The organism is Rhizobium sp. NZLR11 (assembly GCF_019685115.1).
Lineage (GTDB): Bacteria > Pseudomonadota > Alphaproteobacteria > Rhizobiales > Rhizobiaceae > Rhizobium.
Genome location: NZ_JABDWD010000010.1, coordinates 168,487 through 225,134, shown reverse-complemented (window position 1 = coordinate 225,134; position 56,648 = coordinate 168,487). Strand labels below are relative to the sequence as shown.

At 61.3% G+C, this 56,648-nt stretch carries 53 protein-coding genes (2 of these 53 only partly in view); 30 read left to right on the top strand and 23 right to left on the bottom strand.

Going from position 1 to position 56,648, the window contains the following annotated elements; translation table 11 throughout:
- A protein-coding gene (locus tag HJB83_RS19250; protein ID WP_207581192.1) for a hypothetical protein crosses the window boundary here: on the bottom strand, positions 1 to 43 show its start. The gene continues 182 nt to the left of window position 1, outside the view; the window shows 43 of its 225 coding nt (coding positions 1-43); it begins with the start codon at positions 41 to 43; its stop codon lies off the left edge, out of view.
- Positions 44 to 403: 360 nt separating this feature from the next.
- On the opposite strand from HJB83_RS19250, the gene HJB83_RS19245 reads away from it, so the two are divergent.
- A complete protein-coding gene (locus HJB83_RS19245) occupies positions 404 to 787 on the top strand; it encodes a hypothetical protein (protein WP_207581191.1) in 384 nt (127 codons plus the stop codon).
- A gap of 116 nt (positions 788 to 903) precedes the next feature.
- Positions 904 to 1,317 (top strand): DUF4174 domain-containing protein, encoded by a 414-nt coding sequence (locus tag HJB83_RS19240; protein WP_221132114.1) that lies wholly within the window; start codon positions 904 to 906, stop codon positions 1,315 to 1,317.
- Between the two features lie 87 nt (positions 1,318 to 1,404).
- On the opposite strand, the gene HJB83_RS19235 is transcribed toward HJB83_RS19240, so the two are convergent.
- Positions 1,405 to 2,115, bottom strand: coding sequence for a GntR family transcriptional regulator (locus HJB83_RS19235; RefSeq protein ID WP_221132113.1), 711 nt, complete (start codon positions 2,113 to 2,115; stop codon positions 1,405 to 1,407).
- 264 nt (positions 2,116 to 2,379) lie between these two features.
- Here HJB83_RS19235 and HJB83_RS19230 point away from each other — a divergent pair, with 264 nt between their 5' ends.
- The 8 genes from HJB83_RS19230 to HJB83_RS19195 all read left to right on the top strand — a co-directional run bounded on the left by HJB83_RS19230 (position 2,380) and on the right by HJB83_RS19195 (position 9,556).
- Positions 2,380 to 3,468, top strand: coding sequence for an ABC transporter ATP-binding protein (locus HJB83_RS19230; RefSeq protein WP_207581188.1), 1,089 nt, complete (start codon positions 2,380 to 2,382; stop codon positions 3,466 to 3,468).
- A gap of 49 nt (positions 3,469 to 3,517) precedes the next feature.
- Positions 3,518 to 4,816 (top strand): PotD/PotF family extracellular solute-binding protein, encoded by a 1,299-nt coding sequence (locus HJB83_RS19225; RefSeq protein WP_207581187.1) that lies wholly within the window; start codon positions 3,518 to 3,520, stop codon positions 4,814 to 4,816.
- Positions 4,817 to 5,118: 302 nt separating this feature from the next.
- Positions 5,119 to 6,033, top strand: a complete 915-nt coding sequence (locus HJB83_RS19220; protein WP_207581186.1) for an ABC transporter permease — start codon at positions 5,119 to 5,121, stop codon at positions 6,031 to 6,033.
- Between the two features lies 1 nt (position 6,034).
- A complete protein-coding gene (locus HJB83_RS19215; RefSeq protein ID WP_221132112.1) occupies positions 6,035 to 6,856 on the top strand; it encodes an ABC transporter permease in 822 nt (273 codons plus the stop codon).
- A 1-nt stretch (position 6,857) separates the two neighbouring features.
- Positions 6,858 to 7,601: an aspartate/glutamate racemase family protein gene (locus HJB83_RS19210; protein WP_221132111.1), complete on the top strand. Its 744-nt coding sequence runs from the start codon at positions 6,858 to 6,860 to the stop codon at positions 7,599 to 7,601.
- 4 nt (positions 7,602 to 7,605) lie between these two features.
- Entirely contained in the window at positions 7,606 to 8,217 is a 612-nt protein-coding gene (locus HJB83_RS19205) for a flavin reductase family protein (RefSeq protein ID WP_207581183.1), read from the top strand.
- Between the two features lie 91 nt (positions 8,218 to 8,308).
- The gene (locus tag HJB83_RS19200) at positions 8,309 to 8,803 is read left to right on the top strand and encodes a heme-degrading domain-containing protein (protein WP_164011818.1); all 495 of its coding nucleotides are present in this window, start codon (positions 8,309 to 8,311) and stop codon (positions 8,801 to 8,803) included.
- 129 nt (positions 8,804 to 8,932) lie between these two features.
- Positions 8,933 to 9,556, top strand: a complete 624-nt coding sequence (locus tag HJB83_RS19195) for a DUF2799 domain-containing protein (RefSeq protein ID WP_221115824.1) — start codon at positions 8,933 to 8,935, stop codon at positions 9,554 to 9,556.
- Between the two features lie 3 nt (positions 9,557 to 9,559).
- Here HJB83_RS19195 and HJB83_RS19190 read toward each other — a convergent pair whose 3' ends face one another.
- The gene (locus tag HJB83_RS19190) at positions 9,560 to 10,804 is read right to left on the bottom strand and encodes an AGE family epimerase/isomerase (RefSeq protein ID WP_207581181.1); all 1,245 of its coding nucleotides are present in this window, start codon (positions 10,802 to 10,804) and stop codon (positions 9,560 to 9,562) included.
- Positions 10,805 to 10,975: 171 nt separating this feature from the next.
- On the opposite strand from HJB83_RS19190, the gene metH reads away from it, so the two are divergent.
- Positions 10,976 to 14,749, top strand: a complete 3,774-nt coding sequence (gene metH, locus HJB83_RS19185; RefSeq protein ID WP_221149870.1) for a methionine synthase — start codon at positions 10,976 to 10,978, stop codon at positions 14,747 to 14,749.
- Positions 14,750 to 14,844: 95 nt separating this feature from the next.
- Here the strand turns inward: metH and HJB83_RS19180 are convergent, their stop codons facing one another.
- Genes HJB83_RS19180 through HJB83_RS19165 form a run of 4 tightly spaced genes read right to left on the bottom strand, consistent with a single transcriptional unit; the run spans position 14,845 to position 17,239 of the window.
- Entirely contained in the window at positions 14,845 to 15,273 is a 429-nt protein-coding gene (locus tag HJB83_RS19180) for a hypothetical protein (protein WP_207581179.1), read from the bottom strand.
- A gap of 6 nt (positions 15,274 to 15,279) precedes the next feature.
- Positions 15,280 to 15,534 (bottom strand): type II toxin-antitoxin system prevent-host-death family antitoxin, encoded by a 255-nt coding sequence (locus HJB83_RS19175; protein WP_207581178.1) that lies wholly within the window; start codon positions 15,532 to 15,534, stop codon positions 15,280 to 15,282.
- Positions 15,535 to 15,593: 59 nt separating this feature from the next.
- On the bottom strand, positions 15,594 to 16,358 hold the full coding sequence (locus HJB83_RS19170; protein ID WP_207581177.1) for a GntR family transcriptional regulator: 765 nt from the start codon (positions 16,356 to 16,358) through the stop codon (positions 15,594 to 15,596).
- A complete protein-coding gene (locus HJB83_RS19165) occupies positions 16,355 to 17,239 on the bottom strand; it encodes an N-acetylglucosamine kinase (protein WP_221132109.1) in 885 nt (294 codons plus the stop codon). Before HJB83_RS19165 ends, HJB83_RS19170 begins: the two co-directional genes overlap by 4 nt.
- A 523-nt stretch (positions 17,240 to 17,762) precedes the next feature.
- On the opposite strand from HJB83_RS19165, the gene HJB83_RS19160 reads away from it, so the two are divergent.
- The 5 genes from HJB83_RS19160 (at position 17,763) to HJB83_RS19140 (ending at position 23,113) form a co-directional block, all read left to right on the top strand.
- The gene (locus HJB83_RS19160; protein ID WP_221115819.1) at positions 17,763 to 19,022 is read left to right on the top strand and encodes an ABC transporter substrate-binding protein; all 1,260 of its coding nucleotides are present in this window, start codon (positions 17,763 to 17,765) and stop codon (positions 19,020 to 19,022) included.
- 221 nt (positions 19,023 to 19,243) lie between these two features.
- Entirely contained in the window at positions 19,244 to 20,191 is a 948-nt protein-coding gene (locus HJB83_RS19155) for a carbohydrate ABC transporter permease (RefSeq protein WP_207581174.1), read from the top strand.
- 9 nt (positions 20,192 to 20,200) lie between these two features.
- Positions 20,201 to 21,040 (top strand): carbohydrate ABC transporter permease, encoded by an 840-nt coding sequence (locus tag HJB83_RS19150; protein ID WP_221132108.1) that lies wholly within the window; start codon positions 20,201 to 20,203, stop codon positions 21,038 to 21,040.
- Positions 21,037 to 22,101, top strand: a complete 1,065-nt coding sequence (locus HJB83_RS19145; protein WP_221132107.1) for a Gfo/Idh/MocA family protein — start codon at positions 21,037 to 21,039, stop codon at positions 22,099 to 22,101. Before HJB83_RS19150 ends, HJB83_RS19145 begins: the two co-directional genes overlap by 4 nt.
- A 10-nt stretch (positions 22,102 to 22,111) precedes the next feature.
- Positions 22,112 to 23,113: an ABC transporter ATP-binding protein gene (locus tag HJB83_RS19140; RefSeq protein WP_221115817.1), complete on the top strand. Its 1,002-nt coding sequence runs from the start codon at positions 22,112 to 22,114 to the stop codon at positions 23,111 to 23,113.
- Positions 23,114 to 23,182: 69 nt separating this feature from the next.
- Here the strand turns inward: HJB83_RS19140 and HJB83_RS19135 are convergent, their stop codons facing one another.
- The 6 genes from HJB83_RS19135 to HJB83_RS19110 form a co-directional block, all read right to left on the bottom strand.
- Complete coding sequence (locus tag HJB83_RS19135; protein WP_003541496.1) at positions 23,183 to 23,488, bottom strand: NIPSNAP family protein; 306 nt, start codon at positions 23,486 to 23,488, stop codon at positions 23,183 to 23,185.
- A gap of 194 nt (positions 23,489 to 23,682) precedes the next feature.
- Positions 23,683 to 24,744, bottom strand: coding sequence for an ABC transporter ATP-binding protein (locus tag HJB83_RS19130; protein WP_207581170.1), 1,062 nt, complete (start codon positions 24,742 to 24,744; stop codon positions 23,683 to 23,685).
- A 12-nt stretch (positions 24,745 to 24,756) separates the two neighbouring features.
- Positions 24,757 to 25,545 (bottom strand): ABC transporter permease, encoded by a 789-nt coding sequence (locus tag HJB83_RS19125; RefSeq protein ID WP_207581169.1) that lies wholly within the window; start codon positions 25,543 to 25,545, stop codon positions 24,757 to 24,759.
- Positions 25,542 to 26,435 (bottom strand): ABC transporter permease subunit, encoded by an 894-nt coding sequence (locus tag HJB83_RS19120; protein WP_207581168.1) that lies wholly within the window; start codon positions 26,433 to 26,435, stop codon positions 25,542 to 25,544. The genes HJB83_RS19125 and HJB83_RS19120 overlap by 4 nt, the downstream gene beginning before the upstream one ends.
- A 73-nt stretch (positions 26,436 to 26,508) precedes the next feature.
- A complete protein-coding gene (locus HJB83_RS19115) occupies positions 26,509 to 27,612 on the bottom strand; it encodes an ABC transporter substrate-binding protein (RefSeq protein ID WP_207581167.1) in 1,104 nt (367 codons plus the stop codon).
- Positions 27,613 to 27,803: 191 nt separating this feature from the next.
- Positions 27,804 to 28,676 carry a MurR/RpiR family transcriptional regulator gene (locus HJB83_RS19110; RefSeq protein ID WP_221115816.1) on the bottom strand — a complete coding sequence of 291 codons (873 nt, stop codon included), beginning with the start codon at positions 28,674 to 28,676 and terminating at the stop codon, positions 27,804 to 27,806.
- Between the two features lie 178 nt (positions 28,677 to 28,854).
- Here HJB83_RS19110 and HJB83_RS19105 point away from each other — a divergent pair, with 178 nt between their 5' ends.
- The 6 genes from HJB83_RS19105 to HJB83_RS19080 all read left to right on the top strand — a co-directional run bounded on the left by HJB83_RS19105 (position 28,855) and on the right by HJB83_RS19080 (position 36,663).
- Positions 28,855 to 29,625 (top strand): N-formylglutamate amidohydrolase, encoded by a 771-nt coding sequence (locus tag HJB83_RS19105; protein ID WP_207584345.1) that lies wholly within the window; start codon positions 28,855 to 28,857, stop codon positions 29,623 to 29,625.
- Positions 29,626 to 29,746: 121 nt separating this feature from the next.
- Positions 29,747 to 31,303: an amino acid permease gene (locus tag HJB83_RS19100; protein ID WP_207581165.1), complete on the top strand. Its 1,557-nt coding sequence runs from the start codon at positions 29,747 to 29,749 to the stop codon at positions 31,301 to 31,303.
- A gap of 249 nt (positions 31,304 to 31,552) precedes the next feature.
- Positions 31,553 to 32,920 (top strand): glutamine synthetase family protein, encoded by a 1,368-nt coding sequence (locus tag HJB83_RS19095; protein ID WP_207581164.1) that lies wholly within the window; start codon positions 31,553 to 31,555, stop codon positions 32,918 to 32,920.
- Positions 32,921 to 33,127: 207 nt separating this feature from the next.
- Positions 33,128 to 34,513, top strand: coding sequence for an aldehyde dehydrogenase family protein (locus tag HJB83_RS19090; protein WP_221115815.1), 1,386 nt, complete (start codon positions 33,128 to 33,130; stop codon positions 34,511 to 34,513).
- Entirely contained in the window at positions 34,510 to 35,661 is a 1,152-nt protein-coding gene (locus HJB83_RS19085; RefSeq protein WP_207581162.1) for an iron-containing alcohol dehydrogenase, read from the top strand. Before HJB83_RS19090 ends, HJB83_RS19085 begins: the two co-directional genes overlap by 4 nt.
- A 303-nt stretch (positions 35,662 to 35,964) precedes the next feature.
- Complete coding sequence (locus HJB83_RS19080) at positions 35,965 to 36,663, top strand: ParA family protein (protein WP_221115814.1); 699 nt, start codon at positions 35,965 to 35,967, stop codon at positions 36,661 to 36,663.
- A 70-nt stretch (positions 36,664 to 36,733) separates the two neighbouring features.
- On the opposite strand, the gene HJB83_RS19075 is transcribed toward HJB83_RS19080, so the two are convergent.
- On the bottom strand, positions 36,734 to 38,134 hold the full coding sequence (locus tag HJB83_RS19075) for a L,D-transpeptidase (RefSeq protein WP_221132106.1): 1,401 nt from the start codon (positions 38,132 to 38,134) through the stop codon (positions 36,734 to 36,736).
- Between the two features lie 255 nt (positions 38,135 to 38,389).
- On the opposite strand from HJB83_RS19075, the gene HJB83_RS19070 reads away from it, so the two are divergent.
- The 3 genes from HJB83_RS19070 (at position 38,390) to HJB83_RS19060 (ending at position 40,070) form a co-directional block, all read left to right on the top strand.
- Positions 38,390 to 39,229, top strand: coding sequence for a DUF4432 family protein (locus tag HJB83_RS19070; protein ID WP_221132105.1), 840 nt, complete (start codon positions 38,390 to 38,392; stop codon positions 39,227 to 39,229).
- 71 nt (positions 39,230 to 39,300) lie between these two features.
- A complete protein-coding gene (locus HJB83_RS19065) occupies positions 39,301 to 39,639 on the top strand; it encodes a TIGR01244 family sulfur transferase (RefSeq protein WP_221132104.1) in 339 nt (112 codons plus the stop codon).
- Between the two features lie 86 nt (positions 39,640 to 39,725).
- A complete protein-coding gene (locus tag HJB83_RS19060; protein WP_207581157.1) occupies positions 39,726 to 40,070 on the top strand; it encodes a RidA family protein in 345 nt (114 codons plus the stop codon).
- A gap of 39 nt (positions 40,071 to 40,109) precedes the next feature.
- Here HJB83_RS19060 and HJB83_RS19055 read toward each other — a convergent pair whose 3' ends face one another.
- Genes HJB83_RS19055 through HJB83_RS19040 form a run of 4 tightly spaced genes read right to left on the bottom strand, consistent with a single transcriptional unit; the run spans position 40,110 to position 44,893 of the window.
- Positions 40,110 to 41,768, bottom strand: a complete 1,659-nt coding sequence (locus tag HJB83_RS19055; protein ID WP_221132103.1) for a thiamine pyrophosphate-binding protein — start codon at positions 41,766 to 41,768, stop codon at positions 40,110 to 40,112.
- 2 nt (positions 41,769 to 41,770) lie between these two features.
- Entirely contained in the window at positions 41,771 to 42,958 is a 1,188-nt protein-coding gene (locus tag HJB83_RS19050; RefSeq protein WP_221132102.1) for a CaiB/BaiF CoA-transferase family protein, read from the bottom strand.
- 16 nt (positions 42,959 to 42,974) lie between these two features.
- Positions 42,975 to 43,931 (bottom strand): DMT family transporter, encoded by a 957-nt coding sequence (locus HJB83_RS19045; protein ID WP_207581154.1) that lies wholly within the window; start codon positions 43,929 to 43,931, stop codon positions 42,975 to 42,977.
- A gap of 17 nt (positions 43,932 to 43,948) precedes the next feature.
- A complete protein-coding gene (locus HJB83_RS19040; RefSeq protein WP_221132101.1) occupies positions 43,949 to 44,893 on the bottom strand; it encodes an alpha/beta fold hydrolase in 945 nt (314 codons plus the stop codon).
- 255 nt (positions 44,894 to 45,148) lie between these two features.
- Here HJB83_RS19040 and HJB83_RS19035 point away from each other — a divergent pair, with 255 nt between their 5' ends.
- The 4 genes from HJB83_RS19035 (at position 45,149) to metF (ending at position 49,728) form a co-directional block, all read left to right on the top strand.
- Entirely contained in the window at positions 45,149 to 45,889 is a 741-nt protein-coding gene (locus tag HJB83_RS19035) for a ribonuclease T2 family protein (RefSeq protein WP_209883291.1), read from the top strand.
- A gap of 98 nt (positions 45,890 to 45,987) precedes the next feature.
- Positions 45,988 to 47,637 carry an energy-dependent translational throttle protein EttA gene (ettA, locus tag HJB83_RS19030; RefSeq protein ID WP_221132100.1) on the top strand — a complete coding sequence of 550 codons (1,650 nt, stop codon included), beginning with the start codon at positions 45,988 to 45,990 and terminating at the stop codon, positions 47,635 to 47,637.
- Between the two features lie 161 nt (positions 47,638 to 47,798).
- Positions 47,799 to 48,824 (top strand): metalloregulator ArsR/SmtB family transcription factor, encoded by a 1,026-nt coding sequence (locus HJB83_RS19025; RefSeq protein ID WP_207581150.1) that lies wholly within the window; start codon positions 47,799 to 47,801, stop codon positions 48,822 to 48,824.
- Position 48,825: 1 nt separating this feature from the next.
- Complete coding sequence (metF, locus tag HJB83_RS19020) at positions 48,826 to 49,728, top strand: methylenetetrahydrofolate reductase [NAD(P)H] (RefSeq protein ID WP_221115811.1); 903 nt, start codon at positions 48,826 to 48,828, stop codon at positions 49,726 to 49,728.
- 453 nt (positions 49,729 to 50,181) lie between these two features.
- Here the strand turns inward: metF and HJB83_RS19015 are convergent, their stop codons facing one another.
- From HJB83_RS19015 to HJB83_RS18995, 5 genes are all read right to left on the bottom strand, one after another.
- Positions 50,182 to 51,087, bottom strand: coding sequence for a DMT family transporter (locus HJB83_RS19015; RefSeq protein ID WP_221115810.1), 906 nt, complete (start codon positions 51,085 to 51,087; stop codon positions 50,182 to 50,184).
- 129 nt (positions 51,088 to 51,216) lie between these two features.
- Positions 51,217 to 52,434 carry a lytic murein transglycosylase gene (locus HJB83_RS19010; RefSeq protein ID WP_221115809.1) on the bottom strand — a complete coding sequence of 406 codons (1,218 nt, stop codon included), beginning with the start codon at positions 52,432 to 52,434 and terminating at the stop codon, positions 51,217 to 51,219.
- Between the two features lie 81 nt (positions 52,435 to 52,515).
- Complete coding sequence (locus HJB83_RS19005; protein ID WP_221115808.1) at positions 52,516 to 53,313, bottom strand: GH25 family lysozyme; 798 nt, start codon at positions 53,311 to 53,313, stop codon at positions 52,516 to 52,518.
- Positions 53,314 to 53,438: 125 nt separating this feature from the next.
- On the bottom strand, positions 53,439 to 54,113 hold the full coding sequence (locus tag HJB83_RS19000; protein WP_207581145.1) for a class I SAM-dependent methyltransferase: 675 nt from the start codon (positions 54,111 to 54,113) through the stop codon (positions 53,439 to 53,441).
- Complete coding sequence (locus HJB83_RS18995; protein ID WP_221132099.1) at positions 54,110 to 55,354, bottom strand: DUF3419 family protein; 1,245 nt, start codon at positions 55,352 to 55,354, stop codon at positions 54,110 to 54,112. The genes HJB83_RS19000 and HJB83_RS18995 overlap by 4 nt, the downstream gene beginning before the upstream one ends.
- Before the next feature lie 189 nt (positions 55,355 to 55,543).
- Between HJB83_RS18995 and HJB83_RS18990 the strand changes: the two genes are divergently transcribed.
- Positions 55,544 to 56,648, top strand: the 5' portion of a protein-coding gene (locus HJB83_RS18990) for a serine hydrolase (RefSeq protein WP_221115806.1). The gene runs 320 nt beyond the window's last position; only the first 1,105 of its 1,425 coding nucleotides appear in the window; it begins with the start codon at positions 55,544 to 55,546; its stop codon lies beyond the right edge, outside the window.

Sequence of the window (56,648 nt, the reverse complement as noted above, 5' to 3'; positions counted from 1 at the left end):
GCAGGATCCTGCTTCGGCGCTCCGGTTCACGGATTTGCGTCATTGGTGATTACCCCAGACTGTTTTTCAAATGTGAGAACAAAACAGATTACAGCGACAAAAGTTCCGTGAATTTTCAGCGTTTTTTCGCGCGGTCGTGCCATTGCGGGGCAATCTGGAGCTGCGACATAGATTTTCAAGAACGGTCGGCGCGGGGAAAATTTCAACTAAAAAATGCAAGAATATCAGCGCGTTATGGAATTCGCTTCCGGGATCGCCGATAAATGGGCTTTACCCCGGCGCGTTAGTCTATAGAATCAATCGTGTTAATCGGTTCGCAGGGGCAGCAAAAACGTTCCGTTCCCCGCGTTGGCGCGACCGATACCGGAGGACTTTGGCTTCAACCCATCAAGAGGAGACAGACATGATGAATGCCCTGCCGCCACTTCATGACGGCCATGCGCCGTTTACCCTCCAGCAGCTGTTTCGCGAAGCGCTCTATGCCTTCGAGGAATGGGACAGCGAACTGACCGAACCGATCGTGACTTACGAAGGACGGGTCATCCCCATCGGCTTCGTTTTCGAAGCGATGCGCGAATGCACAGATATCGTGCCGATGAATATCGTCGGCGCAGTTACCGAACGGCTGACCAAGCCGTGGGAGGGCGAAGGCCCGCTCGACCAGATGACTTTCTCGACGGCGGCGCGTGTCATGCGCGTGCTGGTGCGCAAGCGCCTTCTTGCCAATGGCACGGTTGATCTCGTCGCCGTTTCGGCTCGCACCGCCGAAGAACAGAACCGCGACTGACTGGATGAGGATCGCGGCCATGGCCGCGATCCTTTTCCGCTTCCTGGCGGAACCTCGCCCATTGCCAGCCGTTTTACCGGCAGGCCCGCCGCCAGTGCGGGTGAGGAATGAGCATCATGCTGAAATCCATCGTTCATGAAATCATCGGCGCTCCGCGGCGCGCGCCGGAGCTTCCGCAATCGCTCGAGCAGTTTCGCGACAGAAAGCGCGTGCTGATCATCTTCGCCGATGCGCAGGACGACCGCGCCGTCATCCAGGACGATCGGCTGCGGAACGCGCATATGCGTCTCATCGAGGAAGATGTCGAGGTTTTCATCATTGCCGGCGGCGGTGCTTTCTCGCTGTTCGACGACGGCTCCGAACTCGATGCCGACGATGTCAGAGAGCGGCTGCAGGGGCCGCCATCCGGCGCGTTCGGGCTGATCCTGGTCGGCCGCGACGGCGCCGTGAAGCTGCGCTCGAGCGAGCCGCGGACCGCCGAGGATATCTTCGCGGCCTTCGAAATGCTGCCGAAGCAGACGCCTTGGTAGTGTTTCGACACTCCGCTTGACGCGACACGGAGTGTGGCGAAAGCCGCGCGTCCGACGTCTTGCCTGGGTATCGCTCGACGGTCACTCTTAAAGTTCGAAGGCTTCCTTGAGGCCGAGGCTCTTGCGTTCGCGCAGGTCGAGATCGCCCTCGATATGGGCGATGTGATGCAGCATCAGCTCGCAGGCGCGGTCCAGTTCGTTGCTTTCGATTGCCGAGATGATCTCGCCGTGTTCGGAATGGCCGCAGCTCGAGGCGGTCGACTGGCCGTAAAGCGCGATCACCAGGGACGAGCGGGCAACGAGCTCCTCCATGAAGCGCTGCATGATCGCATTGCCGGATATGACCGCCAGCATCAAGTGGAAATCGCCGGATGCCTTGATCTCGGCGCGGCGCGCCGTCTGGCCACGCTCGCCCATCAGCCGGCCCTCTTCCAGCAACAGCTCTCTCAGATCTCTGACGTCATCCGGGGTGATCCGCGCCGCTGCCTCACGCAACAGGCCGGGCTCGACCAGGCGGCGGGCTGAGAAAATCTGGCGGGCTTCTTCAGGCGAGGGATAGGCAACGAAGGCGCCGCGGTTCTTTTCGACGTTGACGAGGCCCTCATAGGAGAGCGCCTGCAAAGCGGCGCGGGCGAGCGTACGGCTGACATTGAAAAGATTGCCGACATCGCTTTCGGAAAGCTTGGTGCCGGGCGAAAGCCTGCGTTCGACGATTGCCTCGCGAATGGCGTCGCGGATATGTTGCGCGCCGGTTTCGGCGGGTTCTTCGGCCTGCTGAGCCGTGGCGGCGGATTTCATGAAATCATTCCCTGATGGCGGGCAAACCATATCCGGCTTCGCGGCAAAAGTTAAATGATTTTGTGCCCGAAATGCCGGTTAAATTGTATACGATTTTTTGCAAAAATTGAGCACGATAGCCTAAATCATGTGCAGACACTGTCGTGCTCAAAATTCTCCTCATGGATCTGTCGTCGGCAAAATCTTTGTTTCACAAGAGCTTGGCGCGGCGTGAGGGAATCTGGCACGGCGGATGCATCGTCTTTTCCGAACAGGGGAAGCATGATGTCGAAAGCGGCAGAGATCGATTTAGTATCCGTTTCGAAGGTCTACGGCGCGACGACGGCGGTCGATGAGATCAGCCTGAAGATTCCGGCCGGCTCCTATTGCTGCTTCCTCGGCCCGTCGGGTTGCGGCAAGACCTCGACGCTGCGGATGATCGCCGGCCACGAGAGCATCTCGTCGGGCGATATCCGGCTCGGCCATACAGTCGTCACCGATTTTCCGCCGGCCAGGCGCGGCACGGCGATGATGTTCCAGTCCTACGCGCTGTTCCCGCATCTCGACCTGATCGACAACGTCGCCTTCAGCTTGAAGATGAAGGGCGTCGACAAGGCGGAACGGCGGGCCAAGGCGCTCGAGATGCTGAAGCTGATGCAGATGGAGTCCTATGCCGTTAGGCGCCCGGCCCAGCTTTCCGGCGGCCAGCAACAGCGCGTGGCGCTGGCGCGCGCGCTGATCACTGACCCGGAAGCGCTGCTGCTCGACGAGCCGCTGTCGGCGCTCGATCCGTTTTTGAAGATCCGCATGCGCGCCGAGCTCAAGAAACTGCAGAAGTCGCTCGGCATTACCTTCGTGCACGTCACCCACAGCCAGGAAGAGGCGATGGCGCTCGCCGATGTCATCGTCATCATGAATGACGGAAGGATCGAGCAGGCCGCGGCACCGCGCGAAATTTTCGAAAAGCCGGCGACCGCCTTCGTCGCCCGGTTCATGGGCGATCACAACGTGCTCACCGGCCGGGTAACGTCGAGCGAGAACGGCGTACTCGTCATGAGCGTGCCGGAGGGGCAGAGCTTTTCGGTGCGTGGAACGGGCAGGGAGATCGGAGAGCCCGTCGATATCGGCATCCGCACCGACCGTGTCCGCTTGCAGGTGGCGACCGAATGGACGCTCGGCTTCGACGGGATCGTCTCCAACATCGAATATCGCGGCTCTTCGGTGAAGATCACCGTTATCGGCGCCGGCAGCGACGATTTCACCGTCATTGCCGACGATAGCGACTATTTCGCCCGTCCGGTCGCCGTCGGCGACGCCGTCTCACTCAGCTGGGCGCTCGAGGATGCCGTGCTGCTCGGCCGCGCTTCCGCTTGAACCACCATCGACAACCAACCTTGCCCATCCAACAAAAAGGGGAACTGGCATGACGACTGAAACCACATCGACCAAGGCGGAAAAGGGTCTTTCCCGCCGCACCCTGCTGAAGACGGGTGCTGCCGCCGTCGGCGCTATTGCCGGCTCCGGCGCCATCACCGGCTTCCCGACAATCTGGGCGAAGACGAACATCACGCTTCGCCAGTTCGGCACCGGTGTTTCGAACATCAATGCCATCGCCGAGAAGTGCAAGGCCGACCTCGGCATCACGCTGGAGATGACGGCGACCGATTCCGATGCCGCCGCCCAGCGCGCCGTCACCCAGCCTGACAGCTACGACATCGCCGACATCGAATACTGGATCGCCAAGAAGGTGTTTCCAACAGGCGTGATGCAGCCGATGGACGTCAAGAAGCTGAAATATTACGACAAGATCGTGCCGCTGTTCATCAACGGCAAGCTGAAGGCAGACAGCGTCATTGCCCAGGGCACGGCGCCGCACACGGTCGGCTTCGTCGAAGCGCAGGGTTCCAAGAAATTCGCCAAGGAGCCGACGCAGTGGATGACGATGGTTCCAACCATCTACAATGCCGACACGCTCGGCATCCGCCCCGACCTCACTGGCCGTCCGATCACCAGCTGGGCCGATATTCTCGACCCGGCTTTCAAGGGCAAGACCGCGATCCTCAACATTCCGTCGATCGGCATCATGGATGCGGCGATGATCATGGAAGCCTCCGGCAAGATCAAATATGCCGACAAGGGCAACATGACCAAGGAAGAGATCGACAAGACGATCGAATTCCTGATCAAGACCAAGGCCGACGGCCAGTTCCGCGCCTTCTGGAAGTCGTTCGACGAGTCGGTCAACCTGATGGCCTCGGGCGAAGTCGTCATCCAGTCGATGTGGTCGCCGGCCGTCGCCGCCGTCCGCTCCAAGGGCATCGCCTGCACCTTCCAGCCGCTCAAGGAAGGCTATCGCGCCTGGGGCGGCGGTCTCGGCCTTGCCTCGCATCTCAAGGGCGCCCAGCTCGATGCGGCTTACGAATACATCAACTGGTACACGTCCGGCTGGGTCGGCGGCTACCTCAACCGCCAGGGCTACTATTCCGCTGCCATGGACACCGCCAAGGAATTCATGTCGGCCGACGAATGGGGCTACTGGATCGAGGGCAAGCCGGCCCAGGGCGACATCCTGTCTCCCGAGGGCAAGGTCATGGAAAAGGCCGGCGCCGTGCGTGACGGCGGCTCGTTCGAAACCCGCATGGGCGCCGTCGCCTGCTGGAACTCCGTGATGGACGAAGACCGCTACATGGTCCGCCGCTGGAACGAGTTCATCGCTGCCTGATGTTTCGGGCGGGGCAGCGTCGTCTTTCGCTGATGCTGAAGACGTCGCTCCGCTCCGTCCCCTCATCTGCCCTTCGGGCATCTTCTCCCCGCCGGGGAGAAGAGGGGGTTCGCAGCGATGCTGCGAAACCAAAGCAAGGTTCGCGGTGGCCCAGGCGCTGCCGCGTTTCTCTTCTCCCCTAGGGGGTCCGAAGGGACGGGTCGAGACCAGTGGCTCGACCCGGGTAAAGGTGCCGGCAGGCGGATGAGGGGGCGGCATGCACCTTCGTTCAACCTGCCGTAATCAGAACGGAGAACCGGATAATGGCGACCATCGCAGCAGAAACGGAAGAGGGCAGTCACGGCGCCCGCGGCAAAAGCTCCTTTCGCCTTTCCCCGTCAGCGATCTCCTATCTCCAGGCGATGCCGCTGATCGGCATTCTCGGCTTCTTCTTCCTGCTGCCGATCGCTATGATATCCGTCGTTAGCTTCTGGGATTACGACTTCGCCGGCCTCTATCCCGATTTCCTGACGATGAACTACACCGACACGCTCGGTTCGTGGGTGACGTGGAAGACCTATCTCAACACGTTGAAATTCACGGCGATCGTCTGGGCGCTGACGCTTCTTATCGGTTTCTGGGTCGCCTATTTCCTGGCCTTCCACATCCGCAAGACCTCGACCCAGATGATCCTCTTTCTCGTCTGTACCGTGCCGTTCATGACCTCGAACATCATCCGGATGATTTCGTGGATCCCGGTGCTCGGGCGCAACGGTCTTGTCAATTCGGCGCTGATCAAGATGGGCATCATCCCGCAGCCGATCGAATGGCTGCTCTATTCCGATTTCGCCGTCGTGCTCGCCATGGTGCATCTCTATACGCTGTTCATGGTGACGCCGATCTTCAACACGCTGATGCGCATCGATCGGTCGCTGTTTGAGGCGGCGCGCGATGCGGGCGCGTCGGGCTGGCAGGTGCTGTGGAACGTCGTCATTCCGCTGGCCAAACCCGGCATGGCGATCGGCACGATCTTCGTTGTCACCCTCGTCATGGCCGACTTTTCGACGGTGCAGGTGATGTCCGGCGGCCAGAGCGCCTCGGTGGCATTGATGATGAAGAACCAGATGTCGCTGCTGCAATATCCGGCGGCGGCCGCCAATGCCGTGGTGCTGCTTGCCGTGGTGCTTTTGATGGTCGCGGCCATCCTGCGTGTCGTCGACATCCGCAAGGAGCTTTGAGATGAACCACGAAAAACGCGGCCTCGGATTCTATCTGCTGGCGATCTTCTTCGTCATCTTCGTGCTGTTCCTCTACGGCCCGCTTTCGGCGATCCTGATCCTCTCCTTCCAGGGGCCGGACGGCGGTCTGACCTTCCCGATGAACGGCGTTTCCATCCACTGGTTCTTCAACCTGTTCGAGAAGCAGGCGGTCGGCGATTTCGGCGCCTCCTTCCGGCGCTCCTTCACTCTCGGGCTGATGGTGATGGTGGTGACCGTCACCGTGTCGCTGCTCGCCGGCCTTGCCTTCCGCCGCCGTTTTCCAGGTTCGACCGCGCTGTTTTACGCCACCGTCGCAAGTCTCGTGGTGCCGTCGATCATCATTTCGCTCGGTATCGGCGTCGTCTTCCAGGAGGGAGGGCTCAGGCCCGCCTGGTATTCATCGGCCTTCGGCGCGCATCTCACCTGGACGCTGCCCTTCGGCGTGCTGATCATGTTTGCCGTCTTCAACCGCTTCTCGCCGGCCTATGAAGAGGCGGCGCGCGATCTCGGTGCCAGCTCCTGGCAGACCTTTTGCCATGTGGTGCTGCCGATGATCGCGCCGAGCATGATCGGCGTCGGTCTGTTCGGCTTCACGCTCTCCTATGACGAATTCGCCCGCACGCTGATGACCTCGGGCAGTTACAACACGCTGCCGCTCGAAATCTATGGCATGACCACCAATGTCACGACGCCGGTGCTCTATGCGCTTGGCACGGTGACGACACTGTTTTCCTTCACCATCATTCTCATCGCGCTCGGCATCATGACCATGCTCGGCCGGCGGCAGGCAAAGATAGACTGACATGCGCATCCTCATCGTCAATCCGAACACCACGGCCTCTATGACCGAGAAGGCCGCGACCGCGGCACGCGCGGTGGCTGCTTCCGAAACCGAGATTATCGCCGCCACCTCGCGCATGGGCCCCGTCTCCATCGAGGGCCATTACGACGGCGCGCTGGCGATCCCCGGTCTGCTTAGCGAACTCAAGGAGCGGCAGGCGGCCGGCTACGACGCGGCTGTCATCGCCTGCTTCGACGATACCGGGCTGGAGGCGGCACGGAGCTTTGCCGATGTGCCGATCCTCGGGCTTTGCGAATCCGCAGTCGTGACGGCCGGCTTCCTGGCGCAGCGCTTCACCGTGGTGACGACACTCGAGCGGTCGCGGGTGCTGATCGACAATCTGGTGCGCCGTTACGGGATGGGCGACCGCGCCAGGGTGCGCGCCTGCGATATCCCGGTGCTGGAGCTTGAAGATGCGGCCTCGGGCGCGGTCGGCAAGCTCCGGGCGGAGATCGAGCGGGCACTTGCCGAAGACGGCGCCGAGGCGATCGTGCTCGGCTGCGCCGGCATGACCGATCTGGCGCGCGAGTTGCAGGCGATCTACGGCGTGCCGGTCGTCGATGGTGTGGCGGCCGCCGTCAAGCAGGCCGAGGCCCTGGTGTCGCTTAAGCTTTCCACCAGCAAGCGCGGCTCCTATGCCTCACCATTGCCGAAATCCTTCACAGGGGCGATGAGCGGGTTCTCGCCGGCCCAGAGGGTCGGCTGATCCCATGGCGGTGTCCTTCGACTTCCAGCAGCTCTCTGAGCGCGAGCGTTACAAGCTGATGATCGGTACGATCATCCCGCGGCCGATCGCGCTGGTGACGACGGTCGACGAGCACGGCCGGGTCAACGCGGCGCCTTTCAGTTTCTTCAACTGCCTTTCGGCCGATCCGCCGATCCTTGCGATCGGTGTCGAAAACAATGCCGACATGTCGTTCAAGGACACCGGCCACAATATCCGCATGACCGAGGTCTTCACGGTCAACATCGTCTCCTTCGCCATCGCCGAGGCCATGCACGTCTGCGGCGCCAAATATCCCCGCGGCGTCGACGAACTGAAGGAAGCGGGATTGACGGCGATATCAGGCGAGAAAGTAGCCTCACCCTTTATCGCCGAGGCGCCGGCCGCCTTCGAATGCCGGCGGCATGTGACCCTGGAGCTCGGCCGCTCGCGGCAGATCGTCATGGGCGAGATCGTCTATGCGCATTACCGCGACGGGGTCGTCGACCCGGAACGGCTGCATGTCGATCCGGCCGCGCTCGATGCCATTGCGAGGCTCGGCGGCGATACTTGCGCCACCATCCGCGATCGTTTCGAGATGCTGACGCCGAAGCTCTGACAGGTGAGGTAGGCCCAAGTTTTTGCTTTACATTTTCGCTGTTGGCGAGAATTGTCTGCAGCGGATTATCGCGGCAGAGGAGCGCTTGCCCATGACAATCGAGGACGATCTCAGCCGGATTGCGGAGCAGGAGAAGGCTCTGAGCTTCGACGCCTTCGACCTGACGACGGCATGGCAGCTCGGCAAACTCCTGCAGGAACTCGCCACCGAGCGCGGCCTCGGCATCGCGATCGACGTGACCCTGCATGCAATGCCGGTCTTCTATGCGGCATTGCCGGGTGTGACGCCCGATAACGTCAACTGGGTCCGGCGCAAGCGCAACATGGTGCTGCGTTATTTCCGCAGCAGTTATGCCTCCGGCCTGAAGCTGAGGAAGGATGGCAAGACGGTTGAGGATAACGGGCTTCCCGACGCCGATTATGCGCCGCATGGCGGCAGTTTCCCGATCAACGTCAAGGGCACCGGCTGCATCGGCGCGGTCACCGTCTCCGGCCTGCCGCAACGCGACGACCACAATCTCGCGGTCGAGGCCCTGGCGCTGATGCTCGCGAAGGATCTGGATACGCTGCGGCTCGCTCCGCTCTGAAGGGTAGACTGCCGTAATTTTGACAGAAAAAAGCCATGAAAACTGCAAAATTTCGTCGCCGCTGCGGTGACGTTGCCTTGTCCTGCGGTTAAGGTGCGGCATCGCCCTCCTTAACCTTCCCGGGATGCCATGATCCGCTTGTTCTTCGCGCTTGCCGCCGCCATCGGTCTCGGCCTTCTCCTGGCCTCCTGCAACACGCTTTCCAAGGAGGAATGTTTGGCCGCCGACTGGCGGGTGATCGGCGACAGCGACGGTGCTGCGGGCTACGAGCCGCAGCAGCGCTTCGCCGCGCATGCAAAATCCTGCGAGCGGGTCAAGATCGTGCCGGATCAGACGATCTGGTTCCAGGGCTACCAGGCGGGCCTGGTGCGCTACTGCACGCCGCTCAGCGGGCTGGCGCGCGGCCAGGCGGGCAGCGGCTACGCCAATGTCTGCCCGCCGGAAACCGCGTCGGGCTTCCTGCGTGGCTTCAACCTCGGCGGCAAGCAGCACGGGCTGCAGGAGCGCTTCAACGCGATGCAGAACGACTACAGCTCCAAGGAGGCTAATATCGACGAGCTCTCCGACAAGCTTAAGGATGCGAAGGATGGCGACAGGTCGGAGCTGCGCCGGCGGATCGACGATCTGGAAGACGACATGCACGACATCCGCCGCGACCAGCGCGACGTGCAGGACGAACTCGACCGCGTCAACGAGGATGTCGAATGGTTCCAGCGCAACCCAAACGCCGAATTGAGGGCGCCGGGTTACTGAAGCTCAGAGCTTGCCGCCAGCCTCGGCGATGCCTTTCGTCAGGCTGCCGGTTGCCGGGAAAAGTGGGATGAGGCAGGCCTGCAGGGCGTGGTAGATATCGCCCTTGCCGGGGAAGAGCGAGTGCGAGGGAATGAGGTCTTCCGTCAGCTCCTCGTGCCAGCCGCCGTTGTGGTGGTCGATGAAGGCGCGCTCGATGACGTTCCAGATCTTGCGGTAGCTGTCTTCGTGGAAATCGCTCGGAAGGTGTTCGTTGAGGAAGTGGGCGGCGGCGGCACCCTCGCAGGCCGGCCACCAGAGCTTGTTGCGCTTGGCGGGCTTGTCGTCCCAGTCGAGTGTATAGAAAAAGCCGCCCTTGTCATTGTCCCAGCCGAGCGCCATGGATTGCGCGAAAAGCGCCTTGGCCGCATCCGGCAGCCATTCGATGCGTTTGCCGCCGAGCGTCCAGAGCTGCAGGATCAGGCGGGCCCATTCCAGCCAGTGACCGGGCGTCGTGCCGGCCGGGCGGAACATTTCGTTCGGATGATAATATTGCTTGTCGAGGTTCCATTCGGCGTCGAAATGCTCGGCGACGCGCCAGTCGACCGAACCGGCCTGCCGGCGGATGACCAGATCGGCGATGCTTTCGGCCTTGGTCAGGTACTCTCTGTCGCCGGTGGCTTCGAAGGCGGCCATCAGCGCTTCGGTCAGGTGCATGTTGGAGTTCTGGCCGCGATAGGTGCCGCCATCGAGCGGCTGCCAGTCGGCGGTGAATTCCTCGGCGATGGCGCCGTGCTTTGCTTCCCAGAACTTGGTGTTGAGGATCTCGGTGATGTCGTCAAGCATGCCGTCGGCAAGCGGATGGCCGATGGTCTTGGCGGAGGAGGCGGCCAGCAGCACGAAAGCGTGGCCATAACCCTGCTTGTTGGTGTCGACTGGACCGTCATTGTTCAGTGACCAGAAATAGCCGCCATTCTTCCGGTCGCGATGCTGGTTCCAGAGATAGTTCATGCCGTGATCGACGAGGTCGCTGGCACCCGGGCGGCCGAGCAGCGTGCCGATCGAGAAACAATGCACGGCGCGCGCCGCGATATGGACGCCGCGAACCTGGCCTTCGGCGTCGAGAGGTCTGCCGGTATCGTCGAGATCGTAGAAGCCGCCCTTGGGGTTGCGCGAATTGTGCTGGAAGAAATCGAAGAGGCCATTTGCCTGGTTCAGCAGCCAGCCGCGATGATAGGCGCGGCTCGTCCAGTTTCCAAGCACGGGTGCCATGACATTTCCTCCGATTTCGTGCGCGATGCTTTTGAAATGCCTATATAGAGGCCATTCGAGTCTGTCATGGGGCCAGGCTTGCAAAGCACGAAATCGATAGGCATATATTGACATAAAGATATCTTTATGTGATGTGGACTGTCTGGTCTTACGACGTCAAGGAGCCCTCCCGTGTTTGACAACCTCTTTGGTCCGGAAACGGGCAAACGTGACGGCAATGAAGTTTTTGCAGCTTTGAGACAGGCTGCGAGCGAGCGCATCCTTGTTCTCGACGGCGCCATGGGCACTCAGATCCAGGGGCTCGGCTATGACGAAGACCAGTTCCGCGGAACGCGCTTCATCGGCTGCGCCTGCCACCAGAAGGGCAATAACGACCTTCTGATCCTGACCCAGCCAGATGCGATCGAAGAGATCCATTACCGATACGCCAAGGCCGGCGCCGATATTCTCGAGACCAACACCTTCTCCTCGACCCGCATCGCGCAGGCCGATTACGCGATGGAAGGCGCGGTCTACGACCTCAACAAGGAAGGCGCCGAGATCGTGCGCCGGGCAGCACAGCGCGCCGAGCGCGAGGATGGCCGCCGCCGTTTCGTCGCCGGCGCCATCGGACCGACCAACCGCACCGCCTCGATCTCACCCGACGTCAACAATCCCGGTTTTCGCGCCGTGAGCTTCGACGATCTGCGCATTGCCTATGGCGAGCAGATCGACGGGCTGATCGACGGCGGCGCCGACATCATCCTGATCGAAACGATCTTCGACACGCTGAACGCCAAGGCGGCGATCTTTGCCTGCGAGGAGCGCTTCGAGGTCAAGGGCGTGCGCCTGCCGGTGATGATCTCCGGCACGATCACCGACCTTTCCGGCCGCACCCTGTCCGGCCAGACGCCATCGGCCTTCTGGAACTCGGTGCGCCACGCCAATCCCTTCACGATCGGCCTCAACTGCGCGCTCGGCGCCAACGCGATGCGCCCGCATCTGCAGGAGCTTTCCGGCGTCGCCGACACCTTCATCTGCGCCTATCCGAATGCCGGCCTGCCGAACGAATTCGGCCAGTACGACGAAACGCCGGAGCTGATGGCGGCGCAGATCGACAGCTTCGCCCGCGAAGGCCTGGTCAATATCGTCGGCGGCTGCTGCGGCTCGACGCCTGAACATATCAGGGCAATCGCCGAGACCGTCGCCAAGTACAAGCCACGTGCGATTCCCGAGCATCGCCCCTTCATGTCGCTGTCGGGTCTCGAACCTTTCGAGCTGACCAAGGACATTCCCTTCGTCAATGTCGGCGAGCGCACCAACGTCACCGGCTCGGCCCGCTTCCGCAAGCTGATCACCAATGCCGATTACACCGCAGCGCTCGATGTGGCGCGCGACCAGGTCGAGAACGGCGCGCAGGTGATCGACATCAACATGGACGAGGGGCTGATCGATTCCGAGAAGGCGATGGTCGAGTTCCTCAACCTGATCGCCGCCGAGCCCGATATCGCCCGCGTGCCCGTGATGATCGACTCGTCGAAGTTCTCGATCATCGAATCCGGCTTGAAGCGCGTTCAGGGCAAGCCGATCGTCAATTCGATCTCGCTGAAGGAAGGCGAGGAGAATTTCCTCGCCCAGGCGCGGCTGTTGCACAATTACGGTGCGGCCGTCGTCGTCATGGCCTTCGACGAGACGGGGCAGGCGGACAGCTACGAGCGCAAGGTGGAGATATGCACACGCGCCTATAAGCTTTTGACTGCAAAGATCGGTTTCCCGCCCGAGGACATCATCTTCGACCCGAACATTTTCGCGGTCGCGACCGGCATTGAAGAGCACAATAATTACGGCGTCGACTTCATCGAGGCGACGCGGACGATCCGCGAGCGCATGCCGCTGGTGCATATCTCGGGCGGCGTCTCCAACCTGTCCTTCTCGTTCCGTGGCAATGAGCCGGTGCGCGAGGCGATGCACGCCGTGTTCCTCTACCACGCCATCCAGGCGGGTATGGACATGGGCATCGTCAATGCCGGCCAGCTTGCCGTCTACGACAATATCGATCCGGAACTGCGCGAGGCCTGCGAAGACGTGGTGCTGAACCGCCGTCCCGATGGCACCGAGCGACTGCTCGAAGTGGCCGAGCGCTTCCGTGGCGCCGGCGCCAGGGAGGGCCGGGTCCAGGACCTCTCCTGGCGCGAATGGAGCGTCGAAAAGCGCCTCGAACATGCGCTGGTCAACGGCATCACCGAATATATCGAAGCCGATACCGAGGAGGCGCGCCTGCAGGCTGCCCGGCCGCTGCATGTCATCGAGGGACCGCTGATGGCCGGCATGAACGTCGTCGGCGATCTGTTCGGCTCGGGCAAGATGTTCCTGCCGCAGGTGGTCAAGTCGGCGCGCGTCATGAAGCAGGCGGTCGCCGTGCTGCTGCCCTACATGGAAGAGGAAAAGCGCCTCAACGGCGGCGAGGAACGTCGCTCGGCCGGCAAGATCCTGATGGCGACCGTCAAGGGCGACGTGCACGATATCGGCAAGAACATCGTCGGCGTCGTGCTTGCCTGCAACAATTACGAGATCGTCGACCTCGGTGTCATGGTGCCGGCGACGAAGATTCTCGAAACGGCGATTGCCGAAAAGGTCGACATCATCGGACTTTCAGGCCTGATCACCCCGTCGCTCGACGAGATGGTACACGTCGCGGCCGAAATGGAGCGGCAGGGTTTCGAGATCCCGCTTTTGATCGGCGGGGCGACGACCAGCCGCGTACATACGGCCGTGAAGATCCATCCGGGCTACAACAAGGGGCAGGCGGTCTACGTCACCGATGCGAGCCGCGCCGTCGGCGTCGTCTCGGCGCTGCTGTCGCCGGAGGCACGCCAAGGCTATGTCGACGATATGAGAGCCGAATATGCCAAGGTGGCGGCCGCCCACGCGCGCAGCGAAGCCGAGAAGGTGCGCCTGCCATTGCCGCGGGCCCGCGAGAATGCGCATAAGGTCGATTGGTCCGGCTACCAGCCGACGAAGCCGCAATTCTTCGGCACGCAGGTGTTCGAGGATTACGATCTGGGCGAGCTTGCCAGATATATCGACTGGACGCCGTTCTTCCAGACCTGGGAACTGCGCGGCCGCTACCCCGCCATTCTCGAGGACGAGAAGCAGGGCGAGGCAGCCCGCGCGCTCTGGGCCGATGCGCAGGCGATGCTCAAGAAGATCATCGACGAGAAGTGGTTCCGCCCGCGCGCCGTCATCGGTTTCTGGCCAGCCGGTGCTGTCGGCGACGACATCCGCCTGTTCACGGACGAGAGCCGCAGCCAGGAGCTCGCCACCTTCTACACGCTGCGCCAGCAGCTTTCGAAGCGGGACGGGCGGCCGAACGTGGCGCTCTCCGATTTCGTCGCGCCGGTTTCGAGCGGCGTGCAGGATTATGTCGGCGGCTTCGTGGTGACGGCCGGGATCGAGGAGATCGCCATCGCCGAACGCTTCGCGCGGGCGAATGATGATTATTCCTCGATCCTCGTCAAGGCGCTGGCCGACCGCTTCGCCGAAGCGTTTGCCGAGCGCATGCATGAGCAGGTGCGGCGCGAATACTGGGGTTATGCGAAGGACGAGACGCTTAGCAAAGAGGATCTGATCACCGAAGCCTATGCCGGTATCCGCCCGGCGCCCGGTTATCCCGCCCAGCCGGATCACACCGAAAAGGCAACGCTCTTCACGCTGCTCGATGCGGAGACGGCGGCCGGTGTGAAGTTGACGGAGAGCTATGCGATGTGGCCCGGTTCCTCGGTCTCCGGCCTCTATATCGGCCACCCCGACTCCTATTATTTCGGCGTCGCCAAGGTGGAGCGCGATCAGGTGGAAGACTATGCCAAGCGCAAGGGTATGGCGGTTTCCGAAATCGAGCGCTGGCTCGGACCGGTGCTCAACTACGTGCCGCGCAAGACGGGCGAAGAGATCGAAGACGCGGCGTGAGAAGCTGCCTGCGTTGTAACACTTTGCTTTGGGAAACAATGAAGCCGGACAGTGATTCACTTTCCGGCTTCATGCGTTTGAAAATGAACGTGTAATCAGCGGTGGACGGAATCGCTCCTCCTGGATTTGGCAAGATCAAGAAATTTCGCCTTGATCGTTGCGAAAAGCCCGGGCGGGATGAAGCCGTAGGCGAATATCCCCTCGCTGCCTGGCACGGGCGAAAGCCCGCCATTCGGCCATTCGTCGATGTTATGTTCGGAGACGATGACCCAACTCGGAGCGTCGTCCAGACCGATTGCGTGCTTCACCTTTGGCGGGATTTCTATTCCGACCGTTTCGCCGGACGGCGGCGTGTGCGTGATCGGCAGCAGAATGACGTAGCGGGGATTGGCTAGACTATCGCTTGCCGCGACGAGGCAGGCGGGCCTGTCCTTGCCTTGATCGCGACCCGCCGATGCTTCGCGCAACCACAGGTAATCATAGCGCACGACGAGGCCGGGCTTCGGTTCGGGAATTGACCCCATGATGCGTTATTTCAGTAGTTCATCGAGGGGTGTGTGGGCAGCATCCATCTCCGCTCTTTCGACGGCATCGATGACAACGGACAAGGCATCGGCTGTCCTATGAGTCCGTTGCGCAGCGGCCTTCAGCCAATCATACTGCTCGGCTGACATCAGCACAAATTCACGGCGGCCATGACGCGTGATCTCGACGGGTTCGCGTTGCGCTTGATGCTGAAACTCGCCGAATTTTCGCTGAAATTCCAGAGCCGTGGTCCGTGCCATGAGAAGTCTCCCAACGTTGATCTCCGAACTATACGTATAATTTGGATAAGTTCAAGCCGTCAGGTCACCCCGATCGTCAGCTCGGCGACGAAATCATAGGCGTCGCCGCGATAAAGCGAGCGGGTGAATTCTACGGCGCGGCCGGAGCCGAGATAGGAGATACGTTCGATCGACAGGCCGGCGGCGCCGACGGAGACGCCGAGAAGCTGGGCGTCGGCTTCCTTCATGTTGGTCGCCGAAATGCGCTGCACGGCGCGCACGGGCCGGACCTGCAGGCGTTCGAGCTCGGCGTAGAGCGAATTGGTGACGGCGGACGGATCGGGCAGGAATTCGCCAGAGACGCTGGCATTTTCGATCGCCAGCGGCTGCTCGTCGGCGATTCGCAGGCGAGAGAGGCGCGAAACCTTCACGTCCGTGCCGAGGCCAAGGATCATCATCTCGTCCGGCGAGGGGGTGTGAACGCCCTTGTGCAGCCATTCGGAGCGGGAGGACATGCCGCGCCTCGCCATGTCCTCGGTGAAGGAGGTGAGCTGCGACAGGCGCTGCTCGACCCTGGAGACCGGCTTGGCGACGAAGGTGCCCGAACCGTGGCGGCGCACCAGCAGGCCGTCAGCGACGAGCTCGTCGATCGCCTTGCGCACGGTAACGCGGCTGACGGCGGCGAATTCGGCGATATCGCGTTCCGGCGGCAGCGCATCGCCGTGACCGAGCGTTCCGGTGCGCACGGCTTCTTCGAGCCTGCGGCGCAGCTTGACGTAGAGCGGGCCCGTGCCTGCTGCCTGCAGGCGCTCCAGGGACAGTAGGGTGGCGAGGTCGTCGGTCATGCCGCACCTCTCTGCCTGTCGTTGAGGAGCTTCACCGCAAGTTCCACCGCACCCTGCAGGGCATCGCCCTTCGGCCTGGCAAGCCGTGACCTATAGCGTTCGGAAAGCCACGGTTCATAAGCTTCCGCAAGCCCGCCAAGCAGGCAGATCGACGGGCAATCCGGCCAGAGCAACGCGTCCAGGCTTTCGCCGATTGCCGTTGCCGCATCCGTGACGATGCCGATCGCGACGGCATCGCCCTTGGCCGCATGGTCGAATACGATGGGCGCGTAACGGGCAAAATCCGTCGGTCTTGCCGAATGTGCGAATTCGACGATGCGTACGGGATCGTTGCCGTATTCGGCCATGACCGCTTCGGTGAGCGGCGACGCCGGGCGCACGCTGTCATGGGCAAGTAGCGATCGTTCCATGAGATCGCGGCCGAGACGGGCGCCGCTTGCCTGGTCGCCGACAATAAAGCCCCAGCCGCCGATGCCGTTCAGCCGGCCGTTCCTGCGGGCATTATAGACCGTACCTGTGCCAAAGGCGCCGACGATGCCGTCGGCATCGCCGAGTGCCCCCTGCAGGGCAATCAGCGCATCGGTGACAACTAGGCCTTCGGCAAAGGGCAGGGCTTCTTCGATCCGCCTGCCGTAATCGCCGACATTGGCGCCGGCGACGCCGACGACCGATGCAACGGAGGAGATGGTTTCAGCGGCCAGGCCCGCGTCGCGCAGCGCCTGCCGGGCGGATTCGACGATATTGAGAAGGGAGTTTTCCAGATCGGACAGGATGTTGGCAGGGCCTGATTTGCCACGGCCGATGATATTGCCATCTCTGTCCGCGACAGCCGCCCGGCAGCTCGTTCCGCCGCCGTCTATGCCGATTGCAAGCTCTGTCATCGGGCCTCCGAATACGCCGTTCCCCATGTTTTTTATTACAATACCAAAAAAATACCATTTACCAAGTGGGAATGGTAGAAAAAATATGTCTTTTTATCATATTGATATTATTGAATAAAATTTTTTAGTGATTTTAATCTAGCCGAAAAGTTAAATTCGGCTGGACAATTGGTATTTTGTTGGCCTTAATTCGTCAAAAGGGAACAGCACATCGAAGCCCACGAAAACCGGCAGCGAAACCAAGCCGGAACCGCTTCGAGGATGATCGAGAGAACAACCCGTCGGCCGACAGGCTGGTGGCGAAGCTCAGACATCCATCGGCTTTCCCATCAATTTGCCGCGCCCGATGCAAGTCGCCGGAGGCGGCCCGGCCGCAGGCAATCGCCTTCGCGGTCATCGAGCTTTCGGGGCCGGCAGTCGCTGGCGGTCCTCCAAGGGGCATTGGGTGTTTCCTCGGGCACACCAACTGCTTGTTTCAGATCGAAAACAGCGCCTTCCGGCGCTTAAAACACAGGAGAGGGAAATGAAAAACACTGCTCTGAAAAGCTTGCTACTTGCCTCCAGCCTGCTGAGTTCAGCGGGCCTCGTCCATGCCGCCGACGTCACGCTGACGGTCGAAAGCTGGCGTAACGACGACCTGCAGATCTGGCAGGAGAAGATCATCCCGGCCTTCGAAGCGAAGAACCCGGGCATCAAGATCGTCTTCTCGCCGACCGCGCCGACCGAATACAATGCGTCGCTGAACGCCAAGCTCGATGCCGGCTCCGCAGGCGATATCATCACCTGCCGCCCGTTCGATGCCTCGCTTGAACTCTTCAACAAGAAGCAGCTCGCCGACATCACCAGCCTGCCGGGCATGGAAAACTTCTCGCCGGTCGCCAAGGCCGCCTGGAGCACCGACGACGGCAAGTCGACCTTCTGCGTGCCGATGGCTTCGGTCATCCACGGCTTCATCTACAACAAGGATGCCTTCGACAAGCTCGGCATCTCCGTGCCGAAGACGCAGGACGAGTTCTACGCGGCGCTCGACAAGATCAAGGCCGATGGCACCTACATTCCGCTTGCCATGGGCACGAAGGACCTCTGGGAAGCCGCCACCATGGGCTACCAGAATATCGGCCCGAACTACTGGAAGGGCGAGGACGGCCGCGCCGCCCTGATCTCCGGCAAGGAAAAGTTGACCGACGCCGACTGGGTCAAGCCCTATGAAGAGCTTGCTAAGTGGAAGCCTTATCTCGGCGACGGTTTCGAAGCGCAGACCTACTCCGACAGCCAGAACCTCTTCACGCTCGGCCGTGCGGCGATCTATCCGGCCGGTTCGTGGGAAATCTCGTTGTTCAACAGCCAGGCCCAGTTCAAGATGGGCGCCTTCCCGCCGCCGATTCCGAAGGCCGGCGACACGGGCTACATCTCCGACCACCCCGATATCGGCGTCGCGCTAAACGCGAAGAGCACCCATGCAGAAGAAGCCAAGAAGTTCTTGAGCTGGGTCGCTTCGCCTGAATTCGCCGATATCTATGCGAATTCGCTGCCGGGCTTCTTCAGCCTGAACTCCAACCCGGTGAAGATGTCCGATCCGCTTGCTCAGGAATTCGTTTCCTGGCGCGGCCCGTACAAGTCGACCGTGCGCTCGACCTACCAGATCCTGTCGCGCGGCAAGCCGAACCTGGAAAACGAGACCTGGGTTGAATCGGCCAATGTGATCAACGGTACGGATACGCCGCAGGTCGCTGCCGAGAAGCTCCAGAAGGGCCTCGACAGCTGGTACAAGCCGGCCAAGTGAATGGTGTGGAGGGGCCGCGTTTGCTGCCCCTCCCATCCGGCCTGCCTTCCGCTTTCTCCGCACTTCAGGGGAGAAGGAGACTCGCAAGGACCTTCCAGCCCGACATGGCATCCAAGCAGGGCGCGTTGCCCCTTCCCTCAGGCGGAGAGAGGGTTGGGGAAGGCGAAACGTTTTCCATCTGTGCTGCCCTTGCAGCCAGTCGACAAGAACAGGCAAAAGCCATGAGCGAAAACCACAACGCGGTCGATATCGTTCCGATCAAGCGCCCGGTGCGCTGGCATATTTTCGTCTTTATGCTGCCGGCGATCATCGTCTATTCCGCCATCATGGTCCTGCCGCTCATCGAAACGCTCCGGCTTTCACTCTACAATACGATCGACGGGCAGCCGGCCTTCGTCGGCCTTGCGAATTTCGAGGTTCTGTTCGGCGATCCGCGCTGGGCGCATGATTTCTGGAACGCGCTGGTCAACAACCTTGTCTTCTTCGTCATCCACATGTGTGTGCAGAACCCGATCGGCGTGGCGCTTGCCGCCCTGCTTTCGGTGCCGAAGCTACGCGGCGTCGCCTTTTACCGCACGGCGATATTCCTTCCGACGCTGCTCTCCTTCGTGATCGTCGGCTTTATCTGGAAGCTGATCCTTTCGCCGATCTGGGGCGTGGCGCCCTGGATGCTCGATCTCATCGGGTTGAAATTCCTGTTCGCGCCCTGGCTCGGCAAGCCCGGCTCGGCGCTGATTGCCGTGTCGCTTATCTCGAATTGGCAATATATCGGCATTCCGATGATGCTGATCTATGCCGCATTGCTCAGCATCCCCGAAGAGGTGATCGAGGCGGCCGAATGCGACGGCATCACCGGCTGGGCGCAATTCTGGAAGATCAAGCTGCCGCTCATCCTGCCGGCGATCGGCATCATCTCGATCCTGACTTTCGTCGGCAATTTCAACGCTTTCGACCTGATCTACACCGTGCAGGGCGCCCTCGCCGGGCCTGACATGTCGACCGACATTCTCGGCACGCTGCTCTACCGCACATTCTTCGGTTTCCAGCTTCAGCTCGGCGATCGCTCGATGGGCGCGACGATCGCCACGGTGATGTTCCTCATCATCCTCGCCGGCGTCTCGCTTTATCTCTTCGTCATCCAGCGGCGCATGCGTCGCTACCAATTCTGAGGAGCGGGCATGTCCAAGGCACGCACATCTCCCATTCGCACCGGCCTCATGCATCTGGCGCTTGGCGCCTATACGCTGGTCGCGCTGTTTCCTGTTTTCCTGACCATCGTCAACTCGTTCAAGGATCGCGCCTCGATCTTCCGCGAGCCGCTGATGGTGCCGACGCCGTCAACCTTCAGCCTCGTCGGCTATCAGACGGTGCTCGGCCAGGGCGATTTCGCCACCTATTTTCAGAATAGCTTCATTGTCACGATCGTCTCGATCCTGCTGGTGCTGCTCTTCGGTGCGATGGCGGCCTTTGCGCTCTCTGAATACCGTTTCCGCGGCAATATGCTGCTCGGGCTCTACATGGCGATCGGAATCATGATCCCGATCCGTCTCGGCACGGTGGCGATCCTGCAGGGCATGGTGGCCGCCGGCCTGGTCAATACGCTGACGGCGTTGATCCTCGTCTATACCGCGCAGGGCATACCGCTGGCGATTTTCATCCTGTCGGAATTCATGCGCACGGTTTCGGACGATCTCAAGAATGCCGGGCGCATCGATGGGCTTTCCGAATATGCGATCTTCTTCCGGCTGGTGCTGCCGCTAGTGCGGCCAGCCATGGCAACGGTCGCGGTCTTCACCATGATTCCGATCTGGAACGATCTCTGGTTCCCGCTAATTCTGGCGCCCTCCGAGGCCACCAAAACGGTCACGCTCGGCTCGCAGATCTTCATCGGCCAGTTCGTCACCAACTGGAATGCGGTGCTGGCGGCGCTGTCGCTGGCGATCCTGCCGATCCTCGTCCTTTACGTCATCTTCTCGCGGCAACTGATCCGCGGCATCACGTCAGGAGCCGTCAAGTGAGCCAATCCGATAAACCGATCCGGGTCCTCGTTGCCGGCCTCGGCAATATGGGCCGCAGTCATGCGCTCGCCTATCACAACAATCCCGGCTTCGAGATCGTCGGTATGGTCAACCGCTCGACGCCGAAGCTGGAGCCCGAGCTGCAGGCCTATAGGATCTATCCCGATTTTACGACGGCGCTCGCCGAGCTGAAGCCGGACCTCTGCTCGATCAACACCTATTCCGACAGCCATGCCGATTATGCCGTCGCCGCCTTCGAGGCTGGCTGCGACGTCTTCGTCGAGAAGCCGCTGGCGACCACCGTCACCGATGCCGAGCGCGTCGTGGCGGCCGCCAGGAAGGCAGGCCGTAAGCTGGTGATCGGTTATATCCTTCGCCATCACCCTTCCTGGACGAGGCTGATCGAAGAAGCGCGCAAGCTCGGCCCGCCTTATGTCTTCCGCATGAACCTCAACCAGCAGTCCAGCGGCCCGACCTGGGCGACCCACAAGTCGCTGATGCGCACGACCTCGCCGATCGTTGATTGCGGCGTGCATTATGTCGACGTGATGTGCCAGATCACTGATGCCATGGCCGTCGAAGTGCGCGGTATGGGGCTGCGGCTATCCGAGGAAATCGCCGCCGATATGTATAATTACGGTCAGCTGCAGGTGCTGTTCGAGGACGGTTCGGTCGGCTGGTACGAGGCAGGCTGGGGCCCGATGATCTCGGAGACCGCCTTCTTCGTGAAGGATGTGATGTCGCCGAAGGGCGCAGTGTCGATCGTCATGGATCCGAACGCCAAGTCCGACGATATCGACACCCATACTAAGACCTCGGTGATCCGTCTGCATACCGCCGAAACCGGCCCGGACGGCAAATTCATCCGGCCCGACCAGGACATGAGGATGACGGGCGAGCCCGGTCATCAGGCGCTCTGCGACCTGGAACAGGCCTTCGTGCTGAGGGCGATCCGTGAGGATCTGAACCTCGATCGCCATATGGCGGATGCGGTGGCGTCGCTGCGCATCTGCCTTGCCGCCGACGAGAGCGTGCGTACCGGCCAGCCGGTCAGATTGTAAGGGAAAATCAGTGGGATCGCTTCAACTCAAATCCATCCGCAAGACCTATGGCACGCATGAGGTGCTGAAAGGCATCGACCTCGAGGTCAAGGACGGCGAATTCGTCATCTTCGTCGGGCCGTCGGGCTGCGGGAAATCGACGCTGTTGCGTAGCATCGCTGGCCTCGAAGACGTCACCTCGGGCGCTGTCGTCATCAACGGCCGAGATGAGACGCTGACGCCGCCGGCCAAGCGCGGCATCGCCATGGTATTCCAATCCTATGCGCTCTATCCACATCTGACGGTCAAGGACAATATGGGGCTCGGCCTCAAACAGGCCGGCACCGCCAAGGACGAGATCGAAAGGCGCGTCGGCAAGGCGTCGGGCATGTTGTCGCTGGAGCCCTATCTGGCGCGCCGGCCGGCGGAGCTTTCCGGCGGCCAGCGCCAGCGCGTCGCGATCGGCCGCGCCATCGTGCGCGAACCGGAACTTTTCCTGTTCGACGAGCCGCTATCGAACCTCGATGCGGCGCTACGCGTCCAGACCCGGCTCGAAATCGCCCGGCTGCACCGCAGCCTGAAGGCGACGATGATCTACGTCACCCACGATCAGGTCGAGGCGATGACGCTTGCCGACAAGATCGTCGTCTTGAACGCGGGCGCGATCGAGCAGATCGGTTCGCCGATGGAACTCTACAAACGACCGGCCAATGTTTTCGTCGCCGGCTTCATCGGCTCGCCGCAGATGAATTTTATTGCGGCGGAGAAGGTTGGCGATCACAGCGCCAAGACGATCGGCGTGCGTCCCGAACACATGACGCTGTCGCGCGAGCAGGGGACTTGGGCTGCGAAGGTCGTGCATGTCGAGCATCTCGGCGCCGACACGATCATCTATCTGGAATCCGACCAGTGCGGCCTGCTGACGGCCCGTCTCTTCGGCGAGCACCAGTACGAGCCGGACGAGATCGTCTATGCGACGCCGGACCAGGCGCATGTGCACCGCTTCGATGTGGACGACCAGGCGATCCGCTGAGCGCATGACAGAATGAAAGCCCTGCCAGCGTGCGGGCTTTTCATTTCCAGTGGCCGTGTGCCGGTTCGGTCAGCCGAGCAGGGGCCGCATGAAGCTACGTTCATAGCTGACGATACTGCGGTTGCGTTTGTCGAGCTCGAAAGCGGCCTGACATTCTGGATCGCTTGCCATGCGCGTACGGTAGTCCTCGTAGGCGGCCAGGCTCGGGAAGGAAAACAATGCAACGGCAATGTTGTTGGCGCCTTCGGATGGCAGGAAATAACCGTGATGGGTGCCGCCCATCCTGTTGACGATCGGAATCCAGAGCCGGGCATATTCCTCGAATTCGGCAAGCTTGTACGGATCGATCACATAACGCAGGTGGCAGGTAATCATTGACATATCCCATCGCGTAAAATGCAGTGCGGAGTGCCGCGCGGTTCATTTGATTTGCTCAACTTCTGGCAGCGAGCTTAAAGAGTTCAAGTGCTTTGTGGTGATGGCTGCATCACGTTTGTTGACAATTCGGCAGGACTGAAATGAAAAAGGCGCCGTTTCGCGGCGCCTTTTGCTTGAGCTGTTTGGCGAACTCAGTCGCGGATGATCAGCAGGTCGGCTGCCATGAAGCGCAGTGTCACGGTTTCGCCGGCCTGCGGCGGGGTGGTGCCCGGGCTGTTGAACATGTCGAAGGAGATGACGTTGCCGCCGACATTCATGCGGGTGCGGATGACCGACCCCAGGAAGTGGGCCGAGACGACGTGACCGGTCAGCGCAGTATCGCTTCTGACGCTGTCGGAGAGCGAGCCGGCCTCCGGGCGCAGCGCCAGCGAGATGGTTTCGCCGGCCTTGTGGGCTGCGACCGACTGTTTCAGCGTGATGTTCTGATCACCGATCTGGATGCGGTTGGCATCGGGGTCGACGACCTTGGCCTCGATGAGGTTCAGCGTGCCGACGAAAGAGGCGACGAAGCGCGTTGCCGGCGCATTGTAGATCTCGAACGGCGAACCGATCTGGTCGGCTTTGCCGGCATTCATGACGACGATGCGGTCGGAGATCGACAGGGCCTCTTCCTGGTCATGGGTAACGAAAACAGTGGTGATGCCGAGCTGCTGCTGGATCTGGCGGATTTCCTCGCGCAGCGACACGCGGATCTTGGCGTCGAGTGCGGAGAGCGGCTCGTCGAGCAACAGTACCTGTGGCTTGACGGCAAGCGCGCGGGCAAGGGCGACACGCTGCTGCTGGCCGCCCGACAGCTGATAGGGAAAGCGGTCGGCCAGGTGATCGAGCTTAATCAGGCCGAGCATTTCCTTGACGCGGGCATCGATCTCAGGCTTCGGGGCGCCGGCGACCTTGAGGCCGAAGGCGACATTGTCGTGCACCGTCATGTTGGGAAAAAGCGCGTAGGCCTGGAACACCATGCCGATATTACGCTGGTTCGGCTTCAGCGCGCTCTGATCCTTGCCGTTGATGGTCAGCGTACCGCCGGTCGGCGTTTCGAAGCCGGCGATCATGCGCAGGACGGTCGTCTTGCCACAGCCGGACGGTCCGAGGAAGGAGACGAATTCACCTTTCTCGATGTTCATGTTGAAGTTTTTGACGACCTGAACCGGGCCGAAGGATTTTTGAATGTTGGTCAGCGTGAGAAAAGACATGAGCCAATTACCTTAAGCCTTTGCCGGGCGGGCTTTGCCGAAGCGGGAAACGAGGTTGAGCAGGCCCATGCTGAGCCAGGTGATCGAGAAGGCGATGACGGCGAGCGCCGAAGGCTCATAGGCCTTGTTGGCGCCGACGAGCTGCAGGTAGGGGCCGAAGGCCGGACGGTTGAGCAAGGCAGCGAATGTGAACTCGCCCATGACGATCGCAAGCGTGATGAAGGCGCCAGACAGCACGCCGCTCATGACGTTCGGGAAAATGCACTTGAACATGATGGTCGTCCAGCGGGCGCCGAGGCTCTCAGCGGCTTCCGTGAGGGTGCGGACGTCGATGGCGCGCATGGCGGTATCGACGGCGCGGTACATGTAGGGCAGCGACAGTGTGATGTAGGAGAAGACCAGCAGGATGTTGGTGCCGGTCGTCGAACCCGTCAGCGGTAGGTAGGACGATGAGTTGTACATCCTGAGGTAACCGAAGACGATGACGATCGCCGGAATGACCAGCGGCAGCAGCGTGATGAATTCGACGACCGGGCGCATCTGCGGCAGGCGCAGCCGCACCCAATAGGCCGTTGGAACGACGAGCAGCATGCCGAAGACGATGGTCAAAAGTGCCATCATCATGGAATAGCCGAAGGTCTCGCGGAACTGGGCGTCCGAGAAGACCGACTGATAGGCGTCGAGGCTGTATTCGCCGCGGCGCATGCGCAGCGAAAACTCAATGGTGCCGATCAACGGAATGATGAAATAGGACGCGCCCAAAATAATGGCGATCCAGGCTCCGAGACGTTGCGCTTTCATTTCTGCCACCGTTCGGCGCGCATGCGCAGCATGAGGTACAGGACGTTGGAGACGCCGGTGATGACGATCATTCCGAGGGCGATGGCGTAGCCGAGGTTGGCATTGTGCAGAACGTCGCCGCGGATCTGTGCATAAAGAAGGATCGGTACGATGTTCAGCGAGCTGCCGGTCAGCGCGAAAGCGGTGGCAATGGCGCCGAAGGCGTTGGCGAAGAGCAGCAGCGTCGTGCCAAGCAGGCTTGGCCAGAGGATCGGGAGCGCCACCATCGTCCAGTACTGGCGGTTGGTGGCGCCGAGGATTTGCGAGGCTTCGCGCCATTCCTTCTTCATACCGTCGAGGGCAGGCGTCAGGATCAGCACCATCAGCGGGATCTGGAAATACATATAGGTGATAGTGAGGCCGACGAAGGACAGCAGGTTGAAGCCGGTGCCGTACAGATTGAAGCCAAACCATTCCCGCAGGAAGATCGTTACAAGGCCGGTGCGGCCGAGCGTTGCCAGAAAGGCGAAGGCAAGCGGCACGCCGGCGAAATTCGAGGCGACGCCGGAGAAGGTCAAAAGGGTCGAGCGGACGGAGGCGGGCAGGCCACCAAGCACGACGGCCCAGGCGAGGAAAAAGCCGATCAACGCACCGCCGAGAGCCGACGCCACCGAGACACGGATACTGATCCAGTAAGCGCTCATGATCGAGGGGGTAAAGAGATCGCCGATATTCTTCAGCGTGAGGTTGCCCTCAGGGGTCAGGAACGCGCCCGCCACAAGATAAAGCGTGGGGATGATCAGGAACAGCAGGGAGAAGATAATGAAGGGTGCAATGCCCAGCCAGTCGATCACGCGATCTCTGTTGATCAAGGGGGCACTGCTCACCATAGGCGTTGAAACCGTGCTCATGGAAAAAGCTCATCCTGGGGCGTCGGAGTGAGAAAACCTCCCCGCCTATGCGGCGGGGAGGCAGGATCAGAGGTTACTTGACGCTGGCGCCGACCACGGAATCCCAGTTCTTGGTGATGGTTTCCTTGCCGGCGGCCTGCTCTTCGAGCGTCGGGAAGACGGCCTTTTCGTAGGCTGCTGCCGGCGGCAGCTTGTCGAGCAGGTCCTTCGGGATCTTGTTGTTCTTGGCAAGATCGTTGAAGCGGATCGGGTGGCAATAGCCCTTCAGCCAGCCGAGCTGACCCTCGTCGGAATAAAGGTATTCCATCCAGAGCTTGGCAGCGTTCGGATGCGGAGCGAAGGCAGAAATCGCCTGGACGTAGACACCGGCAACGACGCCCGTTTTCGGAACGACAACCTCGAACGGAGGGTTGCCCTTGAGGCTCTGGCCCCAGGAGAGCGCGTTGTAGTCCCAAGCGACGATGATCGGCGTTGAGCCCTGTGCGAACGGAGCCGCCTTGCCGACAACAGGCACGAAATTGCCGTTCTTGTTCAGTTCGGCGAAGAATTTCAGGCCTTCTTCGCCCGCCTTGGCCGCGTCACCGCCGGATGCGGAAAGACCAGAGGCATAGACGCCCTGGACAGCCTGGTTGGCGCTGCGCGGATCGCCGGCCAGCGCGACGCTGTTTGCGTAATCGCTCTTTTTCAAGTCGGTCCAGTCGGCCGGCGATTCCTTGACGAGATCCTTGTTCACGAGGAACGAGAGAACGCCATAATAGTCGCCGTACCAGTAGCCTTCGGCATCCTTGGCCGAGTCCGGGATCGAATCCCAGGTGGAAACCTTATAAGGCTGAATCAGGCCGTCTTTCTTGGCAGACGGACCGAAGGAGAGACCGACGTCGATGACGTCAGGAGCCTGCGGGCCGGTGTTGCCCTTGTTCGCCTTGATGGCTTCGACTTCGTCGCCCGACCCTGCGTCCGGGTTCAGTTCGTTGACCTCGAGGCCATACTTGGCCTTGAAGCCGGCAATGACGTCGCCGTAGCCGCACCAGTCGTGCGGAAGAGCAATCGTCGTCAGAGTGCCTTCCTTCTTGGCGGCGGCGATCAATTCAGCGCTCGGCTCGGCGGCGGCAATCGCGGTAGAAGCCACGATCATCGCAGTAGAGAGCGACAGAAGTCGAGAAATGTTAGAGATCACTGTTGTTCTCCTTCGGGTTTTCAGTGTCTGGCGATGCTGTTAATGAGCTTACATGAAGCTTGTGTGACGGCTGGATGACGTTAATTTTCTATGGATAGCAGGCGTTTGCGACACGTGTTTTATTTGCGACGGCACTGCTTTGTTTCCGCGAAAATCCGTCCTTGTTTTTTCTCTGTTTTAGTCTTGTCCTCCTAACCCGGTTTGCGGAAAAGCTTGGTTTGCTCGAACAAGCCCTCAAGCGTCTTCATGCGCTCCTTCGTCTCGTCCCAGGTCGAATTCTGAACGGCCTCGATCAATGCTTCGACGATGAACAAGGTGACGACGGAGGAATCCCAGGCCGACGGCGCCTCGATCCGGACGCGGAAGGCATGCCGGGCCAGCTTGGCGGCCGGCGAGCCCCACTGGTCGGTGAAGACAACGATTTCGGCGCCGCGTTTGCGGGCGGCGGTGGCGAGGCTCACCATCTCCTGCTCATAGCGGCGGATGTCGAAGATGATCAGGATGTCGCCGGCGTTCATGTTGAGGACATATTGCGGCCAGCTGCTGGAATTCGACGACAGCAGCGTCGTTGCAGGACGGATCACCTGCATGTGGGTGAAGAAATACTCGGCAAGCGCGCCGGTGATGCGGCCGCCGACGAAATAAAGGCCGCGCTTGCGGTCGGAGAGTAGCGAAGCGACACTGTCGAAGGTCGCGGTATCGAGATCACTCAGCGTTTGGCGCAGATTGCCCATGATGGCATCGGCGAAACGATTGAGGATATGAGTGCCCGGCGCATTTTGAGCCCAGCGATCATGCTTGGTGATCGGGTTGGAGATCGTCGCCTCGAGCTCCAGATGCAGATGCGCCTGAAAGTCCGGATAGCCTTTGAAGCCGAGCTTTTGAACCATGCGCACGACGGTCGGCGTCGAAACGCCGGCATTCTCGGCGATCGTGGTGATGCTGCCGAGACCGGACACCGGATAATTGTCGAGAAGGCTTTCGGCCAGTTGCTTTTCGGCACGCGTCAACACCCCCAAATGCGAGTGTATGACGTCCGAAACCGTCTTCGACGCAACTGTCACGTGACTATGCTCCCCGGGATGGTCTGGCGCCACTTTCCCACTCAAATTAAGAACGCTGTCATAATCCATGTCAACCACTGTCGTGAAAAGAAATTTTCAGTCGACGCTTGACAGTGATCGAAACCTGAAGAATTCTTTTCTTCATAAGGAATTTGTTAAGGGATAAGGAGTGGCGCCTTTGGTGCTGGCCGGGCCGAAAATCCTCAGCGAAGCGGATGGCGACTGTGTCGGGATCGAGCGCGTCCGTGGCCAGAGCCCGGTGCTGCTAATCTGCGAGCATGCCTCGAATGCGCTTCCGGCGCATTTTGGCGATCTTGGCCTGCCCAGCGAAGCACTCGCGAGCCATATTGCCTGGGACCCGGGCGCCCTTGCGGTTGCCCGCGGCATATCGGAAGGGCTCGACGCGACGCTCGTTCACCAGCGGTTCTCCAGGCTTATCTACGACTGCAACCGGCCGCCCAGTTCACCTGGCGCCATGCCGGAGACGAGCGAGATTTACGCCATTCCCGGCAACAAGGAATTGACCGCCGAAGAACGCCTTGCGCGCACCGACGCGCTCTACGTGCCTTTCCACGACGCGATTCGTGGGCTGATCCGCGATCGCCGGGCGAGGGGACAAGACAGCATCATCGTGACGATCCACAGTTTCACGCCGGTCTATCACGGCCGCGAGCGACCGGTGGAACTCGGCATATTGCACGATGAGGACAGCCGGTTCGCCGACCTTATGCTGAAGGCAGCGGCCGAGGCGCCGCTTTACAGGACAGAACGCAACCAGCCTTACGGGCCCGAGGACGGCGTGACCCACACGCTGATCCTGCACGGGCTTTCGAACGGCTTGCGCAATGTGATGATCGAGGTCCGCAACGACCTCATCGCAGACGATGTCGGCCAAGGGGTCATGGCCGACTATCTAACAGGGCTGCTCCAGCAAAGCCTGGACGCCTGACATAAAAAGAAGACCCGAGGGAGCAGTCTAACTGCGGACGTCCGTACGGCGAGAAGGCCGCGGACAATTTGGCACTGAACCGGCCCGCAATCCCGCGGCCGATCGTGAACAGGGGGAAGTCATGTCGGATTATTCCGAACTGGACAAGAAACAGGATGTGCACATCCTGCATTCCATGGGTTATGCCCAGGAACTCGAACGGCGAATGAGTTCATTCTCGAATTTTGCAGTCTCATTCTCCATTATCTGCATCCTCTCCGGCGGCATCAATTCGCTGGCGCAGGCGACCTCCGGTGCCGGCGGAGCGGCGATCGGCATCGGCTGGCCGCTCGGCTGCTTCGTCTCGCTCGTCTTCGCCATCGCCATGGCGCAAATCAGCTCGGCCTATCCGACAGCCGGCGGGCTCTATCACTGGGGCTCGATCCTCGGCAATCGTTTCACCGGCTGGCTGACTGCCTGGTTCAACCTGCTCGGTCTCGTCACCGTGCTCGGCGCTATCAATGTCGGCACCTACTATTTCTTCATGGGTTCGTTCGGCACCACCTATCTCGGGCTGACGGACACGACGACGGTGCGCATCATCTTCCTCGTGATCATCACCGGCGCGCAGGCGCTCGTGAACCACATGGGCATCGGATTGACTGCGAAGCTGACCGACTTTTCCGGTTATCTGATCTTCGCGAGCTCGATCGCGCTCGCGGTTGTCTGCCTCGCCGCCGCCCCCTCCTATGAGGTCGGACGCCTCTTCACCTTCGCCAACTATTCCGGTGAAGCCGGCGGCAACGTTTGGCCGGCCACGTCAGGAACATGGGTCTTCCTTCTCGGCCTGCTGCTGCCGATCTACACCATCACCGGTTATGACGCTTCGGCACACACTTCGGAAGAGACGGTCAAGGCTGCCGAATCGGTTCCGCGCGGCATGGTCGCCTCGGTGCTTTGGTCGGCGCTTTTTGGCTACATCATGCTGTGTGCCTTCGTCCTGATGCTGCCGAACATGGACGATGCGGCAAAACAGGGCTGGAATGTGTTCTTCTGGGCGATGGACAGCCAAGTGAATCCCATCGTCAAGGATATTCTCTATTTCGCCATCCTGGTGAGCCAGTGGCTGTGCGGTCTTGCGACGGTCACCTCGGTCTCGCGCATGATCTTCGCCTTCTCGCGTGACGGCGGTCTGCCGGCATCGAAGGCGCTGTCGAAGGTCAGCCCGCAGTACCGCACGCCGGTGGCTGCGATCTGGACCGGCTCGATCCTGTCTGTTCTCTTCGTCTGGGGTTCTTCGCTCGTTTCGATCGGCGACACGCCGGTCTATACAATCGTCGTCGCGTGCACGGTCATCTTCCTGTTCTTCTCCTTCGCGATCCCGATCACCCTCGGCCTGTTCGCTTGGGGCACGTCGAAGTGGGACAAGATGGGCCCGTGGAACCTCGGTGAGGGCGTCTTCAAGCTCTTTGCCGTACTGACTGTCATCGCGATGATCCTGATCTTCGTTCTCGGCATCCAGCCGCCGAACGAATGGGCGCTTTACATCACTGTTGGCTTCCTCCTCGTTACTGCGATCGTCTGGTTCGGCTTCGAAAGCCGGCGCTTCAAGGGGCCGCCGATCGGCGCCGAAGTGGCAAAGCGCCAGGCCGAGATCGCGGCGGCCGAAGCAGCCGTCGGCGAAAGCGGCGAACACTAAAGCGCGGGGCGATCTTTCAGATCGCTCCTCGCACTCTAGGTCTTTGTTTTTCCGCATGTCGTTAGCGCAAAACCGCGGCACACTTTTACGCGACATGCTTTAGGCATCGAGGCTTCCCTCTCAAATGGCGGGGCCGCATCCTGCGGCCCCATCACCGGTTCAACGAAAAGGCATCAGGTCCACATCCGGCCGTGCGCATGCGATTTCGTTGCCCCGATCTTCTCAATTCCAATGTCAGGCGGATCAATCATGAGCAGCAGCTACACAATCGACGATCTCAGGAAGGATGTTGCCGAAGGGCGCATCGATACGGTTCTGGCTTGCCAGGTGGATATGCAGGGCCGGCTGATGGGCAAGCGCTTCCAGGCGGAATTTTTCCTCGAGAGCGCCTGGAAGGAGACGCATAGCTGCAACTACCTGATCGCCACCGACATGGAGATGGAGACCGTCTCCGGCTACAAGGCGACAAGCTGGGAAAAGGGCTACGGCGACTATACGATGAAGCCGGATTTGGCGACGCTGCGCCGTATCCCCTGGCTCGACGGCACGGCGCTGGTGCTCTGCGACATGCTCGACCATCATACCCATGAAGAGGTCGCCCATTCGCCGCGCGCGATCCTGAAGAAGCAGGTGAAGCGCCTTGAGGATATGGGCATGAAGGCCTACATGGCCTCCGAGCTCGAATTCTTCCTGTTCGACCAGAGCTACGAGACGGCGCAGGCGTCCGGCTACCGCAACCTCAAGCTCGCCAGCGCCTATAACGAGGATTACCACATCTTCCAGACCACCAAGGAGGAAGAGGTGATGCGGGCGATCCGCACCGGGCTGCAAGGCGCCGGCATTCCGGTCGAGAATTCCAAGGGCGAGGCTTCCGCCGGCCAGGAGGAAATCAACGTGCGTTACGCCGATGCGCTGGCGATGGCCGACCGGCACGCGATCATCAAGAACGGCTGCAAGGAGATCGCCTGGTCAAAAGGCAAGGCAATCACCTTCCTGGCCAAGTGGAATTACAACGCCGCCGGGAGTTCCTCGCATATCCATCAGTCGCTCTGGAGCCTGGAGGAGAAGCCGCTATTCTTCGACCATACCGGCAAATACGGCATGTCGCCGCTGATGCACAACTACGTGGCCGGGCTTCTCGCCCATGCAAGCGAGATCACCTATTTCCTGGCGCCCTACATCAACTCCTACAAGCGCTTCATGGCCGGCACCTTTGCGCCGACCAAGGCGATCTGGAGCAAGGACAATCGCACCGCCGGCTACCGGCTCTGCGGCGAGGAGACCAAGGGAATCCGTATCGAGTGCCGCGTCGGCGGCTCAGATCTCAATCCCTATCTCGCCTTCGCCGCACTGCTTGCCGCCGGCATCGACGGGATCGAGAACAAGCTCGAACTCGAAGCCCCCTTTGTCGGCGACGCCTATGGCGGCAAGGGCGTTCGCGAAATCCCGCGCACGCTGCGTGCCGCTACGATCGAAATGACGGAATCGGCAATGCTGCGCAAAGCCTTCGGCGACGACGTGATCGACCATTATACCCGTGCCGCCGAATGGGAGCAGGAAGAATATGACCGCCGCATCACCGACTGGGAAGTGGCGCGCGGTTTCGAAAGAGCCTAATAGGCATTTACGGATTGCTTGTCCTGCACCCCAACCCTCTTCCCGTTCTGACGGGGAGAGGGGACGTACCATGCGAGGGGTGGGCTGGGGACGGAGAGGCATCGGCATGCCCCCTTCGCCAAGCGAGCGGAGAGACGGTGCCGGCAGGCGGATGAGGGGCTATGGCCCTCGACGAAATTTTTGATCATACGAGGACGGAAATCGATCATGGCAATGATCCAATGTATTTCACCGGTTGACGGGTCGGTCTACGCCGAGCGCGCCGCACTTTCTCTCGATGCCGCCAAGGACGTGGTGGCGCGGGGCCGCAAGGCGCAGAAGGCTTGGGCGAAACGGCCGCTCGAAGAGCGCGTGCAGCTGGTGCTGAAGGGTGCGGCGCGGCTGAACGAGATGTCAGATGTCGTCGTGCCGGAGCTTGCCTGGCAGATGGGCCGGCCGGTCAAGTATGGCGGCGAATATAAGGGCTTCAACGAGCGCTCGAATTATGTCGCTTCGATTGCGGCGGATGCATTGGCGCCTGTTGTCGTCGAGGAGAGCGAGCGTTTCGAGCGCCGCATCGAACGCGAAGCGCATGGTGTCGTCTTCGTCGTCGCGCCGTGGAACTATCCCTATATGACGGCGATCAACACGATCGCACCGGCGCTGATGGCCGGCAATACGGTGGTGCTGAAACATGCCTCGCAGACGCTGCTGGTCGGCGAGCGGCTGGTTCAGGCCTTCGTCGAGGCCGGCGTTCCCGATGACGTGTTCCAGAACGTCTTCCTCGACCATCAGACGACGTCGGCGCTGATTGCCGCCGGCAGCTTCAATTTTGTCAATTTCACCGGATCGGTCGAAGGCGGACGCTCGATGGAGCGGGCAGCCGCCGGCACCTTCACCGGCCTCGGCCTCGAACTCGGCGGCAAGGATCCGGGTTACGTCATGGATGACGCCGATCTTGAGGCTGCCGTCGATACGCTAATGGACGGCGCGACCTATAATTCCGGCCAATGCTGTTGCGGCATCGAGCGCATCTATGTGCATGAATCGCTCTATGACGCCTTCGTCGAGAAGTCGGTCGCCTGGGTGTCGAATTACAAGCTCGGCAATCCGCTCGATCCCGATACCTCGCTCGGGCCGATGGCGCATAAGCGCTTCGCCAAAGTGGTGCGCGAACAGATCGCCGAAGCGGTTTCCAAGGGTGCCAAGGCGCTTGTCGACCCTAAGCTTTTTCCGCAGGATGACGGTGGCGCTTATCTGGCACCGCAGGTTCTCGTCGATGTCGACCATTCCATGGCCTTCATGCGCGAGGAGACCTTCGGTCCGGCGGTCGGCATCATGAAGGTGAAGAGCGACGAGGAGGCACTCGCTTTGATGAACGACAGCCAGTACGGACTGACGGCCTCGCTCTGGACCGGCGATGTCGAGCGGGCAGCGCGGCTCGGCCGCGAGATCGAAACCGGCACCGTTTTCATGAACCGTGCGGACTATCTCGATCCGGCGCTCTGCTGGACCGGCGTCAAGGAGACCGGCCGCGGCGGCTCGCTGTCGATCATCGGCTTCCAAAATCTCACGCGTCCGAAATCCTTCCATCTGAAGAAAGTCACAGCATGAGCAGCAACATCACCGCAAACTGGAGCTACCCGACATCGGTCAAGCTCGGCCGGGGCCGCATCAAGGAACTGGCCGACGCCTGCAAGAGCCTCGGCATCAAAAAGCCGCTGCTCGTCACCGACCGCGGCCTCGCCTCGATGGCGATCACCAAGAACGCGCTCGATATTCTCGAGGATGCCGGCCTCGGCCGGGCGATCTTTGCCGATGTCGACCCGAACCCGAACGAGAAGAACCTCGATGCCGGCGTCAGGGCTTTCAAGGATGGCGGCCATGACGGCGTCGTCGCCTTCGGCGGCGGCTCCGGCCTCGACCTTGGCAAGTGCGTCGCCTTCATGGCCGGCCAGACGCGGCCAGTCTGGGACTTCGAAGATATCGGCGACTGGTGGACGCGCGCGAGCCTCGAGGGCATCGCCCCGATCGTCGCCGTGCCGACAACGGCCGGTACCGGTTCGGAGGTGGGGCGCGCCAGCGTCATCACCAATTCGCAAACGCATGTGAAGAAGATCATCTTCCATCCGAAGTTCCTGCCTGGCGTCGTCATCTCCGATCCGGAACTGACGGTCGGCATGCCGAAGATCATCACCGCCGGCACCGGCATGGATGCCTTCGCTCATTGCCTGGAGGCCTATTCCTCGCCCTTCTATCACCCGATGTCAGCCGGTATCGCGCTTGAAGGCATGCGGCTTGTCAAGGAATTCCTTCCGCGCGCCTATAGAGAGGGCACCGATCTCGAAGCCCGCGCCAACATGATGTCCGCTGCCGCTATGGGCGCGGTCGCCTTCCAGAAGGGGCTCGGCGCCATTCATGCGCTGTCGCACCCGATTGGCGCCGTCTACAACACCCATCACGGCATGACCAATGCCGTCGTCATGCCGGCGGTGCTGCGCTTCAATCGCAAGGCGATCGAGGAGAAGATCGGGCGCGCCGCTGCCTATCTCGGGATCTCGGGCGGTTTCGACGGCTTCTACGATTATGTGCTGAAACTCCGCTCCGAGCTCGGCGTGCCCGAGACGTTGTCGGCGATGGGAATCGCGGCTGACCGGATCGACGAATTGTCGGCGATGGCGATCGAAGATCCAAGTGCCGGCGGCAACCCGGTTGCACTGACGCTCGAAAATACCAAGGCCCTTTTCAGGGATTGCTTCTGACCATAACAGCGGACCTTCAGACTGGCCCGGAAGCTATTGGCTTCCGGGCTTTTTTGTCTTTTTTGTACTGGCGGCATCCGTGCTTCAAGTCTTGGCCCGATGCATATTGTTGTCCCAACACCGCTGAACACTTTTGGGCGACATGCATGAATTTTAGGGATGTGAAAAATACCAACTGCAATTTCGGCGGGCGTGTTCGGGATTTGTTAACCATGATTGTAAAGAATGGATTAACCGCACGATGCTCCGACGGTGCGTAAAAGAGCGATTCCGGCTCGCGCCATTTCCTTCCGAGGACCGAACATGCCTGTCATTACATTCGCAAATACCAAGGGCGGGGCCGGCAAGACGACCGCTGTTCTGCTGCTCGCCACCGAGTTAGCCCGCAAGGGTTACCGCATCACCATTCTCGATGCCGACCCGCAGCATTGGATTTCGCGTTGGCACGAAATATCGGGTCATGTGCCCAATATTTCGGTGATTGACTTCGTGACAACCGCTTCGCTGCCGCTGCATATCAGCGAGAACAAGCACAATACCGACTATTTCATCGTCGATCTGCCGGGTGCGCGCAATCCGCTGCTTGCCACCGCCGTCGGCCTTTCGGATCACGTGCTGATCCCGATCCAGGGCTGTGCGATGGATGCGCGCGGTGGCGCACAGGTGCTTGAACTGCTCCAGTATCTGGACGAGAAGGCGGGCATCAAGATCGGCCATTCGGTGGTGCTGACCCGCGTCAACTCGATGGTGACGACAAGGGCGCTACAGGTCGTCAAGTCGCTGCTCAGCGAGCGGCATGTTCCGGTGCTGGATACCGCCATCATCGAACGCTCGGCCTTCCGCGACATCTTCGACTGTGGCGGCACACTGCACACGATCGAGCCCACACGCGTCAGCAATCTCGACAAGGCGCGTGAAAACGCCACCTGTTTCGCCGAGGAAATGATGAGCAAGCTGCCGGTCAGGCTGATGGAGTCTGCCCGTATGGCGACGGCGGCCTGAGCATCCTCCTTATGAAACGGAAAAGGCCGTCGGAGTGATCCGGCGGCCTTTCCGTGTGCACCAGATATCCTCAGTCGACGAATTCGACCGTCACGCCCGGCTTGACCATCTTGGCAAGTTCGGTCGCATCCCAATTGGTCAGGCGGATACAGCCATGGCTCTGGGTGCGGCCGATCTTGGAAGGCTCGGGTGTGCCGTGAATGCCGTAGGTCGGCTTCGACAGCGCCATCCAGACGGTGCCGACCGGGCCATTCGGGCCGGGCGGAATGTTGAGGATCTTGTCGTTGCCGGCCTGCTGGAAATTGATCTTCGGATTATAGGTATAGCCGGGATTGAACGCGACGCGCTCGACCGTCACGGTGCCTGACGGGGAGGGTGTGTCGGTCGAGCCGATCGATGCCGGGTAGGCGGCAACGAGATTGCCGGCGCCGTCATAGGCAAAGACCTGCTTGCGGCCCTTGTCGGCGATGATGCGGGCAACCTCGCCGCTCTTCAGCTCGCCCGGATTGACGACCTTGATGATCGTGCCGGCAACGGTGAAATCGGCGCCGGGGTTCATTTCCTTGAGGAAGGCTTCATCCATGTGGAAGCGCTCGGCCAACATTTCGGTGGTCGAGGTAAAAGCTAGCGACGGCAGCATCGCCTTCTGCGAATAGTCTTCCGGGATCTGGGCGACGAAGGGGCCGGCGGCATCGGCCGGGGTGATCGTGTAACTGACGACCGGCAGGCCGCCGTTCATGCGCAGCTCTTCGAGAATGGCGTCGGTGTCGTTCGGGTCGAGTCTGGAGCCGGTCATCTGGTCATAGGCATAGACCGATTTGGTGACGTTCGAGCCCATATGGCCGTCAATGACGCCGGGGGAGATGCCGGCGCGATCGAGGAAGACCTGCAGCGCGACGATCTCGGGCTTCGACTTGTTCTTCAGCGTGATGACGGGCTCATCCGGTGCGGCGCTCGGCGCGTCAGCGGGCGGGAGCTGCTGGTCGGGATCGATCGAGGCATAATCGTCGCCGGGCTGCGGATTGCCGATGCTGTTGTCATTGGGATAGGGTTGACCGTCGAGCGGTTGGCGTTCGATCGCCGCATCGCGCGGAATACCGCCGGTGACCGCACCGCGCTCAGAATAACGCGTATCGCCAGAGGCGTTGTCGTCGGCGTAATAGGGATCGTTGCCGTTCTGGTCGGCATAGACCTCGCGCGGACCGGGCCGTGGCGGATAGTAGCCGCGGGCGCGCATCTCGGTGGCGACGACATTGCCATAGGCATCGATCATCACGCGATTGCCGCTGCGGTCGCGGGCATAGATATAGCCGCGGGGGACATAGTCGAGAATTTCGCCGTTCGGCGTAACCAGCACGACATCGCTCTGCCGGCGGTCACGGAACTGCTGCGCGCCTGCCCCCGGTGCTGCAGCCGCGATGGCCGCCAGCACGGCCGCAAGCGAAAATGCCGACTTCAAAAAGCGATTCACGTCTCATACCTCGGAACTGTGACTGGCAGACACACACCTGCGAATTTTGACGCTAGTGTGGAATTTATGAAACCGTGCTGAACAAAATATGAAAATCACTAAGATTTCCTTTTACTCATAAACGTTTGCGTCTCTGTGTCAGTTCCGCAAAATCCATGGTTGCGGCAAAAACACAGGATGGGGACTGCGCCGATTGACGAATGACGGCGCGAAACCTAACGCTACGGCCGCCGACAACCTCCTGAGGAGACTGCGATGATCGAATTTGCTGCCGCAAGCGGGCCGCGCCTGATGCTGGATGAAACGTCGGTGCTGGATATCGGCGGATGCATCGTCGAAGGCGTCGACATTGCGCCGAAGCGCGCCATTCCCGACGACGGCGATCCGCGAATCGATCACTCGCTCGAAGGCTTCCTGTTCACTTGCGGCCCGGACCATATCCGCCACCGGCAGCCGATTGCCGGCCGGGCCGACGGCAAGGTCTATCCGCTGCACGGATCGGCCTCCGGCCATGCGGCCAAGGTGCTGTGGACGAAGTACGAGAACGGCAATGCCGAATGCCGCGCCGATATCGACATCGCCACTGTCGAGGGACTGCCGCAGCGCATCGAGCGGCTGTGGCGGATCGACGGGGCGACTGGCGAGGTGCAGCTCGAGGACCGGGTCGTCAATACGAGTGATCACACGGTGCCGACCTTCCTGATGTATCACATGAATACCGGGGGCAAATGGCTGGACGAGGGCACGCTGCTTGAAGGCCGGATGCTTGAGAATGGCGGTTTCCCATGGACATTCGGTGAGGAGCCGGGCGGCATCTTCTGCGTTCCGGCGCCAGCGACGGAGGAAGGCTTCGCGGAGATCCGGCTTGGACCGATTGCCGCGATCGGCGGCAGGACGCTCCGCGTGCGCTTCCGCGCCAATACGCTGCCCCATCTGCAGGTGTGGCGGAACCAGAAAGCGCCGGCCCATATCATTGGCATCGAACCGGTCTCGCATCGCTGGGTCTCCCGCGACGAGCTCGAGGCGGCCGGTGAGTTCAACATGCTGGCACCCGGCGAGAGCCGCAGCTATGCGCTGACCTTCGCCTTCCTCTGAGCGAAGTGTTGTTGACGCTCGCGGGCCTCCCGTCGTAGACCTTCAGCCCACGATTTTGAGGAGACAAGACGATGGATATTCGCCAGATCGACGATGAATATTCGGTTTCGGGCCAGATCACGCTTGAAGAACTCGACGAGATCAAGGCGATGGGGTTCAAATCGATCGTCTGCCACCGTCCCGACCATGAGAGCCCCGACCAGACGTCGTTCTCGGTCATCGAGGCGCGCGCCAAAGAGCTTGGTCTCGATATCGCCCATGTGCCGGTTGGACCGATGGGCGTGACCGAGGGAGCCGTGCAGGGCATGGTCGACGCGCTCGACGAATTCCCGCGGCCGATGCTCGGTTACTGCCGCTCCGGCGCCCGCTCGACAGCGATCTACCAGAAGACCCACCATATCCGCGGCTGAGCCCCGTTAACCGCGCCCGTCCCGGCGCCCGATTTTCCGGCGCTGTGCCGCAGCGCCGCCACCTTCCATTCACTCAGGAGACTATGATGAGCATTAAGCGTATCGACGTCGGCGCGCGCATGAGCGGCGCCGTCATTCACGGCAACACTGTCTATCTCGCAGGCCAGGTCGGTGAGGGCGACAGCGTTACCGATCAGTGCAACTCTTCGCTTGCCGAAGTCGACCGCCTGCTGGCTGAAGCCGGCAGCAACAAGTCGAAGATCCTGCAGACGATCATCTATCTCTCCGACATCGCCGATTTTGCCGAGATGAACGCTGTCTGGCAAGGCTGGATCGATCCGGCCAATCCGCCGGCCCGCGCCACCAGCGAAGCCAAGCTCGCTGCGCCAAAATACAAGGTCGAGTTCATCGTTACGGCCGCGATCGACTGAGGTCACTGCGGGATTGCGTGTCGAAGCCGGTGGGGAGACCTACCGGCTTTTTGCTTGCGCGATTTCCGAGAGTGTGCGCGTCGGCGTGATCGCCTCGGGATCGAGTTTGATCTCGATGATCGCCGGCTTACCGCTGGCACGCGCCCGCTCGAAGGCCGGGCCGAATTCCGCCGTTTGCTCCACCGTCTCGCCGTGCCCGCCATAGGCGCGGGCAAGGGCTGCGAAGTCGGGATTGGTCAGGTCGGTGCTGCTGACGCGGCCGGGATATTCGCGCTCCTGATGCATGCGGATCGTGCCGTAGATACCGTTATTGACGACGACCGCGATGATCGCCAGGCCGAAGCGGATGGCGGTGGCGAATTCCTGGCCGTGCATTAGGAAACAGCCGTCGCCGGCAAAGCAGATGACCTCTCGCTCGGGAAAGAGCCGCTTGGCAGCGACGGCGGCCGGCAGGCCGTAACCCATCGAGCCGGAGGTGGGGGCGGCTTGAGTGTTGAAGCGGCGAAAACGATGGAAACGATGCACCCAGGTGGCATAGTTGCCAGCGCCGTTGGTGAAGATCGTTTCCGGCCGGGTATTGGCCTCCAGCCACTCCATGATCGGCCCCATATGAACCGGGCCAGGACCTGTCGCTGGCGGCTTCGACCAGGAAAGATAGGCCTGATGCATATGCTTCGTGCGCTCGGCCCAGCGCGGCTCGGCCGGCGCTTCCAGATCGGCGAGCGTTGCGACGAAATCGGCAGGTGCGGCGCAGATGGCAAGATCGGGACGATAGATACGGCCAAGTTCGGATGCGTCGGGATGGATGTGCATCAGCGATTGCTGAGGGTAGGGTATGTCGATCAGCGTATAAGACGAAGACGGCATTTCCGACATGCGGGCGCCGAGCAGGATCAGCAGGTCGCTCTCCTTGATCTCCTTCGCCAGCGCCGGGTTGATGCCGATGCCGACATCGCCGGCATAGCAGGGATGGAGATGATCAAACAGCATCTGCCGGCGGAACGAGCAGCCGACCGGCAGTCGGAAACGCTCGGCGAAGCCTGCAAAGTCGGCGACGGCGTCGGCATCCCAGCGCGTGCCGCCAAGGATCACCATAGGCCGTTCGGCCTTCAGCAGTCTCACATAGAGATCGTCGATCTGGCGGCGGCCGGGATGCGCCTCGACGCTGACATAATGCTTGGCGCGGGGAGCCTCGACCTCATCGCGCAGCATGTCCTCCGGCAGCGTCAGCACGACTGGGCCGGGCCGGCCCGAGGTTGCGACCGCAAAGGCGCGGGTGACGAACTCGGGAATGCGGGCGGCATCGTCGATCTCGCCCACCCATTTGGCGAATTCGGTGAAGGCGCGGCGGAATTCGACCTCCTGGAAGGCCTCGCGCTCGCGGGCTTCTCGCTGCACCTGGCCGATGAAGAGGATCATCGGGATCGAATCCTGTTTGGCGATATGCAGGCCGGCAGAGGCGTTGGTAGCGCCGGGGCCGCGGGTCACCATGCAGATGCCGGGTTCGCCGGTCAGCCTGCCCCAGCAATCCGCCATCATCGCCGCTCCGCCCTCCTGGCGACAGACGACGACGTCGATCTCGCTGTCGCGCAGGGCGTCGAGAACGGCGAGAAAACTCTCACCGGGCACGCAGGAGAGACGCTTGACGCCGTTCGCCTTCAGCGCCTCGACGATCAGTTGCCCGCCGGTCCTCTTCATGCCTATACCTTCCTCTCGCGCTCGGCGAGTTCCGCCAGAATTTCTTCGCTGTGTTCGCCGAGACGCGGGCTCGGCCTGATGTAAGACAACGGCGTTTCCGACAGCACCACCGGCGTCCTGACCCCGGGGATCACGTTTCCGGCCGCATCCGCAAGGTCAATGCGCAGGCCGCGGGCCTGTACCTGCGGGTCGGCGAACATCTCTTCGATCGTGTTGATCGGGCCGGCGGGAACCGCATTCTCCTCGCAGGCCTTCAGCAGATCCGCCTTCCGCCATTTCAGGGTCTCGGTCGAGATGAGGCTGCGCACCTCGCCGCGATTGGCGACGCGGGCCCTGTTGGTGGCGAAACGCTCGTCGCCGGCGATGGCGTCAAGGCCGAGGATGGTGCAGAGGCGACGGAACTGGCCGTCGTTTCCGACCGCCAGAATGAGATAGCTGTCTGCCGCCGGCACGACCTCATAGGGTGAGATATTCGGATGGGCATTGCCGAGGCGGGTGGGTGCCTTGTCGGAGACGAGGTAATTCATGTTCTGATTGGCGAGCACGGCCGATTGCACGTCGAGCAGGGCCATGTCGACGAGCTGGCCTTCGCCTGACTTGAGCGCGTGGATCAGGGCAGCCTCGATTGCCGAGACGGCATAGATGCCGGTGAAAATATCGGCGATGGCAACGCCTGCCTTCATCGGCTGGCCGTCCGGCTCGCCAGTGATCGACATGAAACCTGACATGCCCTGGACGATGTAATCATAGCCCGCGAGGCTGGCATAGGGGCCGGTCTGGCCGAAGCCGGTGATCGAGCAGTAGACGAGTTTCGGGTTCACCTGGCGCAAGCTGTCGTAATCGAGCCCGTATTTGACGAGGCCGCCGAGCTTGAAATTCTCGATCACTACATCGGCGGTGGCGACAAGGCGGCGGACGAGATCCTGACCTTCGGGGCTCTTCAGATCAGCAGTAATGGAGCGCTTGCCGCGATTGGCGGCGTGGTAATAGGCGGCCGAGAGATTTTCGCCATCGGCGCCTTCGACGAAGGGCGGCCCCCATTGGCGGGTGTCGTCGCCGCCGTCGGGATTTTCGACCTTGATGACATCGGCGCCGAGATCGGCGAGCATCTGTCCCGCCCAGGGACCGGCGAGCACGCGGGCAAGCTCGATCACCCGGATGCCGGCAAGCGGCGGCTTTTTCGTCGTCATATTTCCTCGTCCGTTTCTACGGCGCCAGTGTCGCCTCAGATGTATCGGATACAGGCTTTGAAGCAAAGCGGCGCTCGCGCCAGAGGATGTAGAAGCCCGACGCCATGATGATCATGATGCCGAGCCATTTGACCGCATCCGGAAAGTCGCCGAAAACAAGCCAGGCGAAGATCGTCGCCGAGACGATCTCGAAATATTGCAGCGGCGCCAGCGTCGAGGCCGGTGCTGCACGATAGGCATAGACGCCGAAGATGCCCGCTATCGCGGCCATGGCGCCGACCCCGGCGAGGTAGAACCAGGCGCTGCCTTCAGGCATGACGGGATCGAAGAGATCGGAACCGCTTCCTTCGCCCGCAAAAAGCAGGATGGCGCAGAAGATGAGGCCCCAGATGCCCATCTGGAACTGCATCGCCCAGGGATCTTCCCGGTGCGAGAGGACGCGGGTCATCAGTACGAAGATCGCGATGCAGAGCGCGCTGAGGACGGGCAGGAGCGCGACGTAGCCGACTTCGCTGAAACTCGGCTGGATGATCAGCATTGCCCCGAAGAAGCCGACGCCGCAGGCGGTATAGCGCCGCCAGCCGATCGTTTCCTTCAGGAAAATGCCGCCGAGAATGGTCAGCACGATCGGCTCGACGAAGAAGATCGCAATCGCGTCGGCGACGGCCATATATTTCAGCGTGGTGACGAAGGAGATCATCGAGACCGTTATGATCGCGCCGCGGATGGCATGGAAAAGGCTCTGGCGCCAGGAGAAGTCGGTGAAGCTGCGCCGCCATATGACGATCGGTAGCATGCAGAGCGCCTGTAGGGCAAAGCGGGCGGCGGTGATCTCGGCGGACGGGATCGTGACGACGGCAAGCTTGGCGAAGATGTCGATGAGCGGCGAGACCATTACCGAAAGAAACATCAGCGCAAGCCCTGTGGTCACGTCGGGGTTGGACGATATGGGGCGGGCAGTGGTGTTGCTCATGATGAAATCCTTGTTGCTCAGGATCTGGCCGCTCGGGGTCTGGCGACGGCCTCGTCGCACCAGTCCGCGAAGGCTGCGGTTGCCGCTTCTGCGCCGATCTCGTTCAGCGTCTCATGCCGCATGCCCTGATATATCTCAGTGCTGATACGAGAGAAGCCCCGGGCTTTCAAATGGTTTGACAGCCAGACGATGGCTTTTCCACGCGCCGTCGCCGGGTCTTCACCGCCGCCGACCAGATGGATTGGCATGTGGCGCGGCAGCCGATCCAGATGGCGCTTCTGCGGGGCGCGAAAAGTCAGGTCGAAAAGATCGAGCCAGAGAGAGACCGAGGCGTCGAAGCCGCAGAGCGGATCGGTGATATATTTGTCGACTTCGTCGGGAAGGCGCGAGAGCCAGTCGAACTCGGTGCGGCATCCCGGAATCGACTTTCCCCAGGCGCCGAAGGTGAGTTTCGGCAGGAGGCCGCTCGGCACGTCGGAGCCCTTCAGCATGCGCTCGGCAAGCAGGATCGCCTGGGCGGCGCGGCCGGCGAGACCGACGGCGAAATTCGAATTCCAGACGGCGACGGCGTCGAAATCGACAGGCGCCGTGACGGCGGCATTGAGGGCGATCAGGCCGCCCATCGAATGGCCGAAGAGGATCACCGGCAGGCCAGGATGGCGCAAGGCAGCGTGAGCGCGCATGGCGATGACGTCGCCGATCACTCTGTCGACGCCGTCCCGCCGGGCGAAGCGGCCGATCGGCGCGTCGGGGGCCGTCGTCTCGCCGTGGCCGCGGTGGTCATGGGCATAGACGTGATAGCCGCGCGCCGTCATAGCCTCTGCGAAAGCGCGATAGCGTTTCGAATGTTCGGCGAGGCCGTGCGATATCAACAGGATGCCGCGCGCCGGGCCGGCGGCCTCGATATGGTGATAGGCAAGCGACACCCCCGGCACGGTGAGCTTTTGCGTTTCAGAAAACATCTGGATCCTCCTTGCAGGAACAGACCAGATCGCACTGCATAATTCCTTAAATCGGAATCGATTTAAGGAATTATGCAGCAGCAATGTGCTGCAGCGTCCTTTGCGCGTCTGAAAAGACGCGCGGCGCTGAGGACAAATGCAACACCGAGCCTTGAGTTATCCGATAACAAAATGCGGGAACGCTACGATTCAGGGTTGCGGGCTTTCGATCTTCGTGCTTATTTGTTCCTGTATTGTTCTTTTTTGGGGGTTGAAATGAGCAGCATGCAGTTGCGTACATTGACGTTCGCCGTTTCGATGGTTGTTGCCGGCGCCGCCGTGGCGCAGGAGGCCGGCGGGCGCACCCGTTTTATTCTCGCGGCGAGCTGGCAGCCGGCTTTTTGCCAGACGAACCAGAAGAAGGCCGAATGCGCGAGCCAGACCGGCGAGCGCTCCGATGCGACGAATTTCTCGTTGCACGGGCTCTGGCCGATGCGACAGGATTATTGCGGCGTGAGCGCCGAGCAGAAGGCCGCCGACAAGGACGGCAGCTGGAACACATTGCCGGCGGTCACGCTTTCGGCGGAGACGCAGGCGGCGCTGGCAAAGGCCATGCCCGGGACCCAATCCGGCCTGGAACGGCATGAATGGACAAAACACGGCACCTGCACGAAAATGAGCGCCGAAGATTATTTCGGCGTCGGCGTGCATCTCCTCGGCGCGCTCAACACGTCGGCCGTGCGCGACCTCTTCGCCGCCAATATAGGCAAGCCGGTCAAGGCCGAGGCGATCAAGGCAGCTTTCGACAAGAGCTTCGGGCCGGGTGCCGGCGAACGCGTCAAGATGAGCTGCCGGCGGGCCGGCAATGTCAAGATGATCAGCGGGTTGACCATCGGGCTTTCGGAGGCCGCCGGAGCGGCGTCGGCGAAAAGCGCCGGGCTTGCCGATCTGATCCAAGGGGCGGGAAAAACCTCCTTCGGCTGCGACGAGGGCGTCGTCGATGCTGCGGGCTTTTGACCGGAAATCCTGAGTAAACCGGGTTTCGGCGTTGCTCGCAGGCGCTGTTTCGCCTACATAGCGGCACGATCGAAGTTTCCCGCCCGGAGCAGCGCAGCATGGCACGTCAGTTCATCTATCATATGTCCGGCCTCAACAAGGCCTATGGCAACAAGAAGATCCTGGAGAATATCCACCTCTCCTTCTACCCCGATGCCAAGATCGGTATCCTCGGACCGAACGGCGCCGGCAAATCCACCGTGCTGCGCATCATCGCCGGACAAGACACGGAATTTACCGGCGAAGCCTGGCTGGCCGAAGGAGCGACAGTCGGCTACCTCGAGCAGGAGCCGCACCTCAATGCCAACAAGACGGTGTTCGAGAACGTCATGGAAGGCGTTGCTTCGAAGACGGCGGTGCTCGAGCGCTACAATGAACTGATGATGAACTATTCCGACGAGACGGCGGAAGAGGGATCGAAGCTTCAGGACATTATCGACAGCCAGAACCTTTGGGATCTGGAAAGTCAGGTCGAGATGGCCATGGAAGCCCTGCGCTGCCCGCCGCGCGACGCCGATGTCACCAGCCTTTCCGGTGGTGAGCGCCGCCGTATCGCTCTCTGCCGGCTGCTGCTTTCGCAGCCGGATCTGCTGCTGCTCGACGAACCGACCAACCACCTCGACGCCGAGACGATTGCCTGGCTCGAAAAACATCTGCGCGACTATCCGGGCGCCGTTATGATGATCACCCATGATCGCTACTTCCTCGACAACGTCACCGGATGGATCCTCGAACTCGACCGCGGCCGTGGCATTCCCTACGAAGGTAACTATTCGGCCTACCTGCTCGCCAAGGCCAAGCGCATGCAGCAGGAAAACCGGGAAGAGGCCGGCCGCCAGAAGGCGATCAGCCGCGAACAGGAATGGATCGCCTCCAGCCCGAAGGCGCGTCAGGCAAAATCCAAGGCGCGTATCAAGTCCTACGAACAACTGGTGGAGGCGGCCGAAAAGCAGCGTCCCGGCGACGCGCAGATCATTATCCCGGTCAGCGAGCGCCTCGGCCAGGTGGTCATCGAGATGGAAGGCATCACCAAGGGTTTCGAGGGCCGCACGCTGATCAACGACCTGTCGATCAAGCTGCCGCCCGGCGGCATCGTCGGCATCATCGGCCCGAACGGCGCCGGCAAGACGACGCTGTTCCGCATGATCACCGGCCAGGAGACACCGGATGCGGGATCGGTCCGCATCGGTGAGACAGTCCACCTCGGTTATGTCGATCAGAGCCGCGATGCGCTTGACGGCAGCAAGACCGTCTGGGAGGAAATTTCAGGCGGCGCGGAAATCATCAAGCTCGGCAAGTTCGATATGAACTCCAGAGCCTATTGCGGCGCCTTCAACTTCAAGGGCGGCGATCAACAGCAGAAGGTCGGCAATCTCTCGGGTGGCCAGCGCAACCGCGTTCACCTTGCCAAGATGCTGAAGGCCGGCGGCAACGTTCTGCTGCTCGACGAACCGACCAACGACCTCGATACGGAAACCCTCGGTGCACTGGAAAGCGCGCTGGAGGCGTTTGCCGGCTGCGCCATCATCATCAGCCACGATCGCATGTTCCTCGACCGTCTGGCGACCCACATTCTGGCTTTCGAAGGCGAGGGCCATGTCGAATGGTTCGAAGGCAACTTCGAAGATTATGAACAGGACAAGGTTCGTCGCCTTGGCCCCGACGCGCTCAACCCGGGCAGCCAGGCCCATAAGCGCCTGACGCGCTGATCGCAGCCGTTTTTCCAGTCAAAAAGCCCCGGTTCGGCCGGGGCTTTTTCACGTCTGGCCTGTCGCAATTTGAGCAGGCAATTTCGCGGGAGCGCGAATTGACGCTTGTCACCGTCTTTCAAATCACATAAAGATATCTTTATATCTTGATTGGACCGAAGATGAGTGAACCCTTGAAGCTTGGACTGGATGCGCTGGTGGACGTCTTGAAGGCGGCCGGCGAGCCGACGCGTCTGCGGCTTCTGGCGCTTCTCGACGGCGGCGACTTGACGGTGACCGATCTTACCGAAATTCTCGGCCAATCCCAGCCCCGCATCTCCCGCCATCTGAAGCTGCTTGGCGAGGCCGAACTGATCGAACGCTACCAGGAAGGCGCCTGGGCCTATTTCCGCCTCAAGCAGGACGGCAAGGCGGCAATGCTCGTTCGGGCATTGCTGAAGCATGTCTCCGAAAACGATCCGACCGTTCTTCGCGACGGCGAACGGCTGTCGCAGGTCAAGCGCCAGCGCGCCGAGCGGGCACAGGCCTATTTCAGCCGCAACGCGGCGGAATGGGACGAGCTTCGCCGCCTGCATGCGGCCGACGAGGAGGTCGATGCGGCCGTCATCCGGCTGCTCGGCGGCCAGCCGATCGACTCGCTGCTCGATCTCGGCACCGGCACCGGCCGCATCCTCGAACTGCTTTCCGGGCTCTACCGCCGGGCGGTCGGCGTCGATGCCAGCCGTGACATGTTGAGTGTGGCGCGCGCCAATCTGGACAAGTCCCGCATCACCAAAGCCACCGTGCGCCACGCCGATATCCTGAACCTGCCGTTCGAGGGCCAGGATTTCGATCTGGTGACGATCCATCAGGTGCTGCATTTCTTCGATCAGCCGGAGATTGCGATCGCGGAAGCGGCGCGCATGCTCCGGCCGGGCGGCCGACTCGTGGTCATCGACCTTGCGCCGCACACGCTCGAATATCTTCGCGACGAGCATGCGCATGTCCGTCTCGGTTTTTCGCACCAGGCGATATCCGACTGGCTGCGCAGGGCCGGGCTCGACGTCGAGCAGATCGTCGATCTTCATCCGGGTCAGCCAAGCGGGCAAGGGTTGACGGTCACCGTCTGGCTCGCGCGCGACCCGAGGCGCCTCATGGCTTCGCAGACAAGCGAAGGCGCCGAACCTACCTTTGCCGGGAGAGTATGACATGGCTTTGAATAACGAGGCACGCGGCCGCAACATCGGGATCTCTTTCGAATTCTTCCCGCCGAAATCCGAAGAGATGGAAGGTCAGCTCTGGCAGACGGTCAGCGAACTGCAGGACTGGGACCCGGATTTCGTCTCGGTGACCTATGGCGCAGGCGGCACCACCAAGGCGCCGACGCTGACTGCCGTCTCGCGGTTTCTGTCGAAGACGCCGCTCGCCACCGCTTCGCATCTCACCTGCGTCGGCGCGACGAAGGAAGAGACGCATCAGGTGATCGATACATTCCGCAAGGCTGGCGTGACGCATTTCGTTGCGTTGCGCGGCGATGCGCCCGGCGGCGCCGGCGCGCCCTATCAGCCGCATCCCGGCGGTTACGCCAACGCAGCGGAGCTGGTGGCCGGCCTCAAGGAGATCGGCGATTTCGAGATTTCGGTTTCCGCCTATCCGGAAAAACACCCGGAAAGCCGCGATACGACTGCCGATATCGAGATGCTGAAGCGCAAGGCAGACAATGGCGCCGACCGGGCGCTGACGCAGTTCTTCTTCGACAACGACAATTTCGAACGCTACCTGGAACGAGTGCGTGCGGCCGGCATCTCGATCCCCGTTGTGCCCGGGATCATGCCGATCCAGAACCTGACGCAGTTGAAGCGTTTCGCCGGCGCCTGCGGCACCGTCATCCCGAACTTCCTCGATGAGCGCTTCGCCGGCTTCGACGACAAGCCCGAAGAGCGGGCGAAGGTCGCAGCCGATGTCGCCGCCGAGCAGATCGAGGATCTCGTTCGGCGCGGCATCCGTGACTTTCATCTTTATACGATGAACCGTGCGCCGCTGGTTTCCGCCGTGCTCGACAATCTCGGCCTTTCCCGCGGGGCGGCAAAAAGTGCTGGCGCGGCCGCCTGATTTTTCAGCTCGAAAGTGAAAAGCGCATGTCGGGCGGGACATGCGCTTTTTTATTGGCGGATTGATCAGGGGAGTTCAGGTGCTACCAGTCATTCCGCTTTCCTCGGCCGGCTCAGATGAAGAGCATGGACAAGACGAAAGCAAACGCTGCACTGACCAACAGAACATTCAAGGATTGCGTGAGTCCCATGTCTGTCTCCTCGCGTTAACCGGCCAATAATATGTCTGAAATATGTCGGTTGGGAAGCAGATTCTATGCTGCGCTGCAGAACGATGCGGTGGATAAGCTGAGCAGAATTTAATCAAGCGATTGAAAGTATTATATTATTTTCGATGAAATTTTGTTCACAGATTTTAACATGCCGTTAAATCCGGCGAGTGCGGATTTACCTATGCGCCCAAAACATGGCAACCGGGCAACCGGTTGAAAACATGCGGAATTCGCAACCGGTATCAGGTGGTCTTCGCCAGCAGGCGATAGACCCGGCCGTCGAGAATGACGAGGCCGAAACCGATCAGCGCCATGCCGGCGAATTCGCCGAGTGCCAGGCTTTCATCAAGGAAAAGAACGCCGAGGAGGATGGCGCTCGGCGGCACCAGCAGGGTGACGAGCGAGGCGTTGGTGGCTCCGGCCGCCGCCATAATCCGGAAATAGAGGATATAGCCAAAAGCGGTCGACAGCAGCGCCAGTGCCAGGATGGCAAGCAGCGCTTCGAGCGGCGGGGCGGCCAGCGCCCAGGGGCGATCTGAGAGCAGCGACAGCGGCAGCGCGATCAGCGAGGAGGCGGTCAACTGGCCGGCAGCAGTGACCGGGGCTGGAACATTCTTGAAACGTTTGCCGTACGTGGCGGCAAAGCCGTAGGAGATCGCGGCAAGCACGGGGAGAAGCAGTGCCCAGAGCGGCGCCTCGCCGCCAGCCGACATGCCGGGGCCGATCAGAACGATCGTTCCGGTGAGGCCGACGAGGCAGCCGGTGATCTTTGCCGGTGATAGCTTCTCATCCGATGTGAAGGAGTTGGCGATGAGCACCGTCCAGATCGGCGTCGTCGCATTCAGGATCGCCGCAAGGCCGGCGCCGATGCGGGTCTGGCCGAAGAAGATCAGCGCATGCGGCAGGGCATTGTTGATGAGCCCAAGGATCAGGAATTCGCGCCAGCGGGCTTTGAGGGTCGAATAGACGTCGAAACGGCCGGCGATATAGATATGCAGCGCCAGTGCTGCGAGCAGCAGCCTGAGAAAGACGAGGGTCAGCGGCGGCACGTGATGGACGGCAATACGGGCAAAGAAGAAGGAGCCGCCCCAGATCAGACCGAGCAGGACCAGCAGGCCCCAGATCCAGGCATTCATTCTGCTGTCCACGCCGCTTCCTCCACCGTAAGCCGGTCGTTTACGAAGACCGGCACCCGCTTCAGATCTGATGCTTAGCGCAGACGGCGGACCGCGCCACCCGTTTCTTGCGAAGTGGGCGGCGTTAGGTGTCAGCGGTGATCAGAGAGCGTTGAGAAGGGCAGGTGTGGCCCAGCCGTCGGCCGGCATGCCGAGGCGCTGCTGCTCCTTCTGGATAGCGACACGCGTGCCAGAGCCGAGGATGCCGTCGATCTCGCCGACATCGTGGCCAAGGGACTGCAATTTGGTCTGCAGCGCTTTCATCTGGTCGCTGGCGAGTCCCTGTTCCGGCACGCCCTTGAGATAGGGCTCGGCGCCCGAAAGACGCGTCCCGAAATAGGCGGCCGATGTCGTGTAGATGAACGACTTGTTCCATTCGAGATAGATCTTGAAATTCGGGTAGGCGATGAAGGCCGGTCCCATGCGGCCCTGCGGCAGCACCAGATCGCCTTCGAGATTGCCAAAGGCGGTATTTCCGTCGCGCGGCTTGACGCCGAGCGCGAACCACTCGCCGGCCTTCATCGTGCCGCCGAGGCCCGATTTTTCCCAGGGCAGGTTATCCGGCACGGTCACTTCCTGCAGCCAGGGCTGGGCGCGTTCGAAGCCGAGATGTTGGATGAATTTCGCTGCCGTCAGGATGGCATCCGGGCCGCTCTGCTTCAGGCGGATATGGCCGTCGCCGTCGCCGTCCATGCCATAGGCGATGATGTCGCGTGGCAGCATCTGCACCTGGCCGATTTCGCCGGCCCAGGCGCCGGTATTGGTAGCGGGGTCGAGGTCGCCGTGCTGAACCATCTCGACGAGGGCGATCAGCTGCGGGCGGAAGAGTTCGGGGCGGCGGCAATCATGCGACAGCGTCACCAGAGCATTGCGGGTATTGAAATCGCCCTGGACGGCGCCGAAATCGGTTTCCATCGCCCAGAAGGCAGTGATGACGCCGGAGGGAACGCCGAATTCCTGTTCGGCGCGGGCAAAGACCTCGGCATATTGCTTCATCTTCTGGCGGCCGATGTCGAGGCGGGCCTGGCTGACGGTGCGCTGGGAGAATTCGAGGAAGGTCTGCTTGAAGACGCCCTGGGCCCGATCCCGGCTCAGAACTTTGGGATCGATCTCGGCGCCGGCGAAGGCGGCGTCGGCGGCTGCCGCACTTGCACCAGCGGCAACCGCATCCTTCTTGACGCCTTCAAGGAAGGCGGAGAGATCGCCGCCGCAGGGCGCCGCCGCGGCTGCGTCCGGCGCCTGCTGGGCGGCTGCTCCGCCGGCGAGGGCGAGGGCAAACAGAAGAGCGAGTGCAGAGCGGCTTGTGAGCGAGCGGTGCATGGATGCGGTCCTTATATCAAAAAGATTGCCGTCGCTTTCACAGAGGAATGTGACGGAAGCAAGAAACATCGGAAGACGTTACTAAGAATTTCTATCCTTGGAAACGGCCGCAACCCAATTGTTCCAGTTCTTTGCACTGCCGGCAAAGACATTGATATCGGTGGGACCGCTGATGCCGGGAATGACGCCGGTCGAGGTATATTGCCAGAAGGCCCAGCGGCGGTCGGAATAGGTCACCTCGGGGTGTTTTGCCACCGAACGGACCCAGAAATGATAGTCCTGGAAGTAGCCGGCCAGATTATCCCGGTGGAAATCGACCGAGGTGTAGATGATCGGGCGTTTGCCGTAATAGGCCTCCAGCCGGTCCATGAATCGCTGCATTTCGGCGCGCACGGTTTCCGGATCGGGACGATAGCGGCAGGTCTTCGATTCTGCGTTCCATTCGACATCGAGCACCGGCGGCAGGCGCATGGCCTCCTTCGGCACGTTGCGGATGAACCAGTCGGCCTGCTGATCGGCCGAGGAGCAGAAATAATAGAAATGATAGGGCGCATGCGGGATGCCAGCGGCGCGGGCCTCGCGCCAGTATTCGTCGAAACGCGGATCGATCCTGTCCTTGCCTTCGGTCGCCTTGATGAAGGCGAAGGCGACGCCGGAATTCTTCACCGTCGCCCAGTCGATATCGCCCTGCCACTTGGAGATGTCGATCCCATGGACCTGGTTCTGTTGCGGATGCTTGGGGCCGAAATCCTGCGGATCAGTATCCTTGAAACGCATCTTCGGCTTGATCGATGCCGTTTCGAGATAGTCATACCCGGAGGAGGAGCAGCCGGCCAACAGGATGGCCAGGGGCAAAACGCAAAACAAAAGCCGGCGCATGGGCGTCCCGTCGTAACTCGAATGATCTCTTTGCCCCACAGCCTGACCTTCGAAAAAGACGAGTCGGCAGAGGATAACCCTCTTTTCACCATATCAACGTAAAAATTCGGTTAGTTTCAAGTGAATTATGAGCGCTTGCTGATAATAGCCGCCCGCCAGGCATAACCGCCGCCGACGGTACCGAACAACAATCTCGCGTTGTTTTCATGGGCTTGCGCTTCCAGGACGTCGCGCAGATCGAGGCGCGGGGTGACGTGGAATTTCGCAAGCCATGACTGCAGCATGTGGCGGAACCAGCCGGGCAGGCCCTCCTGCTGGCCGAAATCGACGATGTGCAGCTGGCCGCCGGGGTTGAGTGCGGCGATCGACGCATCGACGGCGCGCTCCCAGTCGGGGATCATCGATAGGGTATAGGAGATCAGGATGCGGTCGAAGCCGCTGACGCCGAATTCGCGCGGCGTGAACGCCGTGGCGTCGGCGACGCGGAATTCCGGGATGGTCGCCTTGGTGGCGAAGGTCTTGCGCGCCGAAATCAGCATTTCCTGGGAAATGTCGAGGCCGAACAGCTTCGCGGTCGGGAAATGCCGATGGGCGAAGGCCATGTTACGCCCGGTGCCGCAGCCCACTTCAAGCAGGGTGCCGCCCTCGGGCACGTCGAGATTGCGGATCGTGCTGTCACGACCGAGAAGGTAATATTTGCGGGTCAGGTCGTAGATATGGCGCTGATAGCGGTACATGCCATCCATCAGGCTGGCATGTTCGCCGCTCTTTCCTGCCGTCTCGGTGTCGACCTTGCTCACGCCTTCTTCCCGTAGATGTGGAAACCGCCGTAGATTGCCGAGCGATCGAGCGCCGTCAGCTCACGCGATTTCTCCTCGAAATAATCCCACTGGTCGCGGATCGAGGAAGACAGGCGGCCTTCGATGATGCTCTTCTCGGCCGCGGTGCGGAAGATTACGCGGGCGCCATCACGCGCCGTGCGGGTGATTTCCCGCCAGACGTCGTTCAACTGCTCGTCCGTCATCCAGTCCTGCGCGTCGAGCAGGATGTAGCGGTCGCGCGAGGCGGCCGGCTCGCGGGCCAGAAGCTCGGTGAAGCTTGCATGATGGACGTTGACGCGGTCGATATTGGCGCGGATCACCTCGTAATGCTCCGATTTCAGATAGGTCGGCAACGGACCTTCCTCTTCGGTACCGTAGCGACGGCCGAAGGCCTGCCAGGCGAAATAGTTGTCGCGCATCGGGAAATGACAGGCGAGTTTTTCCAGGCGGTGCTTCAGCACCGCTGCGATCGAATGGTCAGCGGCGAGGCTGGCGAGCTCGTCATATTGCTGCGGTGGAATGCCGAGGCCGAAGAGCGAGCTCTTGCGGCCGGTGATCCAGCGCACGACCGGCTTTTCGAACAGCGGCGCGATTTGCTCTTCGAAGAACTGGCGCTGCTCTCGGATCGAGCGGGTCTTGGTCATCTCGCGCAGCTTGACGCCATGCAGGCGGGCAAGAAGGTGGGCTGCGCCGATGAAGCGGCCGAGCAGGCCGGTTTCGTAGATGTTGCGGTCGAAGACGGTAACGCGGCGGCGGCCGAACTTGCGGCCGTTCCAATAACTGCGGGTCGCCTCGTCTAGCTTGGCGGCGAGATGCTGGTCGTAGGCGCGGCTGTTCGACTTCTCGTTCGGCATCGCCAGGAAACGGACGAGGTCGGAATGGCCGGGAAGGTGCTTGAAGGCGGCAAGCTTCAGGCGGTTCAGCGCGATGTGGTGCGGATTGAGATCGACGACGTCGATCGAGGCCGGCGCCTTGGAGAGATAGGCGAGCATGTTGCAGCCGCCGGAGCCGATGGTGACGATGCGGTGGTTGGGCTTCAGCTCCATCGCCTGCATGTCGAGATCCGGATCCTCCCAGATCTGCGGATAGACGAGGCCGGAGAAGAGAAGGCCGAAGAGACGCTCGGAAAAACCATCCTTCGAAAAAGCCTTGTGGCGGAGAAGGGCGTCCTTGAGTTTCCGGTTCTTGCGGAAGCCGGCATCCGGTGCAAATTCTGACATGAGTCTGTCACCTTTTTAGCGTTCAGGGCGTGTAGCGCGCCACTGCTACAGTTTGATGACGTGGGCTGTGGGCGCCGTTCTCCGGAGTGATCGCCCTCCTGGTAATGTGATCGCAATGACGGCTCTTCTCCGCCGCGGCCCCTTTCCGGCGCGTGCGATTCCTGCTTCTCTCGGGCATGGAGGAATGCCATGCGATTTGTCCTGCGTATGCCGAAGGCGCTTGCTCTCCTTGTCGTTCTCGCCGTCATCGGCGTCGCCGGCTGGCTCTTCGTCCAGCCGCCGGAATTGCTACGTGTCGGCGACGGCTATGCCGCCAAGATCATCTGCTCCAACGTCTTCATCGCCGGCCGGGAGGCCGAGGAAGTGCTCCATGATGATGTCCAGGCGCCCGGAAATCCGCTGCTGCGGCTGGTGCGAGTCAGTGTCGACCGCGACGGCGATCGTGTGACGGCGCGCTTCATGGGACTGTTTGCGCCGAGTTATGCGCTCTATCGTGGCGCTTTCGGCTGCACGAGCGTGCCGGACGGCAATTTCGAGGCGGCGGCGAATGCGGTGCCTTTCAATGCGTCGGCCAGAGCGGAGGTGAACGAGGCTTTGTGGCCGGAGGGTGACGGCGCCGGCGATCGGCCGGACGGGAAGATCGCCGCCCTGCTTGCCGATGAGAGAGTAGCCGGCCCGGCCATGCGGGCGATCGTGGTGTTGCGCAACGGCCGCATCGTCGCCGAAACTTATGGCGCCGGCTTCTCGGCGAAGACACCGCTGATCGGCTGGTCGATGACGAAGACGGTGAATGCTGCGATCCTTGGCCGGCTGATGCTCGACGGCAAGATCTCATTCGACGACGACAATCTGCTGGCGCAGTGGAAGAACGATGCGCGCGCCAGGATCAAGGTCTCCGACCTGCTCGGCATGGAGAGCGGACTTGCCTTCAACGAGGATTATGGTGATGTCGCCGATGTGACGCGCATGCTTTATCTTGACCCCGACATGGTGTCGCTGCCGGCCAACGCACCGCTGGAAGCAGCGCCGGGTAAGCGCTTCCGCTATTCGAGCGGCACCGCGGTGCTCTTGTCGCGCATCTGGATGGACAGGGTCGGCCATGCACAGGCGGCCTTTTCCTATCCTGATGACGCGTTGTTTTCGCCGCTCGGCATGACCAGCGCCGTGTTCGAACTCGATGCGCGCGGCACGTTCGCCGGAAGCTCCTATCTCTACGCGACGGCGCGTGACTGGGCGCGCTTCGGCCAGTTCCTGCTGCAGGATGGAGTCTGGGACGGTCAACGGCTATTGCCGG

Bases quoted from the DNA above. Each gene is read 5' to 3' on its own strand.
- HJB83_RS19245 (WP_207581191.1), top strand. From the start codon at position 404: ATGATGAATGCCCTGCCGCCACTTCATGACGGCCATGCGCCGTTTACC.
- HJB83_RS19240 (WP_221132114.1), top strand. From the start codon at position 904: ATGCTGAAATCCATCGTTCATGAAATCATCGGCGCTCCGCGGCGCGCG.
- HJB83_RS19235 (WP_221132113.1), bottom strand. From the start codon at position 2,115: ATGAAATCCGCCGCCACGGCTCAGCAGGCCGAAGAACCCGCCGAAACC.
- HJB83_RS19230 (WP_207581188.1), top strand. From the start codon at position 2,380: ATGTCGAAAGCGGCAGAGATCGATTTAGTATCCGTTTCGAAGGTCTAC.
- HJB83_RS19225 (WP_207581187.1), top strand. From the start codon at position 3,518: ATGACGACTGAAACCACATCGACCAAGGCGGAAAAGGGTCTTTCCCGC.
- HJB83_RS19220 (WP_207581186.1), top strand. From the start codon at position 5,119: ATGGCGACCATCGCAGCAGAAACGGAAGAGGGCAGTCACGGCGCCCGC.
- HJB83_RS19215 (WP_221132112.1), top strand. From the start codon at position 6,035: ATGAACCACGAAAAACGCGGCCTCGGATTCTATCTGCTGGCGATCTTC.
- HJB83_RS19210 (WP_221132111.1), top strand. From the start codon at position 6,858: ATGCGCATCCTCATCGTCAATCCGAACACCACGGCCTCTATGACCGAG.
- HJB83_RS19205 (WP_207581183.1), top strand. From the start codon at position 7,606: ATGGCGGTGTCCTTCGACTTCCAGCAGCTCTCTGAGCGCGAGCGTTAC.
- HJB83_RS19200 (WP_164011818.1), top strand. From the start codon at position 8,309: ATGACAATCGAGGACGATCTCAGCCGGATTGCGGAGCAGGAGAAGGCT.
- HJB83_RS19195 (WP_221115824.1), top strand. From the start codon at position 8,933: ATGATCCGCTTGTTCTTCGCGCTTGCCGCCGCCATCGGTCTCGGCCTT.
- HJB83_RS19190 (WP_207581181.1), bottom strand. From the start codon at position 10,804: ATGGCACCCGTGCTTGGAAACTGGACGAGCCGCGCCTATCATCGCGGC.
- HJB83_RS19180 (WP_207581179.1), bottom strand. From the start codon at position 15,273: ATGGGGTCAATTCCCGAACCGAAGCCCGGCCTCGTCGTGCGCTATGAT.
- HJB83_RS19175 (WP_207581178.1), bottom strand. From the start codon at position 15,534: ATGGCACGGACCACGGCTCTGGAATTTCAGCGAAAATTCGGCGAGTTT.
- HJB83_RS19170 (WP_207581177.1), bottom strand. From the start codon at position 16,358: ATGACCGACGACCTCGCCACCCTACTGTCCCTGGAGCGCCTGCAGGCA.
- HJB83_RS19165 (WP_221132109.1), bottom strand. From the start codon at position 17,239: ATGACAGAGCTTGCAATCGGCATAGACGGCGGCGGAACGAGCTGCCGG.
- HJB83_RS19160 (WP_221115819.1), top strand. From the start codon at position 17,763: ATGAAAAACACTGCTCTGAAAAGCTTGCTACTTGCCTCCAGCCTGCTG.
- HJB83_RS19155 (WP_207581174.1), top strand. From the start codon at position 19,244: ATGAGCGAAAACCACAACGCGGTCGATATCGTTCCGATCAAGCGCCCG.
- HJB83_RS19150 (WP_221132108.1), top strand. From the start codon at position 20,201: ATGTCCAAGGCACGCACATCTCCCATTCGCACCGGCCTCATGCATCTG.
- HJB83_RS19135 (WP_003541496.1), bottom strand. From the start codon at position 23,488: ATGATTACCTGCCACCTGCGTTATGTGATCGATCCGTACAAGCTTGCC.
- HJB83_RS19130 (WP_207581170.1), bottom strand. From the start codon at position 24,744: ATGTCTTTTCTCACGCTGACCAACATTCAAAAATCCTTCGGCCCGGTT.
- HJB83_RS19125 (WP_207581169.1), bottom strand. From the start codon at position 25,545: ATGAAAGCGCAACGTCTCGGAGCCTGGATCGCCATTATTTTGGGCGCG.
- HJB83_RS19120 (WP_207581168.1), bottom strand. From the start codon at position 26,435: ATGAGCACGGTTTCAACGCCTATGGTGAGCAGTGCCCCCTTGATCAAC.
- HJB83_RS19100 (WP_207581165.1), top strand. From the start codon at position 29,747: ATGTCGGATTATTCCGAACTGGACAAGAAACAGGATGTGCACATCCTG.
- HJB83_RS19095 (WP_207581164.1), top strand. From the start codon at position 31,553: ATGAGCAGCAGCTACACAATCGACGATCTCAGGAAGGATGTTGCCGAA.
- HJB83_RS19090 (WP_221115815.1), top strand. From the start codon at position 33,128: ATGGCAATGATCCAATGTATTTCACCGGTTGACGGGTCGGTCTACGCC.
- HJB83_RS19085 (WP_207581162.1), top strand. From the start codon at position 34,510: ATGAGCAGCAACATCACCGCAAACTGGAGCTACCCGACATCGGTCAAG.
- HJB83_RS19080 (WP_221115814.1), top strand. From the start codon at position 35,965: ATGCCTGTCATTACATTCGCAAATACCAAGGGCGGGGCCGGCAAGACG.
- HJB83_RS19070 (WP_221132105.1), top strand. From the start codon at position 38,390: ATGATCGAATTTGCTGCCGCAAGCGGGCCGCGCCTGATGCTGGATGAA.
- HJB83_RS19065 (WP_221132104.1), top strand. From the start codon at position 39,301: ATGGATATTCGCCAGATCGACGATGAATATTCGGTTTCGGGCCAGATC.
- HJB83_RS19060 (WP_207581157.1), top strand. From the start codon at position 39,726: ATGAGCATTAAGCGTATCGACGTCGGCGCGCGCATGAGCGGCGCCGTC.
- HJB83_RS19055 (WP_221132103.1), bottom strand. From the start codon at position 41,768: ATGAAGAGGACCGGCGGGCAACTGATCGTCGAGGCGCTGAAGGCGAAC.
- HJB83_RS19050 (WP_221132102.1), bottom strand. From the start codon at position 42,958: ATGACGACGAAAAAGCCGCCGCTTGCCGGCATCCGGGTGATCGAGCTT.
- HJB83_RS19045 (WP_207581154.1), bottom strand. From the start codon at position 43,931: ATGAGCAACACCACTGCCCGCCCCATATCGTCCAACCCCGACGTGACC.
- HJB83_RS19040 (WP_221132101.1), bottom strand. From the start codon at position 44,893: ATGTTTTCTGAAACGCAAAAGCTCACCGTGCCGGGGGTGTCGCTTGCC.
- HJB83_RS19035 (WP_209883291.1), top strand. From the start codon at position 45,149: ATGAGCAGCATGCAGTTGCGTACATTGACGTTCGCCGTTTCGATGGTT.
- ettA (WP_221132100.1), top strand. From the start codon at position 45,988: ATGGCACGTCAGTTCATCTATCATATGTCCGGCCTCAACAAGGCCTAT.
- HJB83_RS19025 (WP_207581150.1), top strand. From the start codon at position 47,799: ATGAGTGAACCCTTGAAGCTTGGACTGGATGCGCTGGTGGACGTCTTG.
- metF (WP_221115811.1), top strand. From the start codon at position 48,826: ATGGCTTTGAATAACGAGGCACGCGGCCGCAACATCGGGATCTCTTTC.
- HJB83_RS19010 (WP_221115809.1), bottom strand. From the start codon at position 52,434: ATGCACCGCTCGCTCACAAGCCGCTCTGCACTCGCTCTTCTGTTTGCC.
- HJB83_RS19005 (WP_221115808.1), bottom strand. From the start codon at position 53,313: ATGCGCCGGCTTTTGTTTTGCGTTTTGCCCCTGGCCATCCTGTTGGCC.
- HJB83_RS18995 (WP_221132099.1), bottom strand. From the start codon at position 55,354: ATGTCAGAATTTGCACCGGATGCCGGCTTCCGCAAGAACCGGAAACTC.